Origin of the sequence: Cupriavidus sp. HMR-1 (genome assembly GCF_000319775.1) — a bacterium.
GTDB classification, from domain to species: domain Bacteria; phylum Pseudomonadota; class Gammaproteobacteria; order Burkholderiales; family Burkholderiaceae; genus Cupriavidus; species Cupriavidus metallidurans.
Window position 1 is genome coordinate 1 of the sequence record NZ_ANKP01000043.1, and the last position, 46,896, is coordinate 46,896.

48 protein-coding genes and 1 pseudogene are annotated in these 46,896 nt (G+C 63.6%); 30 read left to right on the plus strand and 19 right to left on the minus strand.

The genetic code is table 11. From position 1 onward, the window contains the following. The first annotated feature begins 63 nt into the window (after positions 1–63). The 4 genes from D769_RS06190 to D769_RS06205 are packed head-to-tail and all read left to right on the plus strand — an operon-like array spanning position 64 to position 4,162. A complete protein-coding gene (locus D769_RS06190) occupies positions 64–567 on the plus strand; it encodes a tripartite tricarboxylate transporter TctB family protein (RefSeq protein ID WP_008643146.1) in 504 nt (167 codons plus the stop codon). A gap of 11 nt (positions 568–578) precedes the next feature. After that, positions 579–2,105 (plus strand): tripartite tricarboxylate transporter permease, encoded by a 1,527-nt coding sequence (locus tag D769_RS06195; protein WP_008643148.1) that lies wholly within the window; start codon positions 579–581, stop codon positions 2,103–2,105. Continuing rightward, positions 2,102–2,899 carry an enoyl-CoA hydratase-related protein gene (locus tag D769_RS06200; RefSeq protein WP_008643150.1) on the plus strand — a complete coding sequence of 266 codons (798 nt, stop codon included), beginning with the start codon at positions 2,102–2,104 and terminating at the stop codon, positions 2,897–2,899. Before D769_RS06195 ends, D769_RS06200 begins: the two co-directional genes overlap by 4 nt. A 15-nt stretch (positions 2,900–2,914) precedes the next feature. Next, positions 2,915–4,162 (plus strand): CoA transferase, encoded by a 1,248-nt coding sequence (locus tag D769_RS06205; RefSeq protein ID WP_008643154.1) that lies wholly within the window; start codon positions 2,915–2,917, stop codon positions 4,160–4,162. 17 nt (positions 4,163–4,179) lie between these two features. On the opposite strand, the gene D769_RS06210 is transcribed toward D769_RS06205, so the two are convergent. Then, positions 4,180–4,797: a hemolysin III family protein gene (locus D769_RS06210; RefSeq protein WP_008643155.1), complete on the minus strand. Its 618-nt coding sequence runs from the start codon at positions 4,795–4,797 to the stop codon at positions 4,180–4,182. A 171-nt stretch (positions 4,798–4,968) separates the two neighbouring features. Between D769_RS06210 and D769_RS06215 the strand changes: the two genes are divergently transcribed. From D769_RS06215 to D769_RS06240, 6 genes are all read left to right on the plus strand, one after another. Next, entirely contained in the window at positions 4,969–5,364 is a 396-nt protein-coding gene (locus D769_RS06215; protein ID WP_008643156.1) for an FKBP-type peptidyl-prolyl cis-trans isomerase, read from the plus strand. A 98-nt stretch (positions 5,365–5,462) separates the two neighbouring features. Continuing rightward, a complete protein-coding gene (locus D769_RS06220) occupies positions 5,463–6,209 on the plus strand; it encodes a sulfite exporter TauE/SafE family protein (protein WP_008643157.1) in 747 nt (248 codons plus the stop codon). A 91-nt stretch (positions 6,210–6,300) separates the two neighbouring features. Further along, positions 6,301–6,438, plus strand: coding sequence for a hypothetical protein (locus tag D769_RS32240; RefSeq protein WP_011520027.1), 138 nt, complete (start codon positions 6,301–6,303; stop codon positions 6,436–6,438). Positions 6,439–6,577: 139 nt separating this feature from the next. Next, positions 6,578–6,901 carry a hypothetical protein gene (locus D769_RS06230; RefSeq protein ID WP_008643159.1) on the plus strand — a complete coding sequence of 108 codons (324 nt, stop codon included), beginning with the start codon at positions 6,578–6,580 and terminating at the stop codon, positions 6,899–6,901. Between the two features lie 710 nt (positions 6,902–7,611). Continuing rightward, entirely contained in the window at positions 7,612–8,814 is a 1,203-nt protein-coding gene (locus D769_RS06235) for a collagen-like protein (protein ID WP_008643160.1), read from the plus strand. A gap of 152 nt (positions 8,815–8,966) precedes the next feature. Continuing rightward, positions 8,967–10,037: a glycosyltransferase gene (locus tag D769_RS06240; RefSeq protein ID WP_008643161.1), complete on the plus strand. Its 1,071-nt coding sequence runs from the start codon at positions 8,967–8,969 to the stop codon at positions 10,035–10,037. Between the two features lie 20 nt (positions 10,038–10,057). Here D769_RS06240 and D769_RS06245 read toward each other — a convergent pair whose 3' ends face one another. Beyond that, positions 10,058–11,119 (minus strand): phytoene/squalene synthase family protein, encoded by a 1,062-nt coding sequence (locus tag D769_RS06245; RefSeq protein ID WP_040010906.1) that lies wholly within the window; start codon positions 11,117–11,119, stop codon positions 10,058–10,060. Between the two features lie 182 nt (positions 11,120–11,301). On the opposite strand from D769_RS06245, the gene D769_RS06250 reads away from it, so the two are divergent. The 6 genes from D769_RS06250 (at position 11,302) to D769_RS06275 (ending at position 18,382) form a co-directional block, all read left to right on the plus strand. Next, positions 11,302–12,291 carry a tripartite tricarboxylate transporter substrate binding protein gene (locus tag D769_RS06250; RefSeq protein WP_008643164.1) on the plus strand — a complete coding sequence of 330 codons (990 nt, stop codon included), beginning with the start codon at positions 11,302–11,304 and terminating at the stop codon, positions 12,289–12,291. A gap of 382 nt (positions 12,292–12,673) precedes the next feature. Next, a complete protein-coding gene (locus tag D769_RS06255) occupies positions 12,674–12,907 on the plus strand; it encodes a hypothetical protein (RefSeq protein WP_008643166.1) in 234 nt (77 codons plus the stop codon). A gap of 21 nt (positions 12,908–12,928) precedes the next feature. Further along, a complete protein-coding gene (locus D769_RS06260) occupies positions 12,929–13,699 on the plus strand; it encodes a CDP-diacylglycerol diphosphatase (RefSeq protein WP_008643168.1) in 771 nt (256 codons plus the stop codon). A 154-nt stretch (positions 13,700–13,853) separates the two neighbouring features. Beyond that, positions 13,854–15,104 (plus strand): MFS transporter, encoded by a 1,251-nt coding sequence (locus tag D769_RS06265; protein WP_008643169.1) that lies wholly within the window; start codon positions 13,854–13,856, stop codon positions 15,102–15,104. A gap of 329 nt (positions 15,105–15,433) precedes the next feature. Beyond that, complete coding sequence (locus tag D769_RS06270; RefSeq protein ID WP_193750030.1) at positions 15,434–16,570, plus strand: hypothetical protein; 1,137 nt, start codon at positions 15,434–15,436, stop codon at positions 16,568–16,570. Positions 16,571–16,840: 270 nt separating this feature from the next. Then, positions 16,841–18,382: a methyl-accepting chemotaxis protein gene (locus D769_RS06275; RefSeq protein ID WP_008643177.1), complete on the plus strand. Its 1,542-nt coding sequence runs from the start codon at positions 16,841–16,843 to the stop codon at positions 18,380–18,382. A gap of 18 nt (positions 18,383–18,400) precedes the next feature. Here D769_RS06275 and cyoD read toward each other — a convergent pair whose 3' ends face one another. From cyoD to cyoA, 4 genes are all read right to left on the minus strand, one after another. Beyond that, a complete protein-coding gene (gene cyoD, locus D769_RS06280) occupies positions 18,401–18,829 on the minus strand; it encodes a cytochrome o ubiquinol oxidase subunit IV (RefSeq protein WP_008643179.1) in 429 nt (142 codons plus the stop codon). After that, a complete protein-coding gene (cyoC, locus tag D769_RS06285) occupies positions 18,826–19,482 on the minus strand; it encodes a cytochrome o ubiquinol oxidase subunit III (RefSeq protein ID WP_008643180.1) in 657 nt (218 codons plus the stop codon). Before cyoC ends, cyoD begins: the two co-directional genes overlap by 4 nt. Further along, entirely contained in the window at positions 19,475–21,478 is a 2,004-nt protein-coding gene (gene cyoB / locus D769_RS06290; protein ID WP_008643182.1) for a cytochrome o ubiquinol oxidase subunit I, read from the minus strand. The genes cyoC and cyoB overlap by 8 nt, the downstream gene beginning before the upstream one ends. A gap of 81 nt (positions 21,479–21,559) precedes the next feature. Then, complete coding sequence (gene cyoA, locus D769_RS06295; protein ID WP_040010907.1) at positions 21,560–22,609, minus strand: ubiquinol oxidase subunit II; 1,050 nt, start codon at positions 22,607–22,609, stop codon at positions 21,560–21,562. A 149-nt stretch (positions 22,610–22,758) separates the two neighbouring features. On the opposite strand from cyoA, the gene D769_RS06300 reads away from it, so the two are divergent. Then, a complete protein-coding gene (locus D769_RS06300; protein ID WP_008643186.1) occupies positions 22,759–24,078 on the plus strand; it encodes an MFS transporter in 1,320 nt (439 codons plus the stop codon). On the opposite strand, the gene cynR is transcribed toward D769_RS06300, so the two are convergent. Continuing rightward, complete coding sequence (gene cynR / locus D769_RS06305) at positions 24,047–24,949, minus strand: transcriptional regulator CynR (protein WP_008643188.1); 903 nt, start codon at positions 24,947–24,949, stop codon at positions 24,047–24,049. The two genes, D769_RS06300 and cynR, sit on opposite strands and share 32 nt — an antisense overlap. 107 nt (positions 24,950–25,056) lie before the next feature. Between cynR and D769_RS06310 the strand changes: the two genes are divergently transcribed. Beyond that, positions 25,057–25,707, plus strand: coding sequence for a carbonic anhydrase (locus tag D769_RS06310; RefSeq protein WP_008643190.1), 651 nt, complete (start codon positions 25,057–25,059; stop codon positions 25,705–25,707). Positions 25,708–25,726: 19 nt separating this feature from the next. Here the strand turns inward: D769_RS06310 and D769_RS06315 are convergent, their stop codons facing one another. Further along, positions 25,727–27,169: an HDOD domain-containing protein gene (locus D769_RS06315; protein WP_008643192.1), complete on the minus strand. Its 1,443-nt coding sequence runs from the start codon at positions 27,167–27,169 to the stop codon at positions 25,727–25,729. Further along, the gene (locus D769_RS06320) at positions 27,169–28,938 is read right to left on the minus strand and encodes an EAL domain-containing protein (RefSeq protein WP_008643193.1); all 1,770 of its coding nucleotides are present in this window, start codon (positions 28,936–28,938) and stop codon (positions 27,169–27,171) included. Before D769_RS06320 ends, D769_RS06315 begins: the two co-directional genes overlap by 1 nt. A 595-nt stretch (positions 28,939–29,533) precedes the next feature. On the opposite strand from D769_RS06320, the gene D769_RS06325 reads away from it, so the two are divergent. From D769_RS06325 to radC, 3 genes are all read left to right on the plus strand, one after another. Beyond that, positions 29,534–30,736, plus strand: coding sequence for a site-specific integrase (locus D769_RS06325; protein ID WP_008643195.1), 1,203 nt, complete (start codon positions 29,534–29,536; stop codon positions 30,734–30,736). Continuing rightward, positions 30,733–31,797 (plus strand): PDDEXK nuclease domain-containing protein, encoded by a 1,065-nt coding sequence (locus D769_RS06330; RefSeq protein WP_008643197.1) that lies wholly within the window; start codon positions 30,733–30,735, stop codon positions 31,795–31,797. The genes D769_RS06325 and D769_RS06330 overlap by 4 nt, the downstream gene beginning before the upstream one ends. Positions 31,798–32,137: 340 nt before the next feature. Further along, positions 32,138–32,647 carry a DNA repair protein RadC gene (gene radC, locus D769_RS06335; RefSeq protein ID WP_008643200.1) on the plus strand — a complete coding sequence of 170 codons (510 nt, stop codon included), beginning with the start codon at positions 32,138–32,140 and terminating at the stop codon, positions 32,645–32,647. Between the two features lie 41 nt (positions 32,648–32,688). Here the strand turns inward: radC and arsH are convergent, their stop codons facing one another. The 8 genes from arsH to D769_RS06375 are packed head-to-tail and all read right to left on the minus strand — an operon-like array spanning position 32,689 to position 38,428. Further along, a complete protein-coding gene (gene arsH, locus D769_RS06340; protein ID WP_008643201.1) occupies positions 32,689–33,411 on the minus strand; it encodes an arsenical resistance protein ArsH in 723 nt (240 codons plus the stop codon). Further along, a complete protein-coding gene (gene arsC / locus D769_RS06345; RefSeq protein WP_008643202.1) occupies positions 33,404–33,826 on the minus strand; it encodes an arsenate reductase (glutaredoxin) in 423 nt (140 codons plus the stop codon). The genes arsH and arsC overlap by 8 nt, the downstream gene beginning before the upstream one ends. A 14-nt stretch (positions 33,827–33,840) precedes the next feature. Next, a complete protein-coding gene (arsB, locus tag D769_RS06350; RefSeq protein WP_021204056.1) occupies positions 33,841–34,920 on the minus strand; it encodes an ACR3 family arsenite efflux transporter in 1,080 nt (359 codons plus the stop codon). 29 nt (positions 34,921–34,949) lie between these two features. After that, complete coding sequence (gene arsA, locus D769_RS06355; RefSeq protein WP_008643205.1) at positions 34,950–36,716, minus strand: arsenical pump-driving ATPase; 1,767 nt, start codon at positions 36,714–36,716, stop codon at positions 34,950–34,952. A 13-nt stretch (positions 36,717–36,729) separates the two neighbouring features. After that, positions 36,730–37,089 (minus strand): arsenite efflux transporter metallochaperone ArsD, encoded by a 360-nt coding sequence (arsD, locus tag D769_RS06360; RefSeq protein WP_008643208.1) that lies wholly within the window; start codon positions 37,087–37,089, stop codon positions 36,730–36,732. A 41-nt stretch (positions 37,090–37,130) separates the two neighbouring features. Continuing rightward, a complete protein-coding gene (locus D769_RS06365; RefSeq protein ID WP_008643209.1) occupies positions 37,131–37,628 on the minus strand; it encodes an arsenate reductase ArsC in 498 nt (165 codons plus the stop codon). 11 nt (positions 37,629–37,639) lie between these two features. After that, complete coding sequence (locus tag D769_RS06370) at positions 37,640–38,086, minus strand: ArsI/CadI family heavy metal resistance metalloenzyme (protein WP_008643210.1); 447 nt, start codon at positions 38,084–38,086, stop codon at positions 37,640–37,642. A 12-nt stretch (positions 38,087–38,098) separates the two neighbouring features. Continuing rightward, positions 38,099–38,428 carry a helix-turn-helix domain-containing protein gene (locus D769_RS06375; RefSeq protein ID WP_008643211.1) on the minus strand — a complete coding sequence of 110 codons (330 nt, stop codon included), beginning with the start codon at positions 38,426–38,428 and terminating at the stop codon, positions 38,099–38,101. Positions 38,429–38,797: 369 nt separating this feature from the next. Between D769_RS06375 and D769_RS06380 the strand changes: the two genes are divergently transcribed. The 5 genes from D769_RS06380 to D769_RS06400 all read left to right on the plus strand — a co-directional run bounded on the left by D769_RS06380 (position 38,798) and on the right by D769_RS06400 (position 43,433). Continuing rightward, a complete protein-coding gene (locus D769_RS06380) occupies positions 38,798–39,148 on the plus strand; it encodes a DUF2958 domain-containing protein (protein WP_008643214.1) in 351 nt (116 codons plus the stop codon). Between the two features lie 86 nt (positions 39,149–39,234). Beyond that, positions 39,235–39,492 carry a hypothetical protein gene (locus D769_RS06385; RefSeq protein WP_225525367.1) on the plus strand — a complete coding sequence of 86 codons (258 nt, stop codon included), beginning with the start codon at positions 39,235–39,237 and terminating at the stop codon, positions 39,490–39,492. A gap of 703 nt (positions 39,493–40,195) precedes the next feature. Then, positions 40,196–41,023, plus strand: coding sequence for a DUF932 domain-containing protein (locus D769_RS06390; protein ID WP_008643219.1), 828 nt, complete (start codon positions 40,196–40,198; stop codon positions 41,021–41,023). 80 nt (positions 41,024–41,103) lie between these two features. After that, positions 41,104–43,161 carry a ParB/RepB/Spo0J family partition protein gene (locus tag D769_RS06395; protein WP_008643221.1) on the plus strand — a complete coding sequence of 686 codons (2,058 nt, stop codon included), beginning with the start codon at positions 41,104–41,106 and terminating at the stop codon, positions 43,159–43,161. A gap of 62 nt (positions 43,162–43,223) precedes the next feature. Next, complete coding sequence (locus tag D769_RS06400; protein WP_008643223.1) at positions 43,224–43,433, plus strand: hypothetical protein; 210 nt, start codon at positions 43,224–43,226, stop codon at positions 43,431–43,433. Positions 43,434–43,543: 110 nt separating this feature from the next. Here D769_RS06400 and D769_RS06405 read toward each other — a convergent pair whose 3' ends face one another. Continuing rightward, entirely contained in the window at positions 43,544–43,813 is a 270-nt protein-coding gene (locus D769_RS06405) for a hypothetical protein (protein ID WP_008643230.1), read from the minus strand. A gap of 186 nt (positions 43,814–43,999) precedes the next feature. After that, positions 44,000–44,962, minus strand: a complete 963-nt coding sequence (locus tag D769_RS06410) for an IS5 family transposase (protein ID WP_008643232.1) — start codon at positions 44,960–44,962, stop codon at positions 44,000–44,002. A gap of 176 nt (positions 44,963–45,138) precedes the next feature. On the opposite strand from D769_RS06410, the gene parA reads away from it, so the two are divergent. The 4 genes and pseudogenes from parA to D769_RS06430 form a co-directional block, all read left to right on the plus strand. After that, a complete protein-coding gene (gene parA / locus D769_RS06415) occupies positions 45,139–45,777 on the plus strand; it encodes a ParA family partition ATPase (protein WP_008643233.1) in 639 nt (212 codons plus the stop codon). Then, positions 45,774–46,058, plus strand: coding sequence for a hypothetical protein (locus D769_RS06420; RefSeq protein WP_008643237.1), 285 nt, complete (start codon positions 45,774–45,776; stop codon positions 46,056–46,058). The genes parA and D769_RS06420 overlap by 4 nt, the downstream gene beginning before the upstream one ends. Continuing rightward, complete coding sequence (locus tag D769_RS06425) at positions 46,055–46,588, plus strand: DUF2840 domain-containing protein (protein WP_008643239.1); 534 nt, start codon at positions 46,055–46,057, stop codon at positions 46,586–46,588. Before D769_RS06420 ends, D769_RS06425 begins: the two co-directional genes overlap by 4 nt. Continuing rightward, positions 46,585–46,896 (plus strand): annotated as a pseudogene (locus tag D769_RS06430) (S26 family signal peptidase); the annotation flags it as partial. The gene D769_RS06425 and the pseudogene D769_RS06430, both read left to right, overlap by 4 nt.

The following is a 46,896-nucleotide window of genomic DNA, read 5'->3' on the forward strand; positions in this document are numbered from 1 at the left end:
GCTGATGGCTTGCCCCCTCTCCCTTGAATGGGGTGGGGGGCAACGATCCGGGGGGACACATTCATGAGCGAACAATTACAAGACACCGCGCCGGCGGCGATCACGGTGCGTGCGGCGGAAATCGCCACCGCGCTGCTGATCACCATTGGCGCGGTGGTGGTGATGGTCAGCAACTACCAGATTGGCGCGGGGTGGGAGCCGGACGGCCCGCAGGCCGGCTATTTTCCGATGCGGATTGGCGCGATCATCTTCATCGCGTGCATGGTGGTGCTGTGGCAGGCGTGGCATGGCGAGAATGAGAAGGTGTTCGTCACGTGGCCGCAATTGCGGCAGGTGGCGGTGATCCTGGTGCCGCTGACGGTCTACGTCGCGCTGATCGCCTTTCTGGGCATCTACGTAGCATCGGCGATCTTCATTGCGGGTTTCATGCTCGTGATCGGCAAGTTCGCATGGTGGCGCGCGGTGCTGACTGGCGTGGCCATCAATCTGGTGCTGTTCTGGATCTTCGAGATGCAGTTCCGCGTGCCGTTGCCCAAGGGACCGCTCGAAGCGGCCCTCGGATTCTGAAGGGGACCGGCATGGAAGAACTCAATGCGTTGATGGGCGGCTTTGCTGTGGCGATGTCATGGCACAACGTCGGGCTGATGCTGGTGGGCATCCTGCTCGGCATCGTCGTGGGTGTGCTGCCCGGGTTGGGTGGCCCCAATGGCGTGGCGATCCTGCTGCCGCTGACGTTTTCGATGGAGCCGACGTCGGCCATCATCATGCTGTCGTGCATCTACTGGGGCGCGCTGTTCGGGGGCGCGATCACGTCGATCCTGTTCAACATTCCCGGCGAGGCGTGGTCCGTGGCCACCACGTTCGATGGCTACCCGCTCGCGCAGCAGGGTGAGGCGGGACGCGCGCTGACGTCGGCCTTCACCGGGTCGTTTCTCGGCGCGCTGGCCGGTGTGCTGTTGATCACGTTCCTGGCGCCGCTGGTGGCGAAGTTCGCGTTACGCTTCGGGCCGCCGGAATTCTTCGCGGTGTATTTTCTGACGTTCTGCAGCTTCGTCGGCATGGGCAAGGAAGCCAAGGCCAAGATCGTGATCGCGATGTGCATCGGGTTCGCACTGGCGGCGGTCGGCATGGATACGGTTTCGGGCACGCTGCGCATGACGTTCGGCTCCACGGAACTGCTGCGCGGGTTCGACTTCCTGGTGGCTGTTATCGGCCTGTTCGGCATCAGCGAGATCCTGATGACGATGGAGGAGGGCGTCGCCTTTCGTGGCAAGCGGGCCAGCATCGACCTCAAGGTGGTGCTGAAGACCTGGGCCGAACTGCCGCGTTACTGGATGACACTGATCCGTTCGTCGATCATCGGTTGCTGGCTTGGCGTGACGCCGGGCGGCGCGACGGCCGCATCGTTCATGGGCTATGGCGTGGCCAAGCGTTTCTCGCGCAAGCGTGAGACGTTCGGGCGCGGCAACGTCGAAGGCGTGATCGCGCCTGAGTGCGCCGCGCACGCGGCCGGCACCAGCGCGTTGCTGCCAATGCTGGCGCTTGGCATTCCGGGGTCAGCCACGGCGGCGGTGCTGCTGGGTGGACTGATGATCTGGGGGCTGCAGCCGGGGCCGTTGCTGTTCACCGAGCAGAAGACCTTCGTCTGGGGGCTGATCGCGAGCATGTATCTGGGCAATCTGGCGGGCCTGATCGTGGTGCTTTCCACGGTGCCGCTGTTCGCCGCCATCCTGCGCATTCCGTTTGCGATCATCGCGCCGCTGATCCTCGTGGTCTGCGCGATTGGCGCGTTCACAGTGCATAACGCGATGTTCGACGTCTGGCTCATGCTGATCTTCGGCGTGATCGGGTATGTGCTCAAGAAGCTCGAGTATCCGCTGGCGCCGCTGGTGCTGGCATTGGTACTGGGCGATCGCGCGGAGGATGCATTCCGGCAGACCATGCTGATGTCGCAGGGCGAACTCAACGTGTTCTGGTCCAACGGGCTCGTCGGCACGATCATGGCGCTGGCAGTGGTGATCCTGGTGTGGCCGATGTTCGGCAGCCTGCTGGAGAAGACCCGGCGCCGCAAGGTAGTGTCGGCCCATCAGGGAGCGTCAGAATGAGCGATGACATTCAGCAGGAAGGGACGTTGCTGGTGACGCGCGAGGATGCCGTCGCCACCATCGTCCTGAACCGGCCCGCGAAGCTCAATGCCTTCACGCTCGATATGTGGCGGCAGCTTGGCGAGGCGTTCCGCGAGCTTTCCGCCGATGACACGGTGCGCTGCGTCGTCGTGCGTGGCGCGGGGGACCGCGCGTTTTCGCCGGGCAACGATATCGGCGAATTCGCCACCACGCGTTCCAACAAGCAACAGGCCACGGCCTATGGCGCGGTCATGCATGGCACCGCGCAGGCGATGCAGGACTGCCCGCATCCGGTGGTGGCGCAGATCCACGGCATCTGCGTGGGTGGCGGGCTCGAGGTCGCAGCCATGGCCGATATCCGCATCTGTGGCCAGAGCAGCCGTTTCGGCGCGCCGATCAAGAATCTCGGGCTGGTGATGGCGCACGCGGAGATGGCGCCGCTGGTGCGGCTGATCGGCACGTCGCGCACGCTCGAGCTGCTGTTCGAAGGGCGCATCGTCGATGCGGCCGAGGCGTATGCGATGGGGCTGGTCTCGCGCGTGGTGCCCGATGATCGCGTGGCCGACGAGGCGCGTGCCGCGGCGCAGCGGATCGCTTCCGGCGCGCCGCTGGTGGCCCGCTGGCACAAGCGCTTCGCCCGGCAACTGGCCGAAGGCAAGCCGCTATCGGCCGCCGATATCGATGCTGCGTTCGACTGTTTCGACACCGAGGATTTCCGCACCGGCTATCGCGCGTTCCTGGCCAAGGAGACGCCGAAGTTCAGCGGTCGCTAACCTGGGAGCAGACCGATGTCAGATTCCCCTGCAATCGCACCGGGTGCGTTGTCCGGCCTGCGTGTGCTGGAACTCGCGCAGATCATGGCCGGGCCCACCTGCGGCATGATGCTGGCCGATCTTGGCGCCGACGTGATCAAGATCGAGAAGATCGATGGTGGCGACGACGCGCGTGGCTATCGCGAGCCGACCATCAACGGCGTGTCGGCGCCGTTCCTGATGCTGAACCGCAACAAGCGCGGCATCGCCCTTGATCTGAAGACACCCGAAGGCCGCGAGGTGTTCCTGCGCATGGTGCGCAACGCCGACGTGGTGATCGAGAACTTCCGCAAGGGCACGCTGGAGAAGCTTGGGCTTGGCTACGACACGCTGTCGCGCGAGAACCCGGGCCTGATCTATTGCGCGATCTCAGGCTATGGCCGCACCGGGCCGTTCGCCGACAAGGGCGGCTTCGATCTGATCGCGCAGGGTTACACGGGGCTCATGAGCATCACGGGCGAGGCGGGCGGGCCGCCGTTGCGCACCGGGAATTCGATCGCCGATATCAATGCGGGCATCCTGGCGGCGTTCGGCATTCTTGCCGCGTATCAGCATCGGCAGAAGACCGGGCGCGGGCAGATCGTGGAAACGTCGCTGATCGAGGCCGGCCTGCAGCAGCTCTACTGGCACGCGGCGATTCATTTCGCCACGGGCGAGTCGCCGGGGCCGAGCGGGTCGGCGCACGTGCTGGCGACGCCATACCAGGCATTTCCGACGCAGGACGGCCATATCATCGTTGGCGGCGCGAACGAGAAGAACTGGGCGCGTATCGCGCAGGTGCTCGGACATCCGGAATGGGTCGAAGACCCCCGCTATCGGCGCAACGCCGACCGGATGCGTCATCGCGACACGTTGCTGCCGGAGATGGCCGGCATCCTGATGACGCGCCCGTCCGCTGACTGGCTGGCGGCATTCGATGCAGCGGGCGTCCCGGCCGGACCCGTGCATTCGATTGGCGAGGCACTGAACCATCCACAGACGCTGGCGCGTGGCATGGTGGTACGGCAACAGCACGCGGAAGCCGGGCCCATCCGGACGCTGGGGCTGCCGATACAGCTATCGGAAACGCCGGCGCAATACCATCGCCCGTCACCGAGGCTGGGCGAACATACGCGGACGTTGCTGGCGGAATGCGGCTATGGCGAGGCGGAGATCGAGGCGATGCTCGAAGCCGGCGTGGTCACGGAGACGGCCGCATCGGCGGCGACCGTGACCGAGATATAGGGTGAGGTATCGGGCGCTTACCCGACGTAGAACAGGATGCTGATGAACTGGCACATGCTGCCGGCCAGCACGAACAGGTGCCAGATGCCGTGGAAGTGGCGCACCTTCTCGTCGAACAGGAAGAAGCCGATGCCGGCAGTGTAGATGGCGCCGCCGGCTACGAGCCAGTACAGCCCCACGGTCGGCAGGGCCGCCGCCAGCGGGCCAAACGCGATCAGCACCAGCCAGCCCATGATCACGTAGATGGCCAGCGAGAAGATGCGGGTGCGATGGCCGATCCAGAGTTCCTGAATGATGCCGGCCACGGCCAGCCCCCAGTTGACGCCGAACAGGGTCCAGCCCCAAGGGCCACGTAATGTGACCAATGCGAACGGGGTATAGCTGCCGGCGATCAGCAGGTAGATCGCGCAGTAGTCGAGGCGGCGGAAGATGTCCTTCGCGGGGCCGCGAACGCTGTGGTAGACGGTGGAGATCGTGTAGAGCAGCACCAGCGTGGTGCCATAGACGACGGAGCTGACGACCTTCCAGGCGTCGCTATGGAGTGCCGATGAAGTGACCAGCACCGCCATGCCAGCCGCCGAGAGCACCGCTCCCGCCAGGTGGCTATATCCGTTGAATCGTTCGCCGCGATACATCCCCAATGCCTCCGTCTGCGCTGTGGACAAGTGGCCATTCTGTCACGGATCGCCCGGTGAGCAGGCCGATCCGCGCAAACAACAGGGTCATGTACACTTGCCGGCTGGCGTCCGCACCGGGTTTGCCTGGCGTAGGCGTCACTCCCGAGAACCTGACACGACGAATATCCCATGAAGAAACTCTCCCTGATCCTCGCCGCCGTGGCGCTGGGCGCCGCAGGTATCGCGCAGGCTGAAACGCTGCCGTCCGGCGTGGTGATCGAGCACGTGACCAAGGGCACCGGCGCTTCGCCGAAAGCAACGGATACGGTCAAGGTCCACTACCGTGGCACGCTGACCGACGGCAAGGAGTTCGACAGCTCCTACAAGCGCGGCCAGCCGATCTCGTTCCCCCTGAACCGCGTGATCCCGTGCTGGACCGAGGGCGTGCAGAAGATGCAGGTCGGCGGCAAGGCCAAGCTGACTTGCCCGGCCTCGACGGCCTACGGCGAGCGCGGCGTGCCGGGCACGATCCCGCCGAACGCGACGCTGAACTTTGAAGTGGAGCTGCTGGGGATTGGCGGCTGACGATTGAAGGGGCCGGCGGATTCAGGGCCGGCTCTCGTTCCACCCCCGTTCCCCCGTGTATAGACCGGGAGCGGGGCGCAAACCATAAGAACAAGAACATGCAGGTAGATTCGGTCTTTCTCATCGTCGCCCTCGGCGCCATCGTTGCCGGATTCGTGCAGGGCCTGTCAGGCTTCGCGTTTGGCATGGTTGCCATGTCGTTCTGGGCCTGGGGCGTCGAACCACGGCTGGCTTCGGCGATGTCCGTGTTCGGCGCGCTGACCGGCCAGTTGCTTGCGGCCTTCACCGTGCGCCGCAAGTACCATCTGGCCACCGTACTGCCGTTCCTGCTTGGCGGCATCGTCGGCATTCCCATCGGGGTCAGTATCCTGCCCCGGCTCGACGTCCATCTGTTCAAGCTGTGCCTTGGCATCGTCCTGGTGATCTGGTGCCCGATCATGCTGTTCTCGAACCGCATTCCGCCGATCCGCCGTGGTGGCCGGCTGGCCGATGCCGTGGTCGGCGCCATCGGCGGCATCATGGGTGGCATCGGCGGGTTCACGGGCATTGCGCCAACACTCTGGTGCACGCTGCGAGGCTTCGACAAGGACAAGCAGCGGGTGGTGATCCAGAACTTCAATCTCGGCGCATTGCTGGTGACGATGGCCGTGTACGTGGGTACCGGCATCATCACGCGCGACATGTTGCCGATGTTCGCCATCGTGGCCCCGGCCATGCTGATTCCCACATTGCTCGGCACGCGGGTCTACATTGGTATCAGCGACATCGCGTTCCGGCGCATCGTGCTGACGCTTTTGACCTGCTCGGGTGTAGCCATGCTGGTCGCGGCAATTCCGAAGCTTTAGAAAAGAGCTGCATCAAGCGCTTTGTCGTGGGTGAATATCAGGGTTTATACTGACGTCCTTCTTTTGCCCGCAGCAAGTGATCGGCTTCACCATGAACAAGCGCTTCTATCTCTTCTGTGCCACCACGTGGGCCGCGGCTGCCGTGCTGATTCTGGGACAGGGTTCCATGGCCACGGATGCGCTGAGCGGCGTGATCGCGCTGGCTGGCTTCGATCTGCTTCGTCCCTGAGTGCTTGGCGGCGGCGCCCGCGCGGATCGCGTTAACACCATTGGTTCATGGCATTTTCGATGCCCGCGGCATAGGCTTGGTGATGGATTGTGCGTACTCAGCGCACGATGGTCTCAACCGTTCTCGCAGGAGGATCCCGATGAAGGCACTCACCATTGCAGTGGCAGTTGCAGTCTTTGTACCCGGGCTGGCGTTTGCGGCGGGACCGGCAAGTCCCTCTGATCGCTATGACTACGACATGCATACGACTAACAAGGACGGCTATGTGCCCGACCCGGCGCGCACGAGCAACAAGGATGGCTACACGCCCGACGCCGCCCGGGCCGGCGACAAGTTCGATCCCTACACACAGGGCGCGAACCAGAGCACGTCATCAGCTCTGACCGATAGCAAGAGCACCACCAAGAAGTCGAGCAAGTCTCACAAGAAGGCGCCTGCAGCACCGACGGCGGCGACCCAATGAGCGACGAGATCTGGTTGGAAACAAAGCCCCGCGAATGCGGGGCTTCTTTTTTGGGCTTTCGCAGGGTCCTGAGGACAGCCTTGGTCCAATGTCCGCCGGCAGCCGCCGGACAGGACGACAGACGGCAGTGGCGATAAAAGCTTGATCCCCTCTGAAGTGGGGTGTGATGCTTCTTTCGTTGTATCGTCAACATCGTTCGATTATGTTGCCGGGCTGGACACAGTCCATCGACAACTGCGCCGACGCTGTCGCGCACGCCCACAAAACGCCCGGGCGAATCGGGCAAGCAAGAAAAAGAATCAAAAGAGCATTCACCTTGTCAGCGAACAGGGAACGGGAGAAACGGGTTGAACACGCCAACAAGGTCAGCCGGGCAGCACTTGCCCGGCATTTTGCGTTCTGCGCGACGAAATTTCTGCGGTACCAGCGCGCTGCCCGGCTCATGTCCGTGGCAGGTGCCTGACATCATGCCGCCCCGCAACGGCGGCCCCCGACCGCACGCCCTCCTCTCCATGCCGGCGCCTTCTACGACGCCGTCATCGCCGACTGGATTGACATCCTCTTCGTAGTTTCAGTACCCGGCAGTTCGCTTCAAGCGCCCCGGAGTCCTGTCCGAAGTAGCGACACCCGCTTTGGTTCCACGAAAGCTCGTCTTGTGACGCGGCCAGCGATTCCGTTTGCAGCATTTCCACCTCATCCAAGTAGAACCAATGAAAAACACCCAACGGAAGCTGGCTGTACTCCCCCTGGCATGCCTTGCTGCCACGCTGGCAGCGTGCGGCGGCGATGCCTCGGAGTCGAGCACGGCGGCAGCCACGCCCACCAGTACGCCGGCCGCGACGCCTGCCGGCAGCATGATTTATACCGGTGTTGCCGACCCCACGAGCAGTATTGGCGTGAACGGCGATTTCTATCTCAATTCGGCTACGTCCACGCTGTTCGGCCCCAAGGCAAACGGTGCCTGGTCCGCAGGCGTATCGCTGATCGGGCCAGCTGGCACGCTGATCCGCTATGGGACGCGTGACCCGATTGCCAGCGACGGCAACGATGGTGACTTCTATCTGAACACCAGCTCAAGCACGCTGTTTGGACCGAAGGCGGCCGGAGCCTGGCCGATGCCCGGCAAATCGCTGATCGGCGCCACGGGTGCGGTTGGACCGACCGGCGCCACGGGCGTAACCGGCGCTACCGGTGCCACGGGTCTGCAGGGCATCCAGGGGGTCACCGGCCCAATGGGTGTGACGGGTGCTACTGGTGCCACCGGCGCCGGCGTGACGGGACCGCAGGGCATTCAGGGTATTCAGGGCCCCACCGGCCCTGCCGGAGCTGCAGGGCCGACTGGTGCGACTGGTGCGACGGGGGTAACAGGGGCTACGGGTGCGACGGGCGTGACGGGTCCCTCAGGTGCGACAGGCCCCACGGGGCCGCAAGGACCGCAGGGCATTCAGGGCCCCACCGGTACCACGGGAGCGACGGGCGCCACAGGGGCAACTGGTGCCACGGGGGCCACCGGGCCTGCGCTCTATACGGCGAACTTCGTTGTGGGCAATGGCACGAACTTTGGCAATGCCACCTACATCATGACGGGGTCGGGTCTGACCCCTATCGCCACACAGCCGTATCTTGGTGTTTTGCTGCCAATCAATTGCAGCACACTGACGCTGTCGACGGCCGTGACGGGCATCCCGCCTGCACCCTATACGATGGAAGTCTTCAAGATTCAGCCTCCCTCGACAACCGTCACGTCAACAGGGCTTGTGTGCCAGGCCAACAGCTCTGGAGCTAGCTGTACGCAGACCCAGACTGGCACCTATGCGGCTTCCGCGGGGGACGTGCTGCAGGTCCAGTTGACAGGTACTACGGCGTTTAACGCCTGGTCGGGCGCTGTCTATGCCACGCTGACGTGCCAGTGATCGAAGGCGGGAATCGATAGGCTGATGGCGGGCCATGGGCTCGGGGATCGCTCCGGGCCCATCCGTCTCGTGCGAACCCTTGCGCCGCCTGTTCAGTATCCCGCCCCAGCGCCCGACAATTGCCAACCTGTCTCCCCCGAGAACCAAAGCCAATGCGAATCTGCCTGTCGATGATCGTCAAGAACGAGGCCGCCGTGATCGAGCGCTGTTTGCGCGCGGTGCGCCCGCACATTCACGCCTGGGCGATTTCGGATACGGGGTCGACCGACGGGACGCAGGACATTATTCGCAATACGCTCGGCGACCTGCCGGGTGAACTGATCGAACGTCCATGGGTGGATTTCTCGACCAACCGCAATGAAGCGCTCGCGCTGGCGGCCAAGCACGGCGATTATGCGCTGCTGATCGATGCCGACGATACCATCGAGGCTTCGGACTTCGGCGAACTGACCGCCGACTGCTATGACCTGGTCGTCCAGTTTCGCTCGCTGACCTACAGCCAGCCACATCTGATCCGGCTGGGCCACGGGTTCTTCTATACGGGCGTGACCCACGAATACATCGACTGCAACCGTCCGTATAGTCGCGACACCTTGAAGAACGCCATCTATCGCATCGGCGACGACGGCGCGCGGCGCGTGAGCGGCAGAAAGTTCGTGGAAGACGCAGGGATACTGGAGAAGGCATTCGCAGCCGATCCCGGCAATACGCGTTACCAGTTTTATCTCGCCCAGAGCTATCGCGACGGTGGTCTGGTGGACAAGGCCATTGCCGCCTATGCGAACCGCGCCACCATGGGCGGGTGGGACGAGGAAGTCTATTACTCGATGTTGCAGATGGCGGTGCTGAAGGAGGGCGGCGGAGCGTCGCCCGGGGACATCGTCGACGCCTACCTGGAGGCCTACAACTACCGGCCGACACGGGCCGAAGCGCCTTGCGAGCTCGCGCGCTATTTCAGGCTGCGGCAGCGCCATGTCCTGGCACGCGACTTCGCGCGTGTTGCCACCGGCATCGCCCAGCCCGATGACCGGCTCTTCATGGATCAGACCGTCTATGATTGGCGCGCGCGTGACGAGCTGTCGATCGCGCTGTACTGGTGCAATGAACGCGATGAAAGCGCGCGGCTCTGCCGGGAATTGCTTGCCGATCCACGCCTGCCGCGCGAGCAGCATGATCGCGTGACGCGAAATCTCGCCTTTGCAATGGGCGATGTCCCGGGCTGAAGCTGCCGACGAAGCAGCGTCTATCGGGTGGAACCGTCGAGGCTGGCCTCGATCCGCGCGATCAGGTCTTCCATCCAGCGCCGCAGCAGCGTGTCCGACATGACCGTTGCCGTGCTTCGCGCCAGCACCCGGTACACCTTGCCGCGCGGGATCTTCGAAATGTGCGCCGGGTCGGGCCAGGCCTTGTTGCCGGCCAATAGCTGCAGCGTCTCCAGGCCAATCAGGATCGGCCACAGGCAGGCCAGCCGCAACCGGATCGCCGTGCGCGGAATCGCGAACGTATAGGCCATCGCTTCGCGGAAATGCGCGAGCGAGACATGCAGCAGTTCGTCCAGTATTGGCCGCGCGCGCAGCGCATTGGCCGGGTCCATCAGGTCGCGTGGCGTCATGCCATGTCGTTCCAGGACCTCGGTCGGCAGATAGCACCGGCCGATGCGCAGATCCTTGCCGCAATCACGCAGCACATTGACCATCTGCAATGCCTTGCCGAAGCGGACACCTCGGCGCAGCATCGTCTCGGGCGCCGCCGTCAGCGTGCCCGGCTGATGGGCATAGGTCATCGTGGTCCAGAACTCCCCCACGCAACCGGCCACGAGATACGTGTAGCGATCGAGCTCGTCCATCGTCCGCAGCGCGGCCACCTGGCCCGAGCGCTCGTCGGGGAATGTGACCAGGTCGAATTCCATGCCTTCGGTCAGCGTATCGACGATACCGCGGACAGCCGTGCGATCAGATGCATCGAGTTGGCTCAGCACGCCAAGCGCGGGGCCGATCGATTCCAGCAGTACCTTCTCGTCGGACTGGGTTTGCTGGCTGGCAACTTCCGCGCTCAGCCACTGCGCGAGCGAACCGTCGTTCTGCGTGCCGTTGACGTGCTGCCGTAGCGCCAGCAGCAGGTCTAGTCGTTGCGCGGGCGGAATCAGCGAGGTATCCGCGATGGTGTCCGCGGCGCGTGCCAGCAGATAGGCCAGACCGACGGGGTCGCGCATGCCCTCGGGCAGGATGCGAAGCGTCAGGTAGAACGAACGGGAAACCCCCTTCAGCAGCGGGCCGAGCAGAAAGGCCCGGTTCGGATTTGGCATGGCATGGTGATCGCACAATGGGACGGCGCATTGTATCCGCCAAAGCTGACGAACTCGTCTGGCCTCAACCTGGCCCTGCCAAGCCTGCGCGTATTAAACCTAGTACCGAACCTCGGTGAGGTGATGCATTCTCTCAAATGACAACACATCGGGCCGGATAACCGGTACTAAGGAGACAAAGCATGAACAATCTCAGTATCCAACGTCGCCAATTCCTGACGAGCCTGGTGGGAGCCGCCGCTGTAAGTAGCCTGCCGCGATGGGCTTACGCGCAAGCGGCATACCCGAATAAACCAGTGCGCGTGATCGTGCCCTTTGCCGCTGGGGGCACGACCGATGTGGTCGCTCGCCTCATCATGCAAAAGGTGGGGGAGTTGATGAAGGCCTCGTTTGTGATCGAGAACAAGGGGGGTGCCAACGGCATCATCGGTACGGGCGAGGTGGCCCGTGCCGCGGCAGACGGCTATACGCTGTTGTTCAACACTGCTGGCGCCCAAACGCTAAGCCCCGTGATCTACAAGGCCCCATATGAGGCGGCGGCCAGTTTTGCGCCGGTGGCGCGGGTGTGCGATGTCGGCTTTATTGTCATCGTGCGCAAGGATCTGCCGGTCAAGAACATGGCCGACTTGATTGCTTTGGCCCGGAAAGCGGACAAGCCGCTCGCGGCCTCGTCCGGCAGCAGCATGATCAACCTGATCACCGAGCAGTTCAAGCGCGTGATCGACGCACCGAATGTCACCAACGTGCAATACAAAGGGACAAGCCTTCAAATGCAGGCCGTGGCTTCGGGGGAAGTCGATTTTTCGTTCGACTCCTTTGCCGCAGTGGAGTTGATCAAGGCGGGTCGCGTCAAGGCGCTGGCGGTTATTCTGCCGCAGCGCGCCGGGTCTTTTCCAGACGTACCTACGTTCAAGGAACTGGGTATCAAGGACATGGAGTTCAATTCCTGGGCAGGGCTGCTGGCACCCAAAGGGACGCCCAAGGAGATCGTCACCGCGCTGGCGCAGAACGTCGAAAAAGCAAAACAGATGCCGGACGTGGTCGCCAAGCTCAAGCAGTATGACTATGTCATGGCCAACAGCACGCCGGATACGTTTGGCAAGGAGATCCAGGCAGAAACCGATCGCTGGAAGCAAGTGGTGAAGGAAACCAACTTCAAGATCGAAAGCTGATTCGGCATAGTCCTGAAGAAGCACTCCATCGGCGCGTTGTCCCGGGTGTCGGCGCGCCGATGCGGCGAATTCCTGATGATGGCGCTGCTTGTCAGGTATGCTGTTTCTCTTGCGCGTAGTTGGGATCAGTGTTTTCCCTTGGCTACAAGGCAGTGTCCTGCCTCAGGCGCAGATCCGTCCGAGTTCCCTGTGCGGTACATGCGTGGCGCGCACGCCACGCCCGAGGAATCCGCGCCTACCCGCAAAGCCAGGCCTGACGCGGCCGTCTGGCCAGCAAGGGGAAAGAACCGTCCACCTACGCAAAACTACTGCATCGAGGTCATTCCCATGTCATGGGCGCTTATGCATAATTTCCTGAATCTGGGCCTCAAGGATTGTATTGATGCGTGTGACGATTCGAACCACGACGATTCCCGGAGCTCCTGACCGAGCTGCACTTCATCGCGCGGCGGTCTACCTCAATACCGAGGAAGATGCCTCGCCGCTGATGGTCAGTGCGTGGAGTCAACGTGAACCCGAAGCATTTCTCGCCGCCCAGCGCTGGGCGCGCAACCATGCTTATCAGGTATCGAATCCCCGCAACGGCACGTATTACGGCGGACGCACCGCGCGTTGATTCCAGCGCCCCCATGACGCCGTGAAACGCCTGCTGCTGTGGTGTCTGGCGCTGGTTGCGTCGGGGCAGGCTTGTGCCGACACTGGCCTGCTCGAACGCATGGTCGGCGGATTTTCGCGCGACAGCCTCTGGAAGAACGTCCAGGAGCGCTGCCTGACACCGGCTACGCCCACACATTCCGATTGCGTCATCGTTGATCGACAGCGGGGCTTTGTCCTCTACAAGGACATGATTGGCGCCTCGCATTACCTTGTCATTCCCGTGCGGCCGGTCAGCGGCGTCGACGACGCGCGTGTCTGGTCCGATCGCGAGCACAATGCCTGGGCCTTCGGCTGGGCCGCGCGCGACACCGTGGGCAAGGCCATTGGCCGCGCGCTGCCGGATACCCTTCTGGGGCTGGCCATCAACGCGAGGGCGGCGCGCAGCCAGGATCAGCTTCACATTCATCTGGATTGCATCAGCGAAAGCGCGCGCGACTTCCTTGCCAATAGCGCTTTCGACAGGCAGTGGCGCAGCCTGACGTTTCGCGGCAAGCCTGTGCGTGTCAGGCTGATTCCCTCGGACGATCCGGTTCTTGCGGTGGACCCGTTCGACGTGGTGCGCGAGGACCTCGGCGTCGACGGCAAGATCGCCGACCGGGGCGTATTCCTGGGCTATGTGCGTCCCTTGCAGGGCCAGGCCGGTTTTGTCGTGGTCGATGAACCCGTCGACAAGGCGGGCGGCGCAAACGGCCATGCCAGCGATTTTCTGGATCGCGGCTGCAAGCTGGGCCGGGCGCAGCCCGGGCGATAGTCGAAAAATTCTGCCTGCCAGAACGTGGCGGTGATGACCGTTGCACAAATGGCCGATATTCGCCGCTTTGTTTCCGCCGACCATTTCGTCTGACGTCTTACAAGGGACGCGCCCGCGTAGAATAGCCCGCGAGCCCCTCCAGCAAGAGACAAAAGTGAATACGACTTTCCACCAGGAAAGCACCGCCGCAGCCGCGGAGACAAACACGTCGCGAGGCATCGCCCTGCTGACGTTCGCATTCATCCTGAGTCAGTTCTATCGAAGCTGCCTCGCCGTTATCGCGCCCGAACTGCAGCATGACTTCGGACTGTCCCCGGCGGGATTTGGCGCGCTATCTTCCTGCTTCTTCCTCGCTTTCGCCGTCGCGCAGATCCCCGTAGGCATCGCCTTCGACCGCTACGGCGTAGGCCGCCCCACGGCCGTGCTGCTCGGTGTCGGCGCCGTGTCGGCAATCGGTTTCGTGGTCGCGCCCAATGCTGGCATGGCCATGCTGGTGCAGATGGGCCTTGGGCTGGCCTGCGCGCCGGTGTTCATGGGCCTGCTGCACTATGCGTCGGAACAGCTTTCGGAGCGACAGTACATGCGTGTGGGCAGCCGCTCGAATGCGCTGGGCATGATCGGGGCACTTTGCGCCACGGCCCCGCTGGGCTGGGCTTCGCAGCATGTCGGCTGGCGCCCCGCCATGGCACTTGCGGCGGTCTGCATGGTGGTCGCGTGCTACGGCGTATGGCGTTTTGTTCGTGATGACGGTCACGAGCAGGCGCGTCAGGCGCCCATGAGCGCGATGCTGGTCGAGAGCGGCAAGCTGCTCGGATACTGGCCGCTATGGACGCTGATTCCGCTATGCGTGGCGATGTCCGCCGGCACCGGTTTTCGTAATGCATGGAGCGGTCCGTATCTGGCCGATGTGTTCGGCCTCCAGGCCGGCACGCGCGGGATGGCGCTGATGCTGCTGAGCCTGGCAGGCTTTCTCACCGCGTTTGCGTTGCCGGTGCTTGTCCGCCGCAGTTCGCTCAAGGCGGCGATTGGCATATGGGGATGCCTGGCGACCGCCGGTGGTATCGCGCTGACGATCTGGCCCGATGCAGGGGTGGCCAGCGGCGTTGGCATGATGGCGCTGCTGTCGACGATCGGCATGCTCCATCCGCTGGTGATGGCGCAAGGGCGTGCGTTGATTCCCGCGCCTGCGCGTGGCCGGGGTCTCGGTCTGCTCAACACGTTCGTGTTCCTGGGCTCGGCGCTCACGTCGTGGGGATTCGGCCTGATTGCCAACGTCGGTCATCTGCGCGACTGGCCCGTGGCCCATACCTACTCGGCGATCTTTCTCTCCGCCGTGGTGGTGGTGGCGCTCTCACTGGTGCCGTACTACTTCAGCCCTATATCCGCGCCCGCTGCGAAGTCGTAGTGGACTCGCGCATGGCGCTCCCCCTCGTTAGCGTGGCGTCATGCGTTTGAACATGGCGACGCGCTCGCGCGTGCATGCCCATTCATTTGGCAATTCAGGGTCAATCCCAACACCGCGTTACGTAACGTCGTAACACGGCATCGCTGAAAAATCACCCTACGGACAATGTTCAGACATTGCGTGTTCCGGCCGGAAACGCGCATGGCATCGCCGTTTCCGGGAAATCCGCACGGACATGCACCAGATTGGCACACCGATTGCAGAGCAGGGCTCGCTCAAATCGCGAGCGACAACACCAAGAAGTCCTGCTTCTGGAGAAAGAACGAGCCATGAGAATGAACACGATCGGTTATCTGTCCCTTGCCGCATTGCTCTGCGTCGCGGCCTGCGGAGGCGATGGCAGCGGTGGCAGCAGCAGTAGTGGCAGCGCCAGTACAGCCGGCACGCAAACGACTTCCCAGCAGCCAACGGCTACTGGCTCCGTCACGATGAGCATTCCCTTGAAGAATGGCGACGGCAATACCGTGCGAACGCCGACGGCCTTGGGCAGCCAGTCCGGCACGACGCTCAAGCCGACCTTTGTCGACGGCGGTAGCAATGGATACGTGAAGGTGTTCTTTGATGGCGTACAGGTTGCGGCATTCCCAACCGCAAACCTGCCGTCCGGCCCCGGACCGAGCGGCAGCGCGAATCTCGCCAACGGCGGCAGTTTCTCGTATCAGTCGACCATCAGCTATGTCCGCAATCAGCCCGTTGCCACGATTGCCGCCACCTACGCCACCGTGCCCGGCACGCACAAGATCGGCGCCGTCCAGGTCAATGGGCCATGCGCGTCGAGCGATCCCTGCATCCCGAACAATGAAGGCTATGTGCTGGCGCAGGGAGAAACGGCGGCGTTGCTTCAGCCGGGTCAGAACGCGGATGTGTCGCTCTATCTTCGTGGTGTCATGCAGTCGGCGTACATCTGTGACTATCCTGCCTGCAATGGCAGTGGGCTGACTGTGGACCAGGATGGCTACTACCATCTCTACGTTGTGGTTGCCGACGAGAACGGTACGGCCATCACGCACCAGGTGGATGCCAGTGGCAGCACGATTCCGTTCGACAACAGCTACTACGCGATTGTCGAGACAGGCAACAGCCTCCTGGACATCCGGACGGAAGCCGGCAAGCCGATCGGCGGGCAGTCGCTCTATACGCCTGGCAGCGACCGGCAATCCGACAATGGCGGCAGCTACGGTGTGGCGATCAAGGTGAAGTGCAACGCTGCCGGCACGACGACGCTCATTGCGCAACTCGGCCCGGATGGTGGTAAGTCGATTGCCCCGATCGCAGGCTTTGCCGCGACCTCGGGTACGAACTATCCGACCGCCAACATGGCTCTCGGATCGGTAGGTGCAGACCAGTACTTTGGCAACCAGCTCAGCCTGAGCTGCAATGGGACCGGAGCCCTGACGGTTCAGTAGTCGTTTCGTGTGTCCACCCCGAGGACCCAAAGCCGTGACCGCCGGACTTGCTGCCAGCCGTCACGGCTTTATTGCCATTCGCCAGCGCGGGTGCATTGCGCCCGCAATTCGCATAATCCCTGATTTCTCTCAAGTTCCGGTACTGACTGCCGTTAGCTTTCCCCATGTCCGTTCGAGCGCATACCCAGTTGCGCCGCAGGCAAAGCAGTGATCGGCCGCCACCGGGCGCGGTCAGTCAGCCGCCAACCAGTCAATCAGGTAGAAGAAGGCATGAAGAATCTTGGTATTGGTGTACGCCTTGGCATCGGCTTCGGCGTGGTCTTGCTGTTGTCCACATTCATGACGGTTCTGGGCGTGCTGCGTCTGGAAGATGTCGCGGGCCGCACGCACGCGATGATGCAGCAGCCGCTCGCCAAGGAGCGCATCGTCAGCGACTGGTATCGCCTGATGTACGCCAGCGTGCGCCGTACCACGGCCATCACGCGCAGCAGCGATCCCTCGCTTGGCCAGTTCTTCGCCGCAGAGACCAAGACCTCGGCCGAGACGATTGCCGCGATGCGCGACAAGATAAAGCCGATGCTGACGTCCGACGCGGAAAAGGCGTCCTTCGAGCGCATTCTGGTCGTACGCAATCCCTACAACGAGTCGCGCGACAAGATCGCCAAGCTTAAGCAGGAAGGACAGGCCGAGGATGCCGTCAAGGTGCTGGAGAACGAGTTCGTGCCGGCCGGTGATGCCTACCTGGCTGAGATCCAGAAGCTGCTGGACATCCAGCGCGCGTCCATCGACGCCACGGCCGAAGAGATCAACCGGATCTACGAGAGCGCGCGCAATGGTTTGATCGCGCTTGGCGTGATCGCATTGGCAATTGGTGTGGCATTCGCATGGTGGCTCACCATCGGCATCACGCGCCCGTTGCATCGTGCCGTTGGCTTTGCCCGGACCGTGGCTGCTGGCGACCTGACCGGCCGCATCGACGTGGACAGCCGTGACGAAACCGGCCAGCTCCTGGCAGCGCTGCGCGAGATGAACGAGAACATCCTTGGCATCGTCAAGGAAGTGCGCAAAGGCACCGAGGCGATTGCCACCGGCACGAGCCAGATTGCCGCCGGCAATACCGACCTTTCGCAACGGACGGAAGAGCAGGCATCGTCGCTGCAGGAGACCGCGTCGAGCATGGAGGAACTGACCAGCATCGTGCGCCAGAACGCCGACAGCGCGAAGCAGGCCAGCGGCCTGGCGGTCAATGCCTCCGACGTGGCCACGCAAGGCGGTGAGGTGGTGGGTCAGGTGGTGCACACGATGGACGAGATCAATGCCGCCTCACGCAAGGTGGTCGAGATCATCTCGGTGATCGAAGGCATCGCGTTCCAGACCAACATCCTGGCGCTGAACGCGGCAGTTGAAGCCGCGCGCGCCGGGGAACAGGGCCGGGGCTTTGCCGTAGTGGCGGGTGAGGTGCGCAGCCTCGCGCAGCGCAGCGCGACGGCGGCCAAGGAGATCAAGTCATTGATCGGAGATTCCGCCGATCGCGTCGAACGTGGCTCGCAACTGGTGGCGCAGGCTGGCCAGACGATGGAAGAGATCGTCAGCGCGGTGAAGCGCGTGACCGACATCATGGGCGAAATCAGCGCGGCGTCGGTCGAGCAGAGCGCCGGCATCGAGCAGGTCAATCAGGCCGTGACGCAGATGGACACCGTCACGCAGCAGAACGCGGCGCTGGTGGAACAGGCCGCGGCGGCCGCGGGATCGCTCGAAGAGCAGGCCCAGCGGCTCAAGGAAGCGGTGGCGACGTTCCGCCTGGCCGCCTGACGTCCCCCGGCTATCTCGCTATTTGGTTCTGGGTGGCACGATCGTGCCACCCGATTCCGCTGCCTGCTGCGTGTGCCGCATCTGCGGCATCATGTTGCTGTTCAGGTGGAACATCACCCATAGCGATCCGGTCAGCGTGATCACGACCAGTGTCAGCGTGAACATCAGGGAAAGCATGTTCCAGCCGCCTTCCGACTTGGCGTTCATGTGCAGGAAGTAGATCATGTGCACCACGATTTGCACCGCACCGATCAGCAGGATGGCGATGGCGGTGGTGGACGATTTTTCGAACACCTTGCCCATCACCAGCCAGAACGGCACCGCTGTCAGGAACACCGACAGCACGAAGCCCGTCAGATAGCCACCCAGCGTGGCGTGCGGCCCCACTTCCTCTTCGTGCTCGTGGCCATGCCCGTGGCCGTCCATCGCGTGGTCTTGCGCGCTCATGGCAGCGACCCCATCAGGTAGACAAAGGTAAAGACGCCGATCCACACGACGTCGAGAAAGTGCCAGAACATCGACAGGCACATCAGCCTGCGCTTGTTCGCCGTGATCAGTCCGTGCCGCGCCACCTGCGTCATCAGGACGATCAGCCAGATGATGCCGAACGTCACGTGCAGCCCGTGCGTGCCCACCAGCGAAAAGAACGACGTCAGGAAAGCGCTGCGTTGCGGGCCGGCTCCCTCATGGATCAGGTGCGCGAACTCGTAGAGTTCCACCGTGAGGAACGCCGCGCCGAACACGCCGGTGATGGCCAGCCAGATCTGCGTGCTGGCGACACGGTTCTGCTGCATCTGCAGCATGGCGAAGCCATACGTGATCGACGATATCAGCAGGAACGAGGTGTTCAGCGCCACCAGTGGCAGCTCGAACAGCTCGGCGCCGCTCGGTCCCCCCGCGTACTCGCGCCCCAGCACCCCGTAGGCGGCGAACAGGCACGCGAATATCAGGCAGTCGCTCATCAGGTAGAGCCAGAACCCGAGCAGCGTGCCGTTCTGAGGATGTACCTCCTCGGTCAGGTAGAACTGATAGCCGCCGGGGGGCGCTTGGTCCGCATCGGCCGTGCCGTGCGCGTGCAGGGGTAGGGTCGTGTCAACCATGGCCGGCCATCAGTTGGGTGCGCGCCGCTTCAGTCCGGACCACCTGCTCTGCCGAAATGTAGTAGTCGCGCTTGTAGTTGAAGGTATGGATGATCGCTGTAATGATCGTGGCCGCGAACGACGCGATGACCAGCCACCAGATGTGCCAGATCAACGCGAAGCCGCATATCGTGGAGAGCCCGGCCAGTACGATGCCGGCCGCCGTGCCCTTCGGCATGTGGATCGGGATGAAGCCCTGCTCCGGTCGCTGGAAGCCGTTGTGTTTCATGTGCCACCAGGCATCGGTGTCGTGCACGACCGGCGTGAATGCGAAGTTGTACTGAGGCGGCGGCGACGAGGTCGACCACTCGAGCGTGCGGCCGCCCCAAGGGTCGCCGGTGGTGTCGCGAAGCTCCTCGCGGCGCATGAAGCTCACCACGAGCTGGATCAGGAAGCAGGCGATGCCGATGGCGATCAGCAGCGCGCCGAACGCGGCGATCTGGAACCAGATCTGCAGCGACGGATCGTCGAAATGGTTCATACGGCGGGTCACGCCGAGCAGGCCGAGCCAGTACAGCGGCATGAACGCGAAGTAGAAGCCGACGAACCAGAACCAGAACGACGCCTTGCCCCACGATGACACCAGGCGATAGCCGAATGCCTTGGGGAACCAGTACGTGATGCCGGCCATCAGCCCGAACAGCACGCCGCCGATGATCACGTTATGGAAGTGGGCGATCAGGAACAGGCTGTTGTGCAGCGAGAAGTCCGCCGGAGGCACCGCCAGCAGCACGCCGGTCATGCCGCCGATCACGAATGTGACCATGAAGCCGACCGTCCACAGCATCGGTGGCTCGAAGCGGATCTTGCCGTGGTACATCGTGAACAGCCAGTTGAAGATCTTGGCGCCGGTCGGAATCGAGATGATCATCGTCGTGATCCCGAAGAACGAGTTGACGCTGGCGCCGGAGCCCATCGTGAAGAAGTGGTGCAGCCAGACCAGGTAGGAGAGCACGGTGATCACCACCGTCGCATAGACCATCGACGCGTAGCCGAACAGGCGCTTGCGCGCGAACGTGGCCACCACTTCCGAGAACACGCCGAATACCGGCAATACCAGGATGTAGACCTCGGGGTGACCCCAGATCCAGATCAGGTTCACGTACATCATCGCGCTGCCGCCCTGATCGGCCGTGAAGAAGTTCGTGCCGGCGTAGCGATCCAGCGCCAGCAGCGCCAGCGCGGCGGTCAGTACCGGGAAGGCGGCGATGATCAGCACGTTCGTGCACAGCGACGTCCACGTGAAGATCGGCATCCGCATCAGCGTCATGCCAGGGGCGCGCATCTTGACGATGGTGACCAGCAGGTTGATCCCTGATAACAGCGTCCCCACCCCCGCTATCTGTAGCGCCCATATGTAGTAATCCACGCCAACGTCGGGACTGTGGAGGATGCCCGACAGCGGAGGATAGGCCAGCCAGCCGGTGCGCGCGAATTCGCCTACGAACAGCGACATCATGACCAGAATCGCGCCGCCAGTGGTCATCCAGAAGCTGAAGTTGTTGAGGAACGGGAATGCCACGTCGCGCGCGCCGATCTGCAGCGGCATGACGAAGTTCATCAGCCCGGTGACCAGCGGCATGGCCACGAAGAAGATCATGATCACGCCGTGCGCGGTGAAGATCTGGTCGTAGTGGTGAGGTGGCAGGAACCCGGCGTTGTCGCCGAATGCTACGGCCTGCTGCATTCGCATCATGACTGCGTCGGCAAAGCCGCGCAGCAGCATCACGATGCCCAGCACGATGTACATGATGCCGATCTTCTTGTGGTCGATGCTGGTGAACCACTCTCGCCAGAGATAGCCCCACGCGCGGAAGTACGTCAGCAGCGCCACCAGTGCCAGTCCGCCTATCGCCACGGCGGCGAAGGTGGCGATAAGGATCGGCTCATGGTAGGGAATGGCCTCCCATGACAGTCGGCCGAAAATCAGGTTGGCGAGTTCGGAGCGCTCGGGCATGTTTGTCACCTGGGCCTGTGTTGGCCAAAATTGACCGATGAAGATTGGCGGGAACCGGAAAAATGAGGGCGAATCCCCGCTTCACCGCAGCAGTCGTCTACCGTCGTTGAGCACGACGTCCGGCGCAAACAGCGGCGAATCGACCGGTGTGTTGCTTGCCGTGCAGATTTCGCCGGACGGGTCGAACTTGCCGCGGCTGCGATCGAGCGCCATGGTGTCGGCCATGCAGGCGCCGCCATCCACGCAACGGTTCAGGATCAGGTCGTAGAGCTCGGGCGCCACGCTCGCATAGCGCTGCACCGGCTCACGTTCGCTGGGCTGGGCCAGCTTCAGGTAGACGTCCTTCGACAGGGTGCTGCCCGATGACTTGGCCTGCGCGATCCAGCGATCGAAGTCCTCGCCCGACATGCCGTGGAACTTGAACCGCATATGCGAGAAGCCCGCGCCACTGTAGTTGGACGAGAAGCCGTCATAGACGCCGGGTTTGTTGATCACTGCATGGAGCTTGGTTTCCATGCCAGGCATGGCGTAGACCATGCCGGCCAGCGAAGGCACAAAGAAGGCGTTCATCACCGAGGTGGCGGTGATCCGGAAGGCGATCGGGCGATCGACCGGCGCGGCCAGTTCGTTCACCGTGGCAATGCCTTGTTCGGGATACAGGAACAGCCACTTCCAGTCCAGCGCCACGACTTCCACCGTGAGCGGTTTCACCTCGGCGGAAACGGGGCGACCTTCGTCGAGCCGTGTCAGTGGCCGGTAGGGATCGAGCTGATGGGTGCTGACCCAGGTCACCGCGCCGAGCGCGATGATGATCAGCAGCGGTGCGGCCCAGATCGCCAGTTCGAGCACCGTGGAGTGGTCCCACTCGGGGTTGTACGGGGAATCGGGGGCGCTCTCTCGGTATCGCCACGCGAACAGCAACGTGAGGAAGATCACCGGGATGATGATCAGCAGCATCAGACATGTGGCGATGATGATCAGGTCACGCTGGCGCATGGCCATATCGCCGGATGGCGAAAGCAGCACAGCATTGCACCCGGCCAGACTCGCCAATAGCGCGATTGCGGTACAACGCAAAAGCAACCTTCCCGTCACCCTGATGGGTGTCACTGCTGCATCGAAGCGTGGCATGGTCTCGGAAGTGGCGTCTGGTTAACGTCGCATTGGGGTGGCCCCAACGATCTTTCGATTTCCAGTTGCAGTTTAGGCGCTATTCTTGTGATTGCGGGACTTTAAGTGCAGTACGACATCCTCCTCTCGCACATCAAGGAGACTCCACGATGGCCAGTCTGTCCCACCAGCATCGCGCGTCGCCCACTGCACCTCCGGCTCCCGGTCATCATGACGTGGCGCCAGCCGAGATCGCCACAGGCGTGGTGATCGGGCGCGCCTCCGAATACTTCGACTTCTTCACGTACGGCATCGCCTCGGTGCTCGTCTTCCCATCGGTCTACTTCCCGTTCGCGAGCGAGCTGGCCGGTCTGCTCTACAGCTTCGCGATCTTCTCCTTCGCATTCATCGGACGGCCGTTCGGGACGACGCTGTTCATGCGAATCCAGCGACGCTGGGGCCGCGGCATCAAGCTGACGGCCTCGCTGTTCTTGCTCGGCACTGCCACGGTGGGTATCGCGTTCCTGCCGTCATACGCGTCGATCGGCAGTTCGGCCATCTACCTGCTGGCGCTGTTCCGCTTCCTGCAGGGCATTGCGTTTGGCGGTTCGTGGGATGGCCTGCCGTCGCTGCTGGCGCTTAATGCGCCGGAAAACAAGCGCGGGTGGTACGCGATGGTGGGGCAGCTTGGCGCGCCGACTGGCTTCATCGTGGCGGGTGCGTTGTTCCTGTTCCTGCGCTCGAGCCTGACGCCGGAAGAGTTCATCGATTGGGGGTGGCGGTATCCGTTCTATGTGGCCTTCGCCATCAACGTGGTGGCGCTGTTCGCGCGGCTGCGCCTGGTGGTCACGCATGAATACACCCGACTGCTCGAGGAGGATGAACTCGAGCCGATCAGCACGCTGCAGATGGTCAATGCGCAGGGCTTCAACATCTTCCTCGGCGCGTTCGCGGCGCTGGCCAGCTATGCGCTGTTCCACCTCGTCACCGTGTTTCCGCTGTCATGGGTGAGCCTGCACAAGACGCAGAACATCACAGACGTGCTCGCGGTCCAGATCGTGGGTGCGGTCATTGCGTTCATCGGCACGTTGATCTCCGGATGGCTTGCCGACCGCATCGGCCGGCGTACCACGTTGGCGACAATGGCCGTGTTGATTGGCATCTTTAGCCTGTTCAGTCCGTGGCTGCTCGATGGCGGCGCGACCGGTCAGAACCTGTTCATCCTGATCGGCTTCGGTCTGCTGGGGTTGTCGTATGGGCAGGCGGCCGGCGTGGTGACGTCGAACTTCGAGACCCGCTATCGCTATACGGGCGCCGCGCTGACGACCGATTTCGCGTGGCTGTTCGGCGCCGCGTTTGCGCCACTGGTGGCGCTGGGACTGTCGTCGCTGTTCGGTCTGGTCGCGGTTAGTCTGTATCTGCTGTCAGGAGTGGTGGGAACGCTGGTGGCGCTGCGGATCAACCGTGCGCTGGGGACCCCCGACGACTGACCTCATCAAGCGCAAATGCCACGAACGCGCGCGCCGCGGCGGTGCGATAGGCGCCACGCCGTTGCAGTAGCGCGGCATGGCGCGGTGGCAGCGGTAGTTCCAGCTTGAGGACGCGCAGATCCGGATGTCCGGCGGCAATGGCCGCCGGCAGCACCGTGGCGTGGCGTCCGCTGCGCACGGCGTCAAGCACGGCGCTGACCGAGTTGGCCTCGAAGGTGATGCGCGGCTCGATCCCTAACGCCCCGAAGTAGCGGGCGATATAGCCCCGCGTGGCAAATTCCCGCGTCAGCATGGCCATGGACTGCGCCGCGAGCACGTCGGCGCGCAGTGCCGTGCGTCGCCGTGCCAGCGCGTGTGTGGCGCCGACCATGTAGGCCAGCGGTTCCTCCATCAACGGTGTGGCGTCCAGGTCGGGCAGGTGGATATCGTCGAAGGCGATGCCGATATCGACCTCGTCATCGGCCAGCAACGGTTCCACGCGCTCTTGCGGCATTTCGCGCAGACTCAGTGTGATATTCGGATACGCCGAGTTGAACGCCACGATCAGCGGCGCCACCAGATAGGGCGTGAACGTCGGCGTGATCGCCAGCCGGAGGTTGCCGCGCGTGAGTTCTCCCACGTCATGGATGGCGCGTCGCCCCGCTTCGAGGTCCTGCAACGCGCGGCGTGCGTGCACGTAGTACGCCTCGCCGGCGTCAGTCAGTCGCACGGTGCGGCCGCTGCGATCGAACAGCGGCGCGCCGAGTGATTCCTCGAGCTGGCGGATCTGCTGCGACAGTGTCGGCTGCGAGACATGCAGCGCCTCGGCCGCCCGGGTGAAGTTGCCGGCGTCGGCGACGGCCAGGAAATAGCGAACGTGGCGCAGCAGCATGGTGGTAACTATTGGTATTGCCGATGGTGAGGATAATAAACCGGTCTTTGACCCAATAGCTGATCGCCGCCATGCTGGAGCCATCCAGTGACGATGGAGGCGTCGGCGTGAAAGATCTGATCCAGGGCATTCTGAAGTTCCAGCGGGAAGAATTCCCGAAGCGGTCGGCGCTGTTCAAGCACCTGGCCACGCAGCAGAATCCCAAGACGTTGTTCATCGCGTGTTCGGACAGCCGCGTCGTGCCGGCGTTGCTGACGCAATGCGAGCCCGGGGAGCTGTTCGTGATCCGCAACGCCGGCAATATCGTCCCGGCCTATGCGGTGCAGCCCGGCGGCGTGTCCGCCAGCGTCGAATACGCGGTGGCGGGGCTCAAGGTGCGCGACATCGTGATCTGTGGCCATTCCGATTGCGGGGCCATGACGGCCGTGGCCACCTGCCAATGCCTGGACCACATGCCCGCCGTCGAGGAGTGGCTCGAACATGCCAGCGGCGCCCGGCGGATCAGTCTGGCCCGTCCGCACGCATCAGACCGGGCACGGGTGGACGACATGGTGCGTGAGAACGTGATCGAGCAGCTTGACCACCTGCGGACGCATCCGTCGGTGGCGCAGGCGCTGGCCGAAGGGCGTGTCGACCTGCATGGCTGGGTCTACGACATCGAAACCGGTGAGATCGATGCCCTCGAGGGACGTACGGGGAAGTTCGTGCCGCTGCGGGAACAGCCTGATGTCACCGCCACGCTGGAGCGGGCTGCCTGACGCCAGGGTTTGGCAGGTATCAGCGCGAGGGCGATTGCGCAGGCGCCGCGCGCAGCACGCCTGCGGCGATTTCGCGCATCAGCTCATCGACGGTCTCTAGCTCGGCCTCGCCCAGGCCGGCGGGCGCGCGGGCGGTGCCCCAGTCACCATAGACCATGGCGATGCAGCGATTGCGGATTCTCACCGGTGCCAGCAGGATCGACCGCGCGTCGGGAATCGCATCGCGATACCACCGTGGCAGACGGCGCGCCACTTCGGCGTCGGTCGTGTCCTCCACCAGCAGCGGCTTGGACGCCAGCGCGGCAAAGTGGAACACGTCGGGCACGAAGCCTTCTTCGAAAGACAGCGCGGACAGCCTTTCACGCATTCCCTCGCCGAAGCCCAGCCGCGCGTGAAAGTGCCGTGTCGAGGGGTTCAGCATCATCAGGAAACAGCGCGAGAAGTCCAGCGCGCGCATCGACGATTCCAGCACCATCGGCGCCAGTTGCGATACCGTCCGGCCCGCGCCTTCGCGCTGCACCTCGGCGATGCCTTGCCGTAGTCGCTCCAGGACGTTGTCCGGGCGCGCGCCGTGGGCAAGTGTTGCCGCATCCTGCGCCGGCGATTCGGATTCGACGATCGACGCATTGAGCACCTCGGCCTGGCGCACGGCCACGGAGACGTCGCTGGCGTCCAGGCCGAGCACCTTCGCATGGGACAGCAGCAAGGCCTCGACCGATGCCTGATTGCCGTCGCGCACCATCGTGGCCGCGGCCTGTGCGGAGACCTGCGCGATGGCGGCGAGCCAGTCGGCATGGGTTTCCAGCACGGTATCCGTGGACAGCGCGCGCGGCTTCATGGCGTGCGCGATCAGACCCGGGAGCCGCCATTTGCGCGCGGCCGCCTCGGCGATCTCCACCATCGACACACCGAGCACTTCCTGGCAGGCCTCGTTCTCCGTCATCGGATGCGCGGCGCACATGGCCTCTACGCGCTCCCATTCTTCGGGGAAATAGAACACGATGAGCAGCCGGCTCATATGGTGCATCAGCGTGCAGACGACGGCTTCCTCGCCCTCGTTGATGCCGCGTGCCTGGCTCAGCGCCCGCGTGATCTCGCCGGCCACCAGCGCGCGTTGCAACGCACGCGTGGCCTGCGGGCGATTCGGCGCCACGCCGTGGAAGTAGTCGAGCAGCTGGATGCCGAGCGTCAGGTGGCTGATCGCCTCCACGCCCAGAACGAGGATCGCGCGCGAGACGGTGGTCACCTCGCCGCCGAATGATCGGTACATGGCCGAATTGGCGAGCCGGATCACCTTCTGCGACAGGCTGAAATCCGACAGCACGCTCGTGGCCATCTCGCCGACGGTGAGGTCGGCGTTGAGCGTCTTGAAGATGTTGTCGACACAGTACTGGAGCGTCGGGAAGTCTCCCTGCTGCGCCATCCGTGCCCACAAGGTCTCGAAGAAATCGGACTTGGACATCAGGACACCCGTGGCGCGAAGACTTCGTCCTCGCCGACCACGAACCTGCCGTCGATCACGGCGCTCTCGAAATCGGCGGCGGCGACGGCGCGCGCAAAGAGCCATCCCTGCACAAGGTTGCAGCCCTGCGCGGCCAACAGCTTGTTTTGGGCATCGGTTTCGACGCCCTCGGCAATGGCGACGAGACCAAGTTCGCGTGCCAGCGACAGCACGGCCGACACGATGGTCCGCGCGTGCGGTGAATCGACCATGTCGGCGACGAAGCTGCGGTCGACCTTGAGGGCCGACAGCGGAAAGCGGCGCAGATACGACAGGCTCGAATAGCCGGTGCCGAAATCATCGACGGCGAAGCGGATGCCGAGCGCACGCAGCGAAAGGAGCAGTTCCTCGGCCGCCTTCGGATCGGTCATCAGCGCGCTTTCGGTGATTTCCAGCAGTAGCCGGTCGGCGCCGATGCCCGATTCCTGGATCGCATTGCGGACACTGTCGAAGAAGCCCGGATGCAGGAACTGCACGGCTGACACGTTGACCGACATATGGCCTACATGGATACCCAGCGCATCCCAGGCGGCGAGCTGCGCGCAGGCGCAGCGCAGCGCCCAGGCGCCAAGGTGCTTGATCAGACCGTTCTTCTCGGCGACGGGAATGAACACATCGGGCCGGATATCGCGGCCAGCGTGCTCCCAGCGCATCAGTGCTTCCACGGCGCAGACTTCACCGCTGCCAGGCCAGACGATCGGCTGGTAGTGCAGCAGGAACTCGCCGTTCTGCACCGCTTCGAACATGCTCTGCTCGATCTGGAACTGTTCGTCCAGGCGGCGATCCAGTTCAGGCGAGTAGATGCAGTAACGGTTCTTGCCGAGCGCCTTCGCCTCGTACATCGCCAGGTCCGCGCGGCGCAGCCATTGCGACTCCGATTGCGCCGAACCGTTCGAGAAGGCCAGGCCGATGCTGGTGGTGATGCGCACCTGGCAGCCGCCCAGCAGGAAGGGCTGGCGGCAGACATGGATCACGCGCTCGAGGACCCGGATGGCGTCCGCCTCGGACTCCATGTCATCGAGCATCAGTACGAATTCGTCGCCACCCAGCCGCGCCACGCTTTGGCGCGTGCGGACGGTGTCCTGCAGGCGCGTGCCCACTTCCTTGAGCAGCGCATCGCCAAATTCGTGGCCGAGCGAGTCGTTGACGTTCTTGAAGCCGTCCAGATCCATCAGGGCAACCGCGAACGGCTGGCCCGCGCGGCGGCCGGACGTGTATTCCTCGATCCGCTTGCCGATGTAGGCGCGGTTGCCGACACCGGTCAACGGATCCAGGAAGGCACGCTCGGTCAGGTCTCGCTCCGACTCTACCCAATGCGTGATGTCTTGGCCGAACAGCAGCAGGCTCGGCGCATCGTCGGCATCGCGGTGGTAGCTCACGCGCAGATCGAGCCAGTTGGGCCCGCCGATACCGCCGGCCACGCGCACGCGCTCGCGGCGCATGGCCTGGTCCTGCGCGCAGCACGTCAGCAGCATGGCCACGCGTTCGCGGGACTCCAGCGCGATGATGTCGAGGATCGAGGTGCGCAGCAGGTATTCGCGCGGATAGACCAGCAGTTCGGCGGTGGCTTCGGTCGCTTCGAGGATGCGTCCCTGCATGTCCACGCGCATGGCCAGCGCGCCGGAGGCCTCCAGCAACGCCAGGGCCTCGCCGTAGGCAGGGCCGGCATCAGGCCGCCTGCGATCGGCAGGCTCCGGTGCCAGAGCAACATCGTATGCGAACGCGGTCATGTATCTTTCAGCCCTGAGCCCAATGGGCGCATGGCTGATATCGGTTGGTTTCTTGTGATCTTTAGGGTTGGATACCCGCGGTAACGCCAGTCCGTGGCTAACCCGTGCCCGGAACATGACCTCTGGTGCTGCCGCCGTCATATGAATGACATCGGCGATTCTAATACGAGCCGACATCGGGCTGAGTGTGACGCGGGAGGGGGCTGATGACAGTGGGCACGACTACAACACGCGCATCGCCAGTTGAAGGCCAGGCTTGTGTCGGGATTGACATAGTCGTGGGAAATCCGTGACACTCATTCCCATGTCCAGTTTCGCCATCCGCATCGCCGCGATTATTCGCACCATTCCGAGAATGGTGGGTTAGCGCGCGTCCGAAACAGACATCAATAACCCGCCCAACGAGGCGGGTTTTTTTATTTCAGGATGACTCCAGTACCGCACTTTGCTGGACTACGCCACAGCCATATACAGCAAGTTTATCAATGACTTAGGCGAGTTCAACATATGCCGGTGCTTTCTGAAACTTGACCCGGCTTCCCTTCTACTGGCTCCTACGAGGCTCCTGGGAATCGGGTCTTTCCGAGGAGTCATCATGGCTAAGATCAAGCTCACCAAGTCCGCAGTAGATGCGGCACAACCCCAAGCGCAAGCCATCGAGCTGCGCGATACCCTTGTTCCCGGCTTCCTGTGCAAGATTACGCCGGCCGGTCGCAAGGTGTTCATGCTCCAGTACCGAACCAACGCCGGCGAGCGACGCAAGCCGGCCCTGGGCCTGTTCGGCGAGCTGACCGTTGAACAGGCCCGCTCGCTGGCGCAGGAATGGCTGGCCCAGGTGCGCCGGGGCGGCGATCCGGCAGCGGACAAGGCCGAGGCACGCCAGGCACCCACCGTTGAGGAATTGTGCAAGAAGTTCATGGAGGACTACTCCAAGAAGCGCAACAAGCCCAGCACCCGAGTCGGCTATCAAGGCGTCATCGACCGCTGCATCATCCCGCTGCTGGGCCGCAAGAAGGTTCACGACGTGAAGCGGCCGGACGTTGCCGGGCTGATGGAGAAACTTTCATACAAGCAGACCGAGGCGAACAAGGCGTTCAGCATCCTGCGCAAGATGTTCAACATGGCGGAGGTGTGGGGCTATCGGCCAGACGGCACCAATCCTTGCCGCCATGTCCCGATGTTCCCTGCCGGCAAGTCCACCCATCTCATCAGCGACGACGACATGGGCAAGCTGTTCCGGCAGCTCGACAAGATCGAGGTCGAAGGGCTTGAGAACTACGTCATCCCTCTGGCGATTCGCCTGCAATTCGAGTTCGCCGCCCGCCGCTCCGAAATCGTCACGCTCGAATGGGAATGGGTCGATCTGGAGAATCGGCGCGTCGTCTGGCCCGACAGCAAGACCGGCGGCATGTCCAAGCCCATGAGCGAGGAAGCCTACCGGCTGCTTTCGACGGCACCGAGACAGGAAGGCAATCCCTATGTGCTGCCGTCGCCACGCCATCCGGCGCAGCACCTGACCACAGGCGAATATTACGGCGGCTGGTGCCGCGTGCTCAAGGCGGCGGGTGCGACGCACGTGGGGACGCATGGCATCCGCCATCGCTCTGCGACCGACATTGCCAATTCAGGTATCCCGGTCAAGGTCGGCATGGCGCTGACGGCGCACAAGACCGTCGTGATGTTCATGCGCTATGTCCACACCGAGGACGATCCAGTGCGCGAGGCGGCCGAACTGGTGGCGAACCGGCGCAAGGCGATTACCGGCGCCAAGCAGCCTCCTGCGGAGGCGACAGCATGACCAGGCGCCGGTCATCTGTGGCATCGCCCGCAGCGCCGTCGGCGCTGCTGGGCGACATTCGGGCACTGATCGAGGCGGCGCGTAAGCACGCCGCCTCGACGGTGAATAGCGAGCTGACGATGCTCTACTGGCGCATCGGCCAGCGCATCCACACGCAGGTCTTGGACGGGCGCCGGGGCGCTTATGGCAAGGAAGTCTTGCCTACCCTGGCGGCGCAGTTGGTGAAGGAGTACGGCAGCAGCTTTGCCGAGCAAAACCTGCGCCGCATGGTGCAGTTCGCCACCACCTTCCCCGACGAGCAGATTCTCGTATCACTGATACGAGAATTGAGCTGGACGCACTTCATTGCCCTGATCCCGCTGAAAGACCCGCTCCAGCGGGACTACTACGCGCAGATGGCGAGCGCCGAGCGCTGGAGCGTGCGCACGCTGCGCGAGCGCATCGACTCGATGCTGTACGAGCGCACGGTACTGTCCCAAAAGCCGGGCGAGACGATCGCGCAGGAGCTGGCGACGATGCGCGATGCGCAGCGCATGTCGCCCGCCCTGGTCATGCGTGACCCGTACATCCTCGACTTCCTGGGACTGCGGGACACATGGCAGGAAGGCGACTTGGAGGCGGCGATCATCCGCGAAATGGAATCCTTCCTGTTGGAGCTGGGCGCAGGTTTCAGCTTCGTGGCTCGGCAGAAGCGCATCCAAATTGACGGCGAAGATTTCCACCTTGACTTGCTGTTCTACAACCGCAAACTGCGGCGGCTGGTGGCAGTGGAGTTGAAGGTCGGCGAGTTCAAGGCGGCTTTCAAGGGACAGATGGAGCTTTACCTTCGCTGGCTGGACAAGCACGAACGGGAGCCGGAGGAAGCCTCGCCGCTGGGAATCATCCTTTGCACCGGCAAAAAGCGCGAGCAGATCGAATTGCTGGAGCTGGACAAGTCGGGCATCCACGTCGCCGAGTACCTGACCGCCTTGCCGCCGAGGGGCGTGCTGGTGGAGCGGCTACAACAGGCAACGCAGCGGGCGCAGTTGCAGATCGAGCAGCGCAAGACCGACAACGAGTAGCCCTGCCCCAAGCAGTCGGGCGTCCCGGCGTGCCGCCGTCGGGTTCGCGGGCTGCGCCCCGCGCTTCGTGCCGAATCGCGGCCATCCGGCTTTGACCCCTGACGCCTCCGGCCCTCTCGGGCCTGCGTGCTTCGCTTGCCCAAAAGACGACAGTGTGCAGTGGGCGGGGTGTGGGCGGTCTTGCTGTTCCCTTCACCGTATCACGGCGTTCTCGCCGTCAAGGGCGGCGCGTGCCATGCACGCTTGCGTCCTGGCGGCCGTCTGCGACCCCTGACTGCTTGCGCTGCGCCGTGCTGGCCACGGTTCCGGGCAATTCCGCCCGAGCAACCGGAGCACGATCATGTCGCAACTGTCCTTTTCCTCGTTCGATGCCTCGCTGATGGTGCGCGATGCACAGGGCCGCTACCTGCTGGCGACGGCCGACCAAATTCTGGAGGCCGCGCGCCAGGCCATCGAGTACAAGATGCAGCGCGGTGCGTCGTTCAGTTCGCCGGTGGCGGTCAAGGAGTACCTGAGCGCCAAGTTGGCTGGTTTCGAGCATGAAGTCTTCGCTGTGCTGTTCTTGGATACGCAGCATCGCCTGATCGAATACAGCGAGCTTTTCCGAGGCACCATCGACAGTGCATCGGTGTATCCACGCGAGCTGGTCAAGGAGGCGCTGCGGCTCAATGCGGCAGCGGTCATCGTTTCGCACAACCATCCGAGCGGCAACCCCGAACCGAGCGGCGCCGACAAGGTACTGACCCAGCGGCTCAGGGAGGCGCTGGCGCTGGTGGATGTCCGCACGCTGGATCACATCATCGTGGCGGGTGGCAGCACCATATCCTTCGCCGAACGCGGTCTGATTTGACCGAGGGGGCTTCGGCCCCCATTTTGCTGCGATGGCGGCTCTCAGATCGCTGCTTGATTGACGCGCCGGCTCAGGGCTTCGGCGCTTTCCTTGCGTTCGCTGTAGCGATCTACCAGATATGGCGCCACGTCGCGCGTGAGCAGCGTGAACTTCATCAGCTCTTCCATCACATCCACGATGCGGTCGTAATAGGCCGAGGGCTTCATGCGTCCCGCTTCATCGAACTCCTGGTATGCCTTGGCGACCGAAGACTGGTTTGGGACGGTCAGCATCCGCATCCAGCGGCCCAACACGCGCATTTGGTTAACGGCGTTGAAGGACTGCGATCCACCCGACACCTGCATCACCGCCAACGTCTTGCCCTGTGTCGGGCGCACCGCGCCGACCGACAGAGGAATCCAGTCTATTTGGGTCTTCATCAAGCCGGTCATGGCACCGTGGCGCTCGGGCGAACTCCACACCATGCTTTCGGCCCATTGCACCAGTTCGTGCAGTTCCCTGACCTTTGGGTGATCGTGAGGCGCGTCATCCACCAACGGCAGGCCCGAGGGGTTGAACATCCGTGTCTCGCCGCCGAGCGCGCTCAGGATGTGTGCCGCTTCTTCAGCAGCCAGGCGGCTGAACGAGCGTTCGCGCAGCGAGCCATAGAGCAGCAGGAAGCGCGGCGCGTGGGTGGCACGCTCGGGTGCCATTAACCGCTGGGCATCGGGTTGCTGGAACAGCGCGGTGTCGATATTGGGTAGGTCGATTCTGGATTCAGACACGGCGGCCTTCCGCATTCACGACGGCTTCGCCGTCTTCCTTGCTGAATGCACCGCGCTGCGGCTGGGGCAGGATGTCCAGCACCGCTTCCGAAGGTCTGCACAGCAGTGCGCCCAGCGGCGAGACCACGATGGGGCGGTTGATGAGGATGGGGTGCTGGAGCATGAAGTCGATTAAATGTTCGTCGCTCCATTTGGAATCATCCAGGCCCAATTCCGCATAAGGTGTGCCTTTCTCGCGCAGCACCGCACGCACTGGCACACCCATCGCAGCGATCAGCGTTTTCAGCGTCTCGCGGTCGGGCGGTGTTTTCAAGTATTCGATGATGGTCGGCTCTTCGCCGCTGTTGCGAATCAAGCCCAGCACGTTGTGCGACGTACCGCAGTCGGGGTTGTGATAGATGGTGATCTGGCTCATGCCATTGCCTCGGTTCAGGGATTCGTGGGGTTGGCGGAATACATGCTGGCGCCCTTGAGCCGCCACCGGCGGCCCAACCGCAAGGCGACATGCACCAGCAGGATGAGCACCGGCACTTCCACCAGCGGCCCGATCACCGTGGTGAAGGCGACAGGCGAAGCCAGGCCGAACGACGCAATAGCCACGGCGATGGCCAGCTCGAAGTTGTTGCCTGCGGCAGTGAAGGCGATGGCGGTGGTGCGTGGGTAGTCGGCCTGGATCAGCCGGCCCATAAAGAAACTGATGAGGAACTGGATCACGAAGTAGAGTGTCAGCGGCACGGCAATCTTTAGCGCGTCCATCGGCAGGCGCACCACGTCGGCACCTTTGAGGCTAAACATGGCCACGATGGTGAACAGTAGCGCCGCCAGCGTGATGGGACTGATCCGCGGCAGGAATGCACGCTCGTACCAGTCCTGGCCCTTGCGTCGAATCAGCGAGCGCCGGGTCAGGTAGCCGGCCAGGAACGGGATGCCCAGGTAAATCAGTACCGCCTCGGTGATCGTCCAAAAGCCCACGTCAATGACGCTGCCTTGCAGGCCGAACACAGGCGGCAGCACCGACAGGAAGAACCAGGCATAGGTCGAGAAGAACAGGATCTGGAAGATCGAATTGAAGGCGACCAGGCCCGCGACATACTGGTTATCACCACGCGCCAACTGGTTCCACACAAGCACCATAGCGATGCAGCGTGCCAGTCCAATCAGGATCAGGCCGGTCATGTATTCCGGCTGGTCGCGTAGGAAAATCACCGCCAGCACGAACATCAGCACCGGCCCGATGATCCAGTTTTGCACCAGTGACAGCAACAGCACGCGCCGGTCGGCGAAGACCTCGTGTAGCGTCTCGTAGCGCACCTTGGCCAGCGGCGGGTACATCATCAGGATCAGGCCGATGGCGATCGGGACGTTGGTCGTGCCGATCGAGAGCGCATTGAGCGCATCGGGCAAACCGTCGAAGAACGTACCCAATGCAACACCCAGCGCCATCGCGGCGAAAATCCAGACGGTGAGATAGCGATCTAGGAAGGACAGGCGCGATGGCGTGTTCAGCATCGAATGCCCGCTTTGGGGGCTGTCGTGATTCATGAGGTTTTCCTGTTTGCCAAAGCCCGCAGACGCTCCACTCCCACCGGCTCTTCGGTCAGAAGCGGCACGACAGCATGGCGTCGGGCATGTTGTGTGGCCACGGCGTCGATTTCCCGCAACTCGTTGCGTGCACGCTGGCGCAGCAGCGGGGAATGCGGATGTGCGGCCGCCACGCTGTTGTTAACGATCCAGGCCCACGGCTCGATGCCCGCGCGGCGCAGGTCGTCTTGCAGGTTGGCCGCTTCCAGCACGGGCGTGGTTTCGGCCAGGGTGACAATGAGCACCTTGGTCTGCTTCGGATCTTGCAACTGCATCATCGGCGTCGTGAAATGAACGCCCGTCTCACCCATCTGCCGGGCGATGTCGCGGTGGTATGCGCCGGTGGCGTCGAGCAGCAGCAAGGTGTGGCCTGTGGGCGCGGTGTCCATCACCACGAACTTTCTGCCCCCTTCGCGGATGGCACGGGAGAATGCCTGGAACACCGCGATTTCCTCGGTGCAGGGCGAGCGCAGGTCTTCTTCCAGCAAGGCGCGGCCTTCGGCATCGAGCTGCGCGCCCTTGGTGTCCATCACATGCTGGCGATAGCGTGCCGTGGCTTCCTGGGGGTCGATGCGGCTGAGAGCCAGATTGGGAAGCGAACCTTCCAGCGTGTCGGCCAGATGCGCAGCCGGGTCGGAGGTGGTCAGATGCACGGGCAGGCCCCGGCCCGCCAGCTCCACGGCAATGGCAGCGGCCAGCGTGGTCTTGCCCACGCCGCCTTTGCCCATCACCATGACCAGACCGTGCCCATCGGCAGCGACTTCATCGACCAGGGCGGATAAGTCCGGCGCATTGATCTGGTCGGGCAGCTCGATGGCATCGGCGCCATATGTGGCGTCGGTATCGACCAGCAGATGGCGCAGAGCGTCGAGGCCCACGAGGTTGAACGGCTTGAGCGCGATCTGATCCCGAGGCAACGCCTGGAGGACAGACGGAATGGCGGCCAGCGTAGCCTGCTCTTTTTCGTAGATGGCAGCGGCAAGCGTATCGGTTTCGGCCTCGCTGGCAGGAAATACGCCGTTGATGACCAGGTGTTGCTGTGACAGGCCGATAGCGGCCAGTTCTTCATGGGTGCGGGCCGCCTCGCGCAGCGTGGGGCGCTGCGCACGGGCAACCAGCACTAGACGAGTGCGCAAGGGATCGGCCAACGCCTCTACCGCAGCCTTGTACTGACTGCGCTGTTTTTCCAGGCCCGCCAGCGGCCCCAGGCACGACGCATCGCCTTTGCCTGCTTCCAGAAAGCCACTCCATGCGCCCGGCAGTTGCAGCAGGCGGATGGTGTGGCCGGTAGGGGCTGTGTCGAAAATGATGTGCGCGTAATCCTGCGTCAGCGCCGCATCGGTCAGCAGGGCCGTGAACTCATCGAAGGCGGCGATTTCCGTGGTGCAGGCACCCGACAGGGATTCTTCGATGCCATCCACTACCGCATCGGGCAACACGCCTCGCACTGGGCCGACTATGCGGTCACGGTACGCTTGCGCGGCTGCCTGCGGGTCGATTTCCAGTGCCCATAGATTCGGCACGGCGGCAATCATCGTGATGTGGTTTCCGATGCGTTCGCCGAAAACCTGCCCCACGTTGGAAGCCGGGTCGGTACTGACGAGCAGCACACGCTTGCCCTGGGTCGCCAGTTGCACGGCCGTTGCGCAGGCGATGGAGGTCTTGCCGACGCCCCCTTTGCCGGTGAAAAACAGGAAGCGAGGCGGCTGGGTCAGGAAGTGCATGGGATCTCCTTGTTCAGCAGCAGCGGCCGCCAGAGCAGCAGGCGTTTTGGGCTGGCGAGGCTTCGGGCGCCTCGATGCCAGCCCAGCGGGTCAATTCGCTTCGGCTGGGGTAGCGACCGGCCAAGGCCACCTCACCATCGACCAGAACCAGGGGCAGCGCCTCTTGGCCCGAGCGTTGTAAAAAGCCTTTCACTGTCGGGTTTTCGGCGAAAGCGAGGGGTTGCTGTGCCAGGTTGAAGCGTTCGACCTGAGCACCGTGTTGCTTGGCCCAATCCACATCGGCGGCGAAGTTCACCAAGTTTTGATCCACTTCAACGCCACATACGCCGGTGCTACAACATAGCGCCGGGTCGAAAATCTGGATGCTTGGCATGGGGTGTCCTTTCAAATTGGTTGTTGATGAAGTGACGCTCTTCACTCTTGGCCGATGTTTCGCAACTCGCGTTGCAGCGACATGGCGTCCAGGCGTTGCAGTGGCAGCGAGAGAAACAGCTCGATGCGGCGGCGCAAAATCAGCGCGGCATCCTTGAACGCTTTGAGTCGTTGTTCTTCGCTACCTTCGACGGCTGCCGGATCGGGCACGCCCCAGTGAGCCGATACCGGCTTGCCCGGCCAAAACGGGCAAGCCTCGCCGGCGGCGTTGTCGCAGACGGTAAAAATGAAGTCGAACACCGGCGCCCCCGGCGCTACGAACTCATCCCAGCTTTTGCTGCGGTAGCCAGTCGTTGGCATGTGCAGCCGCTCCAGCGTGGCGAGCGCCAGCGGATGCACTTCGCCCTTGGGCTGGCTACCTGCCGAGTACGCCCGAAAGCGCCCTTGGCCCAGTTTGTTGAGGATGCCTTCGGCGAGGATGGAACGTGCGGAATTGCCCGTGCAGATGAACAGTGCGTTGTATGCGGCCTCTGTGGTCATGGTGTGCTTTCTCAACAGCAGGAAGAACGGGGGCTTGCTGTGCAGCAAGCCGGTGCGGTGATCGGTGTCGTGACTGAAGCCGCTTCATGGAAGACCGGGATGCCGCCTAACGTGTGGAAGTGCTCCCAGGCAATACCCTGCGGGTCGGTGACCCAATGCTTCTCGCTGCGTGCGTAGCAGCAGGTGGTCGTGCCTTCGTCGAGCAACGCCATGTCGGCGGCTTGTGCGCGGAGTTTCAGGGCGGCCAGTTCCTCGGCGTCGTCGGTCTGGATACCCAGGTGGTCGATGCCCGGCTTGCTGCCGCGCGTGGAGATGGCGAAGTTGACCGGCGGGTCTTCGAGCATCCACTTCGCGTAGTCGCCTTCGACGCGCGCAGGCTGCGCCGCGAATAGTTGGGAATAGAAGCCGATGCTGCGGTTCAAGTCATCGACGTGCAGGTGGACGTGGAAGCGCTTCATGGAGAGTTCCTTTCAGCAGGAGGCACAGGTGGAGGGAGATTCAGTGACTTCGCATACGCCGCCCTGGCAGCAGTGCTCGGTCATGTAGCCAAGCAGACTGTTCATCTGCGCGAAGTCAGCGCGATAGATCAGGTTGCGCCCTTGCTGTTCGATGGTGACGAGGCCAGCGTGAGCCAGCTCCTTCAGATGGAAGGACAGAGAGTTGCGGGCCACGTCGAGCTGGTCGGCCAAGACGCTGGGCGTCAGCCCCTCGGGGCCTGCGACGACCAGGGCGCGGAACACGCGCAGGCGTTGGGTGTGGGCCAGGGCGCCGAGGGCGGAAACAGCTTGATCTTCGTTCATAGTTCGATAATACAACATTTATTGAATCATTGCGCAAGAAACCAGCAAACAGAACCTCGTAGCGCCCCGGCGTGCCGCCGTCGGGTTCGCGGGCTGTGTCCCGCGCTTCGTGTCGAATCACGGCCATCCGGCTATGCCCCCTGGCGCCTCCGACCTGGGTGCTCTGCTCGCCTAAAACCGACGCATATGGAGGTGCAAGGGAGGCGGTCTTGCTGTTCCCTTCATCGTGCCACGGCGTGCTCGCCGTCAAGGGCTGCGCGCCGATGGCGCTTGCGTCCTGGCGGCCGTCGTTGACCCCTGACTGCTTGCGCTGCGCCGTGCCACGGAAGGGTCGGGCAATTCCGCCCGGCAACCCTTCAGGAGTTCACCATGAACAACGCACTCATCACTGACGAGCAGCGCATCGTGCTGCTGGCCAACGGCCGCGAATCGCTGGAGAGCCCGGACTTCGATCCGGCGCCCGTGGTCAAGCTGTTCACGCCGGATAGCGGCGCGACCTGGCTGCTAACCGAGATTGATCCCGACGACCACGACCACGCCTTTGGTCTTTGCGACCTGGGCCTGGGGATGCCGGAAATCGGCTGGGTCAGCCTGGGCGAGCTGGCGACGGTGCGCGGCGGGCTGGGCTTGCCGATCGAGCGCGACCTGTCTTTCCGCGCCGAGAAGCGGTTGAGCGCCTACGCACGCGATGCGCGGCTGGCCGGGCGGATCGCTGTCTGACTCGGCCCTGGGAGCGCCGCAAGGCGCTCCTTGTGCTTTCTCAACCTTTGCAGGAGATCCATGCCATGAGTAGCCATCACGACTAGATCATCGAAATCACGGCGCAGCACGATGCGCTCAAACCGTTCGCGCCGGAGAACGGGCAGCCGCTGTGCTTCAAGATCGGCGACGCGGTGATCTACACCAACGAGTTTGGTGTGCAGTTCTGGCGCCGCGTCACCGGGTTCTACCAGCCCACCGAGCCTTCGGGGTTGTATGCGCGTGGTAGGCGCTACTACCTGAACTCGACTTCGCCGTGGATGCCGGTTGCGGAATCCAGCCTGTGTCCTGACGACTCGGCGTGATGCCTTCGCGCCCCTGACGGGGCGCTGCGCTTGCCTCCAGGGGAAAGCCCTGCGGGCCACCCCCGCCGCGCGATGCTTAGCGCCCCTCAAAGACCGCCGAACCGGCTACGCGGGATCGGCCAGACCGAAGCAATCACCGGCACAACTGGCTCTGCTTCCCGATGCTTGGCGAATGAGCTTGTGCATCGAGCTTTGAAATCCGGGCGTCCCCGGCCAAGAAACATGGCCGGTCGCGCTGTCGTGCTGCGCATCGAACCCCCTGCGGGGTTTCGCCCCTGACGGGCTTCCATCGTTCCCTCGCTCCGCTCGGCTGACGCCTCCGGCCCGGCTTCCAGCTTCGGGCCTGCGCGCTTCGCTTGCCGTGCGGTTCGGCACACAGGGAAGGCCGTTGCCTTGTCGAGCCGTCTCCCCTGACTTCATCACCTTGTCCGCGACTGTAGCCCGCGCCCGTGCGCCGTCAAGGCGCGCAGGGCCGTGTCCTCGGCTTCGCCTGCGGGCCGCACCAACCCTGCGCTTGCCTCCTTGACGGCACCCGTTCGCGTGCTCCTGACCGTCGCGGGCGATGAACTCAGGAAAGACGGTGGCAACAGGGCCAACCGGGTTCCTCGTGCCGACCGCACCGAACAACCGAAAGGCTGGGCTCCGAATCTAGGAATCCGGTGTGCGGTTTGAACAGCAAACCCTTTTCGTCAGGAGAAAGACCATGCAACTCGCATCCCGTTTCGCTTCCCATTCCCCAGCACTGCGCAGCGACTACCCGCTGTCCGATGACCAGATTCGCAGGGTGGCCCCGTCCATCTTCGCGGATGCCCCGCATGAGAGCCGTTCCGAGCGGTACAGCTACATCCCCACCGCCACGGTGCTGACCGAGCTTCGCAAGGAGGGGTTTCAACCCTTTATGGTGACGCAGACCCGCGTGCGCGATGAAGGCCGCCGCGAGCACACCAAACACATGATTCGCCTGCGCCACGCCAGCCAGATCAACGGCGCGGAAGCCAATGAAATCGTGTTGCTGAACTCGCACGACGGCACCAGCAGCTATCAGATGCTGGCCGGGATGTTCCGGTTCGTGTGCAGCAATGGCCTTGTGTGTGGCGACACCGTGGCGGACGTGCGCGTACCCCACAAAGGCGACGTGGCCGGGCACGTCATCGAAGGCGCTTTCGAGGTGTTGAGCGGCTTCGAGCGGGTGAAGGAATCCCGTGACCTGATGCGCAGCATCACGCTGGACGAAGGCGAGGCCGAAGTGTTCGCCCGCGCTGCGCTGTCGCTCAAGTACGACGACCCCGACAAGCCCGCACCCATCACCGAATCGCAAATCCTGATGCCGCGCCGGTTCGACGACCGCCGCCCGGACTTGTGGAGCGTGTTCAACCGCACGCAGGAGAACCTGACCAAAGGCGGATTGCATGGCCGCAGCGCCAACGGACGCCGCCAACGTACCCGCCCCGTGCAGGGCATTGATTCCGATGTGCGCCTGAACCGCGCCCTGTGGCTGCTGGCCGATGGCCTGCGCCAGTTGAAAGCCTGATTCCCCACGCGGCAGGGGCAGGCAGCAGCCCTTACCGCTTCTTTCGCTGCTGCATTTCCTAACCGCAAGGAGTTATCATCATGAACGCCATCACCCAAACCGAAGCCCGCGCCGTCAATACCGCCGCAGCTATCCCGCTGGAAGCCGCCGACCCGACCAAGAACCTGATTCTGGTTCCGTTGTCACGGTTGGTACTGCGCCCCACGGGCCGCAACGTGCGCAAGACCCCGCGCATGTCGATTCCCGAACTTGCCGCGAGCATCCAGCGCGTGGGCCTGCTGCAAAACCTGATTGTGATTGCATCCGCCGATGGCGAGCATTACGAAGTCGTGGCCGGTGGCCGTCGCCTCGCCGCCTTGAAGCTGCTGGCGAAGAAGCATCGCATCAGCAAGGAATGGGAAGTGCCTTGCCTGCTGGTGGCCGATGGAACCGCCCGCACGGCCAGCCTCACCGAGAACGTGCAGCGGGAGGCCATGCACCCGGCAGACCAGTTTGAAGCCTTCGCGGCGCTGGTGGCCGAAGGACGGCCCATCGAGGACATTGCAGCGGATTTTTCCGTCACGCCGCTGGTGGTGCAGCGCCGCTTGAAGCTGGCGAATGTCTCCCCGCGCCTAATGGCCGACTATCGCGCCGATGCCGTGAGCCTTGACCAGTTGATGGCCCTTGCCATCACTGACGAACACACTGCGCAGGAAGCGGCGTTCTACGATGCCCCGCAATGGCAGCGCCACCCCTCGCACTTGCGCGAGCGCCTGACCGAACGGGAAATCGACGCCTACCGGCATCCGTTGGTGCGCTTTGTCGGGCTGGACAGCTACGAAGCCGCAGGCGGCGGGATTCGCCGTGACCTGTTCGCGGAAGGTGACGCGGGCGTGTATCTGACCGATGCCGCGTTGCTGGAACGGTTGGTGCAAGACCGGCTGGCAGGCATTGCCGCCAATGTTCGCGCCGAAGGTTGGGCATGGGTGGATGCCACGCCGGGAATGACCCATTCCGACCTGCACGCCTTCCAGCGTGCGCCCAGGGAGCGACGCGAGCCAATCAAGCGCGAGGCCCAACGTATCGAGAAGCTGCAAGCCAAGCTGCACGAACTGGCCGAAGCAGTGGATGCCGCGCTGGACGCCGAGGACGAGGACAAGGCCGACGCGCTGCAAGAGGAAGGCGAAGCCGTGGGCGAGCAATTGCAGGCGCTGGAAGATGGCTTGCAGGACTACAGTCCGAACGTGAAGGCCGCAGCCGGGGCTATCGTCACCATCGACCGCAACGGCGAAACCGTGATTCATCGCGGTTTGATGCGTGAGGCCGAAGCCAAGGCGCTGCGCACGCTGGAACGCTTGCGGCAGGGTTTCGGCGGCGAAGGCGAAGCCGGAAACGACGACGAAGGCGAGGACGACGAACAGCCCAAGATCGCCGCCATGTCTGACCGGCTGGCGCAGCGGTTGAGCGCCCACCGCACCGCCGCGCTGCAAATCGAAGTCGCCCGGCACCCGCAAGCCGCGCTGGCTGCCGTGGTGCATGGCATGGTGCAGACCATCTTGCAGGGCAGCCACTACGGCCACGACCTGCCGCTGGGCATGAGCTTGAAAGTGCAAGACCGGCTGGAAGGCATGGCCCCGGACTGGCCGGAATCGCCCGCCGCCGTGGCACTGCGCGAACTGCAACAGGTGGCGGGCGAAGCCTTGCCGGAGGACAGCGCCGAACTGTTCGCCGCGCTGCTGGCGAAGCCGCAAGACGAACTGGTGCGGCTGCTGGCCGTATGCGTGGCTTCCACGGTGGACGTGGTGACGCCCCGCACCACGGTGCAGCAACCCGGCGAGGAATTGGCGCAGGCCGTGGGCCTCGACATGGCCGCATGGTGGCAGCCGACCGCAGAAGGCTATTTCAAGCACGTTCCGAAGGCCGTGATTCTGGATGCCGTGGGCGAGTACGCGCCGCAGCACGTCACCCGGCTGGCGAAGTTGAAGAAGGCCGACATTGCCAGCGAGGCCGAACGGCTGGCCGATGGCACCGGCTGGATGCCCGCCATCTTCAAGGCCGCAGGCCCGCAGGATGCCGCGCAGGAGGCAGGCCCGGAGCAGGACGCCCCGGAGGATGCCGAGGCAATAGCGGATGAACCTGCCGAGGCGCTGGCCGCTTGATCCGCGCCGAAGGCATGCGCCCCGGCCTCAACCGGGGCGCTTCGCTGGAAGGAGACACCCCCATGACCCGCACCACCATCAGCCGCCCGCGTATGGCTGCGATCTACGCCCCCGGCACGGTACGCGCCCGCCGCTGGCACGGCGATGGCGACGTGCGCGGCTACCGTCCGCCCTTGGGCTGGACGGCCTGCGCCGACCTCACCGACATTCATCCCATCACGGGCCGCGTCTTGCCGCGTGCCGTGTGGTGGCTCATCGAGACGAAGGAATAACCGCGATCAGCACCGCGCCCAGGCCGTTCCGTCCTGGGCGCGGTGAAAAGCAAATCCGGGCGCGGCAGTAGCCGCGCCCGGTGTTCAAGGTCAAGGCTTAAACCTTATGTTCATGTTTTTTGCTTCTTGGTGTTGAACCATTCCTTGAACTCTTCTGCCTCGTTGCCGGTTAGCTTTGGGAAAAGCGACATATTGAATCCAAGGGTGATTGTGCTGTCATTGACTAGGGCTAAACGGCTCTTTGTAACACCAAGCAGTCCGAATTCCTGAACAAATCCATGGAGAGGTTTGTCGATTGTTGCGAAATGAATTCGCATTTTCATTCCTCTGCTTATGCCCGCCAACTCTGAAAGATTGACAATCACCATCAGGTCGGCCAATGCGTTATAAATCCTCGCATTTCTCTTAGGGATGTCCTGAACAACTCGGTTTCGCGCGTGCTACGAGACTGAGTTTTTCATCTGGCGCAATGGAGACCGTCTTTCCAGCGGTTCCGCCTTGTTTGGTGCCCCTTGTGGGGGCCACTTGTGCAGCCGCTGCGGCTGCACGGCTGTTTGCAGGCGCACTCATCCCTGCACCCCCAGCAATTGGTGGCGCACCATCCACAGATTGGACAGCGCAAACAGCGTCTTGAGCTGCAGCGTGTTCTTCTTCAAACCTCGGTAGCGCACCTTCGTGTATCCAAACTGCCGCTTGATCACCCGAAAGGGATGCTCCACCTTGGCCCGGATGCTGGCCTTGATCTTCTCCACCTGGTCTATGAGTGCGTCTATGGGGTTGTTTTCCTTGTCCAGCTCTTTGCGCTTGCCTGGGCGCATCGCCACATGCCAGGTGACATCCTTCCTGGCATCCGGGCGCTTGTGTGCGCCTTGGTAGCCAGCATCCCCAAAGGCATCCGTTTCCTCACCATGGAGCAAGCTGTTGCCTTCAGTGACGTCGGCCACGTTGCCCGAGGTGCCAATGACGGTGTGCACCAGCCCTGAGTCCGCGTCCACGCCAATGTGGGCCTTCATGCCAAAGTGCCACTCGTTGCCCTTTTGGCTCGAATGCATCTCTGGATCGCGCTTTCTGTCTTTGTTCTTGGTGGAGCTGGGCGCTGCAATCAAGGTGGCATCCACCGCAGTGCCTGCCTTGAGCAGCAAGCCCTGGGCTGCCAACAGGTCGTTGACGGTGGCCAGAATCTGATCGGCCAGCCTGTGTTTCTCCAGCCGGTGGCGAAACCTCAGGATGGTGCTCTCATCGGGCATTCGGCCATGTGCATCAAGCCCGGCAAACTCCCGGTAGATCGGGGTGTCAAAGAAGGCTTCTTCCATCGCCAGATCCGACAGGGTGAACCACTGCTGCATGCAGTGAACGCGCAGCATGGCCTCCAGAGCAAAGGGTGGGCGGCCGTTCTTGCCTTCGGGGTAATACGGGGTGATGAGCTCGACCAACGCAGCCCAGGGAACCACCAGATCCATCTGGGCAAGCAGTTCCTGCTTGCGGGTCTTCTTGGTACTCAGGTTCAGATCAAGGCTGCTTTGCTTCATGGCCTGTGAGGATGCCATTGCATGCTGACATGTACCAAACATTGCGGAGGGTTTTGCAGGATTTCCCTAACTTTTAGTAGAAGCGCACCGTTTCGGTGGACAACCGCCAAACGGCACAGCGAACAGCGTTTTGCAGGGCAGGCGAATCCCGGCTTTCCAGCATGGGAGGCCGCGTCATGATCTTCGCGCTTCTCAATCAGAAAGGCGGCGTCGGCAAGACCACGCTCGCCACGCACATCGCGGGCGAACTGGCGATGCGCGGTCTGCACGTCATCCTGCTGGATGCCGACCCGCAGGGTTCCTCACTGGACTGGACGCAGCGCAGAAGCCAGCAGGGCTTGCCCCGGCTGTTCAGCACCGTGGGCCTCGCCCGCGAGACGCTGCATCAGGAAGCGCCGGAGCTGGCCCGCCGCGCCGATCACGTCATCATCGACGGCCCGCCGCGCATCGCCGCATTGGCGCGTTCCGCGCTGCTGGCGGCCGAGCGCGTGCTGATTCCCGTGCAGCCCAGTCCGTATGACCTGTGGGCCAGCGCCGAGATGGTGGCGCTGATCCGCGAAGCGCAGGTGTTCCGGCCTGCGCTGCGCGCGGCCTTCGTCATCAATCGGCGCGTCAGTACCACCGTGATCGGGCGCGAAGCGCGCCAGGCGCTGGCCGATCAACCGCTTCCTGCGCTGCGCTCGGAAGTGCATCAGCGCATCGTGTTCGCCGACAGCGTGGCCGCTGGCCGGCTTGCACGCGAGACGGCGCCGGACAGCGCCGCCGCCCGCGAAATCACCGCGCTGGTTGACGAACTGTTGCGGTGGCCGACATGACAGCGAAGCCGCCACCGAACAGCAAACGCTCGGCCAAGCGCGTCGGCATCGGCGCGCGTCCGCCCGCGAATCCGCACGCAGAAGCATGGATTCGCCAGGGCGACGCCGATGCGCTGGGCAAGGGCGACCTCTACACGGCTCGCCTCACTCTCGACATCACGCCCGCCATGCGGGCGCGCATCAAGGTGTCGGCCTTCACGCAAGGCGTGACCGTGGCTGATCTGCTGCGCGGCCTGCTGGAGCGGGAGTTTCCAGAACACCGCAGGGAGAACACGCCATGACCGCATCCGCTTCGCCTGCCGCTGGCGCGGCTACGGCTGCGCTCGCAGCACCTTCCGGCCAGCCTGCCAGCGCGCCGCTGACGCGCGTGGCGCTGGCCTACATCGAACCGCGCTTCAAGCTCTACCTGCGCTTCGGTGAACCTGCGCGCACGCACCAGCTCGACCGCTGGCGGCGCTGCGCGGTGTTCCTGCCGGGCGCCATGTTCTGCCGCATCCGCTGGCAGGCCAACGACTATGGCACCGTTCGCTGGCAGCTCATGGTGATGCAGGCTTGTACGCCGCTCGATGCGGCGCAGCGCATCCCCGGCGTGCAGCCCGGCGCACGCCTGCTGCTGCACGCCGAGGGCGAGAACCAGGTGCGCGCCGTGCTGGAGCGCATCGACGCCATCGAGGCGCTGGGCATCGCGCCTGTCGGCGCCTCGCCCGCGTACTGGCGCACGCTCGCTAACCGCCTCGCCGCGCGCCTGCCGTTGCCCGAATACACCGCGGAGCGGCACGCCGCCTGGCTCATCGGGAGGGCATTGCCATGACCGCCGTTTCCACTGCCGGCACCGCGCCGCATCCTCGCTCGCCCCGCGCACGTTTGCGCGCTCGCCTCGTGCTGGCGGGCCTGTCCGCCTGCGGCCTCGCTGCGCTGGCCTGGGCGTCCTTCGTGCATCCGCTGCCGCGCCTGATCTACAACCCGTCCGACAGCGTGGCGGTCGGCTGGTATCGCGTCGATCCGCTGGGCCACGGCACTGCCTCGCTGCCACGTCCTTTGTCCGTGGGCAGCATCGTCCTGACCACGCTGCCGCCAGACGCCGCCGCGCTGGCCGCGCAGCGCGGCTACCTGCCGGCG

Bases quoted from the DNA above. Each gene is read 5' to 3' on its own strand.
- D769_RS06190 (WP_008643146.1), top strand. From the start codon at position 64: ATGAGCGAACAATTACAAGACACCGCGCCGGCGGCGATCACGGTGCGT.
- D769_RS06195 (WP_008643148.1), top strand. From the start codon at position 579: ATGGAAGAACTCAATGCGTTGATGGGCGGCTTTGCTGTGGCGATGTCA.
- D769_RS06200 (WP_008643150.1), top strand. From the start codon at position 2,102: ATGAGCGATGACATTCAGCAGGAAGGGACGTTGCTGGTGACGCGCGAG.
- D769_RS06205 (WP_008643154.1), top strand. From the start codon at position 2,915: ATGTCAGATTCCCCTGCAATCGCACCGGGTGCGTTGTCCGGCCTGCGT.
- D769_RS06210 (WP_008643155.1), bottom strand. From the start codon at position 4,797: ATGTATCGCGGCGAACGATTCAACGGATATAGCCACCTGGCGGGAGCG.
- D769_RS06215 (WP_008643156.1), top strand. From the start codon at position 4,969: ATGAAGAAACTCTCCCTGATCCTCGCCGCCGTGGCGCTGGGCGCCGCA.
- D769_RS06220 (WP_008643157.1), top strand. From the start codon at position 5,463: ATGCAGGTAGATTCGGTCTTTCTCATCGTCGCCCTCGGCGCCATCGTT.
- D769_RS32240 (WP_011520027.1), top strand. From the start codon at position 6,301: ATGAACAAGCGCTTCTATCTCTTCTGTGCCACCACGTGGGCCGCGGCT.
- D769_RS06230 (WP_008643159.1), top strand. From the start codon at position 6,578: ATGAAGGCACTCACCATTGCAGTGGCAGTTGCAGTCTTTGTACCCGGG.
- D769_RS06235 (WP_008643160.1), top strand. From the start codon at position 7,612: ATGAAAAACACCCAACGGAAGCTGGCTGTACTCCCCCTGGCATGCCTT.
- D769_RS06240 (WP_008643161.1), top strand. From the start codon at position 8,967: ATGCGAATCTGCCTGTCGATGATCGTCAAGAACGAGGCCGCCGTGATC.
- D769_RS06245 (WP_040010906.1), bottom strand. From the start codon at position 11,119: ATGCCAAATCCGAACCGGGCCTTTCTGCTCGGCCCGCTGCTGAAGGGG.
- D769_RS06250 (WP_008643164.1), top strand. From the start codon at position 11,302: ATGAACAATCTCAGTATCCAACGTCGCCAATTCCTGACGAGCCTGGTG.
- D769_RS06255 (WP_008643166.1), top strand. From the start codon at position 12,674: ATGCGTGTGACGATTCGAACCACGACGATTCCCGGAGCTCCTGACCGA.
- D769_RS06270 (WP_193750030.1), top strand. From the start codon at position 15,434: ATGAGAATGAACACGATCGGTTATCTGTCCCTTGCCGCATTGCTCTGC.
- D769_RS06275 (WP_008643177.1), top strand. From the start codon at position 16,841: ATGAAGAATCTTGGTATTGGTGTACGCCTTGGCATCGGCTTCGGCGTG.
- cyoD (WP_008643179.1), bottom strand. From the start codon at position 18,829: ATGAGCGCGCAAGACCACGCGATGGACGGCCACGGGCATGGCCACGAG.
- cyoC (WP_008643180.1), bottom strand. From the start codon at position 19,482: ATGGTTGACACGACCCTACCCCTGCACGCGCACGGCACGGCCGATGCG.
- cyoB (WP_008643182.1), bottom strand. From the start codon at position 21,478: ATGCCCGAGCGCTCCGAACTCGCCAACCTGATTTTCGGCCGACTGTCA.
- cyoA (WP_040010907.1), bottom strand. From the start codon at position 22,609: ATGCCACGCTTCGATGCAGCAGTGACACCCATCAGGGTGACGGGAAGG.
- D769_RS06300 (WP_008643186.1), top strand. From the start codon at position 22,759: ATGGCCAGTCTGTCCCACCAGCATCGCGCGTCGCCCACTGCACCTCCG.
- cynR (WP_008643188.1), bottom strand. From the start codon at position 24,949: ATGCTGCTGCGCCACGTTCGCTATTTCCTGGCCGTCGCCGACGCCGGC.
- D769_RS06315 (WP_008643192.1), bottom strand. From the start codon at position 27,169: ATGTCCAAGTCCGATTTCTTCGAGACCTTGTGGGCACGGATGGCGCAG.
- D769_RS06320 (WP_008643193.1), bottom strand. From the start codon at position 28,938: ATGACCGCGTTCGCATACGATGTTGCTCTGGCACCGGAGCCTGCCGAT.
- D769_RS06325 (WP_008643195.1), top strand. From the start codon at position 29,534: ATGGCTAAGATCAAGCTCACCAAGTCCGCAGTAGATGCGGCACAACCC.
- D769_RS06330 (WP_008643197.1), top strand. From the start codon at position 30,733: ATGACCAGGCGCCGGTCATCTGTGGCATCGCCCGCAGCGCCGTCGGCG.
- radC (WP_008643200.1), top strand. From the start codon at position 32,138: ATGTCGCAACTGTCCTTTTCCTCGTTCGATGCCTCGCTGATGGTGCGC.
- arsC (WP_008643202.1), bottom strand. From the start codon at position 33,826: ATGAGCCAGATCACCATCTATCACAACCCCGACTGCGGTACGTCGCAC.
- arsB (WP_021204056.1), bottom strand. From the start codon at position 34,920: ATGCTGAACACGCCATCGCGCCTGTCCTTCCTAGATCGCTATCTCACC.
- arsA (WP_008643205.1), bottom strand. From the start codon at position 36,716: ATGCACTTCCTGACCCAGCCGCCTCGCTTCCTGTTTTTCACCGGCAAA.
- arsD (WP_008643208.1), bottom strand. From the start codon at position 37,089: ATGCCAAGCATCCAGATTTTCGACCCGGCGCTATGTTGTAGCACCGGC.
- D769_RS06365 (WP_008643209.1), bottom strand. From the start codon at position 37,628: ATGACCACAGAGGCCGCATACAACGCACTGTTCATCTGCACGGGCAAT.
- D769_RS06370 (WP_008643210.1), bottom strand. From the start codon at position 38,086: ATGAAGCGCTTCCACGTCCACCTGCACGTCGATGACTTGAACCGCAGC.
- D769_RS06375 (WP_008643211.1), bottom strand. From the start codon at position 38,428: ATGAACGAAGATCAAGCTGTTTCCGCCCTCGGCGCCCTGGCCCACACC.
- D769_RS06380 (WP_008643214.1), top strand. From the start codon at position 38,798: ATGAACAACGCACTCATCACTGACGAGCAGCGCATCGTGCTGCTGGCC.
- D769_RS06390 (WP_008643219.1), top strand. From the start codon at position 40,196: ATGCAACTCGCATCCCGTTTCGCTTCCCATTCCCCAGCACTGCGCAGC.
- D769_RS06395 (WP_008643221.1), top strand. From the start codon at position 41,104: ATGAACGCCATCACCCAAACCGAAGCCCGCGCCGTCAATACCGCCGCA.
- D769_RS06400 (WP_008643223.1), top strand. From the start codon at position 43,224: ATGACCCGCACCACCATCAGCCGCCCGCGTATGGCTGCGATCTACGCC.
- D769_RS06410 (WP_008643232.1), bottom strand. From the start codon at position 44,962: ATGAAGCAAAGCAGCCTTGATCTGAACCTGAGTACCAAGAAGACCCGC.
- parA (WP_008643233.1), top strand. From the start codon at position 45,139: ATGATCTTCGCGCTTCTCAATCAGAAAGGCGGCGTCGGCAAGACCACG.
- D769_RS06420 (WP_008643237.1), top strand. From the start codon at position 45,774: ATGACAGCGAAGCCGCCACCGAACAGCAAACGCTCGGCCAAGCGCGTC.
- D769_RS06425 (WP_008643239.1), top strand. From the start codon at position 46,055: ATGACCGCATCCGCTTCGCCTGCCGCTGGCGCGGCTACGGCTGCGCTC.